The organism is Duganella lactea, assembly GCF_009857505.1.
In the GTDB taxonomy this organism is placed as follows: Bacteria; Pseudomonadota; Gammaproteobacteria; order Burkholderiales; family Burkholderiaceae_D; genus Rugamonas; species Rugamonas lactea.
Genome location: NZ_WWCP01000040.1, coordinates 1 through 50,717, shown reverse-complemented (window position 1 = coordinate 50,717; position 50,717 = coordinate 1). Strand labels below are relative to the sequence as shown.

Annotated in this window: 52 protein-coding genes; 21 read left to right on the top strand and 31 right to left on the bottom strand. The window is 64.3% G+C overall.

From position 1 onward, the window contains the following. The 3 genes from GTP44_RS23170 to GTP44_RS23160 all read right to left on the bottom strand — a co-directional run. The coding region (locus GTP44_RS23170) for an ExeA family protein (RefSeq protein ID WP_161021264.1) at nt 1–954 on the bottom strand (954 nt) is incomplete at its 3' end. Between the two features lie 25 nt (nt 955–979). Further along, a complete protein-coding gene (locus tag GTP44_RS23165; RefSeq protein ID WP_371867304.1) occupies nt 980–1,504 on the bottom strand; it encodes a hypothetical protein in 525 nt (174 codons plus the stop codon). Further along, entirely contained in the window at nt 1,486–1,671 is a 186-nt protein-coding gene (locus tag GTP44_RS23160) for a hypothetical protein (protein ID WP_090191046.1), read from the bottom strand. The genes GTP44_RS23165 and GTP44_RS23160 overlap by 19 nt, the downstream gene beginning before the upstream one ends. Nucleotides 1,672–1,912: 241 nt before the next feature. On the opposite strand from GTP44_RS23160, the gene GTP44_RS23155 reads away from it, so the two are divergent. From GTP44_RS23155 to GTP44_RS23130, 6 genes are all read left to right on the top strand, one after another. Next, entirely contained in the window at nt 1,913–3,001 is a 1,089-nt protein-coding gene (locus GTP44_RS23155) for a head GIN domain-containing protein (protein WP_161021263.1), read from the top strand. Nucleotides 3,002–3,155: 154 nt separating this feature from the next. Continuing rightward, nucleotides 3,156–4,025, top strand: coding sequence for a glucosamine kinase nucleotide-binding domain-containing protein (locus GTP44_RS23150; RefSeq protein WP_161021262.1), 870 nt, complete (start codon nt 3,156–3,158; stop codon nt 4,023–4,025). Nucleotides 4,026–4,038: 13 nt separating this feature from the next. After that, nucleotides 4,039–5,136: an N-acetylglucosamine-6-phosphate deacetylase gene (gene nagA, locus GTP44_RS23145; RefSeq protein WP_161021261.1), complete on the top strand. Its 1,098-nt coding sequence runs from the start codon at nt 4,039–4,041 to the stop codon at nt 5,134–5,136. 5 nt (nt 5,137–5,141) lie between these two features. Continuing rightward, nucleotides 5,142–6,155: an SIS domain-containing protein gene (locus tag GTP44_RS23140; protein ID WP_161021267.1), complete on the top strand. Its 1,014-nt coding sequence runs from the start codon at nt 5,142–5,144 to the stop codon at nt 6,153–6,155. A gap of 1 nt (nt 6,156) precedes the next feature. Further along, a complete protein-coding gene (nagZ, locus tag GTP44_RS23135) occupies nt 6,157–7,668 on the top strand; it encodes a beta-N-acetylhexosaminidase (RefSeq protein ID WP_161021260.1) in 1,512 nt (503 codons plus the stop codon). A gap of 118 nt (nt 7,669–7,786) precedes the next feature. Beyond that, on the top strand, nt 7,787–9,094 hold the full coding sequence (locus GTP44_RS23130; RefSeq protein ID WP_160992472.1) for a tetratricopeptide repeat protein: 1,308 nt from the start codon (nt 7,787–7,789) through the stop codon (nt 9,092–9,094). Between the two features lie 77 nt (nt 9,095–9,171). Here GTP44_RS23130 and GTP44_RS23125 read toward each other — a convergent pair whose 3' ends face one another. Both GTP44_RS23125 and GTP44_RS23120 read right to left on the bottom strand, forming a co-directional pair. Then, entirely contained in the window at nt 9,172–10,074 is a 903-nt protein-coding gene (locus tag GTP44_RS23125) for an NAD(P)/FAD-dependent oxidoreductase (RefSeq protein WP_161021259.1), read from the bottom strand. After that, nucleotides 10,061–10,504, bottom strand: coding sequence for an Rrf2 family transcriptional regulator (locus GTP44_RS23120; RefSeq protein WP_160992474.1), 444 nt, complete (start codon nt 10,502–10,504; stop codon nt 10,061–10,063). Before GTP44_RS23120 ends, GTP44_RS23125 begins: the two co-directional genes overlap by 14 nt. A gap of 98 nt (nt 10,505–10,602) precedes the next feature. Here GTP44_RS23120 and GTP44_RS23115 point away from each other — a divergent pair, with 98 nt between their 5' ends. Further along, nucleotides 10,603–11,538, top strand: a complete 936-nt coding sequence (locus GTP44_RS23115) for a glycosyl hydrolase (RefSeq protein ID WP_160992475.1) — start codon at nt 10,603–10,605, stop codon at nt 11,536–11,538. A gap of 3 nt (nt 11,539–11,541) precedes the next feature. Here the strand turns inward: GTP44_RS23115 and GTP44_RS23110 are convergent, their stop codons facing one another. The 8 genes from GTP44_RS23110 to rpsP form a co-directional block, all read right to left on the bottom strand. Next, nucleotides 11,542–14,283, bottom strand: coding sequence for a M16 family metallopeptidase (locus GTP44_RS23110; protein WP_161021258.1), 2,742 nt, complete (start codon nt 14,281–14,283; stop codon nt 11,542–11,544). Nucleotides 14,284–14,356: 73 nt separating this feature from the next. Then, on the bottom strand, nt 14,357–14,686 hold the full coding sequence (locus GTP44_RS23105) for a DUF3579 domain-containing protein (protein WP_160992477.1): 330 nt from the start codon (nt 14,684–14,686) through the stop codon (nt 14,357–14,359). Nucleotides 14,687–14,876: 190 nt separating this feature from the next. Beyond that, entirely contained in the window at nt 14,877–15,842 is a 966-nt protein-coding gene (locus tag GTP44_RS23100) for a CobD/CbiB family protein (protein WP_160992478.1), read from the bottom strand. A 52-nt stretch (nt 15,843–15,894) separates the two neighbouring features. Further along, nucleotides 15,895–16,563, bottom strand: coding sequence for a CoA pyrophosphatase (locus GTP44_RS23095; RefSeq protein WP_161021257.1), 669 nt, complete (start codon nt 16,561–16,563; stop codon nt 15,895–15,897). An 82-nt stretch (nt 16,564–16,645) separates the two neighbouring features. Continuing rightward, on the bottom strand, nt 16,646–17,029 hold the full coding sequence (gene rplS / locus GTP44_RS23090) for a 50S ribosomal protein L19 (RefSeq protein ID WP_090189821.1): 384 nt from the start codon (nt 17,027–17,029) through the stop codon (nt 16,646–16,648). 87 nt (nt 17,030–17,116) lie between these two features. Beyond that, complete coding sequence (trmD, locus tag GTP44_RS23085; protein ID WP_160992480.1) at nt 17,117–17,863, bottom strand: tRNA (guanosine(37)-N1)-methyltransferase TrmD; 747 nt, start codon at nt 17,861–17,863, stop codon at nt 17,117–17,119. Nucleotides 17,864–17,887: 24 nt separating this feature from the next. Next, the gene (gene rimM, locus GTP44_RS23080) at nt 17,888–18,427 is read right to left on the bottom strand and encodes a ribosome maturation factor RimM (RefSeq protein WP_160992481.1); all 540 of its coding nucleotides are present in this window, start codon (nt 18,425–18,427) and stop codon (nt 17,888–17,890) included. Nucleotides 18,428–18,445: 18 nt separating this feature from the next. Continuing rightward, nucleotides 18,446–18,694, bottom strand: a complete 249-nt coding sequence (rpsP, locus tag GTP44_RS23075; protein WP_072787273.1) for a 30S ribosomal protein S16 — start codon at nt 18,692–18,694, stop codon at nt 18,446–18,448. A gap of 222 nt (nt 18,695–18,916) precedes the next feature. Here rpsP and GTP44_RS23070 point away from each other — a divergent pair, with 222 nt between their 5' ends. Continuing rightward, on the top strand, nt 18,917–19,345 hold the full coding sequence (locus GTP44_RS23070; protein ID WP_161021256.1) for a TM2 domain-containing protein: 429 nt from the start codon (nt 18,917–18,919) through the stop codon (nt 19,343–19,345). A 107-nt stretch (nt 19,346–19,452) separates the two neighbouring features. On the opposite strand, the gene GTP44_RS23065 is transcribed toward GTP44_RS23070, so the two are convergent. The 7 genes from GTP44_RS23065 to ugpQ all read right to left on the bottom strand — a co-directional run bounded on the left by GTP44_RS23065 (nt 19,453) and on the right by ugpQ (nt 29,269). Then, the gene (locus tag GTP44_RS23065; RefSeq protein WP_161021255.1) at nt 19,453–21,243 is read right to left on the bottom strand and encodes an acyl-CoA dehydrogenase C-terminal domain-containing protein; all 1,791 of its coding nucleotides are present in this window, start codon (nt 21,241–21,243) and stop codon (nt 19,453–19,455) included. 75 nt (nt 21,244–21,318) lie between these two features. Continuing rightward, complete coding sequence (locus GTP44_RS23060; protein ID WP_161021254.1) at nt 21,319–22,251, bottom strand: electron transfer flavoprotein subunit alpha/FixB family protein; 933 nt, start codon at nt 22,249–22,251, stop codon at nt 21,319–21,321. A gap of 12 nt (nt 22,252–22,263) precedes the next feature. Continuing rightward, entirely contained in the window at nt 22,264–23,013 is a 750-nt protein-coding gene (locus tag GTP44_RS23055) for an electron transfer flavoprotein subunit beta/FixA family protein (protein ID WP_160992485.1), read from the bottom strand. Nucleotides 23,014–23,184: 171 nt separating this feature from the next. Further along, complete coding sequence (locus GTP44_RS23050) at nt 23,185–23,442, bottom strand: sulfurtransferase TusA family protein (protein WP_160992522.1); 258 nt, start codon at nt 23,440–23,442, stop codon at nt 23,185–23,187. 212 nt (nt 23,443–23,654) lie between these two features. Continuing rightward, nucleotides 23,655–26,264 carry an alanine--tRNA ligase gene (gene alaS, locus GTP44_RS23045; RefSeq protein ID WP_161021253.1) on the bottom strand — a complete coding sequence of 870 codons (2,610 nt, stop codon included), beginning with the start codon at nt 26,262–26,264 and terminating at the stop codon, nt 23,655–23,657. Nucleotides 26,265–26,372: 108 nt separating this feature from the next. Beyond that, a complete protein-coding gene (locus GTP44_RS23040; RefSeq protein ID WP_161021252.1) occupies nt 26,373–28,349 on the bottom strand; it encodes a TonB-dependent receptor in 1,977 nt (658 codons plus the stop codon). A gap of 167 nt (nt 28,350–28,516) precedes the next feature. Next, on the bottom strand, nt 28,517–29,269 hold the full coding sequence (gene ugpQ, locus GTP44_RS23035) for a glycerophosphodiester phosphodiesterase (protein ID WP_161021251.1): 753 nt from the start codon (nt 29,267–29,269) through the stop codon (nt 28,517–28,519). A 157-nt stretch (nt 29,270–29,426) separates the two neighbouring features. On the opposite strand from ugpQ, the gene GTP44_RS23030 reads away from it, so the two are divergent. Both GTP44_RS23030 and GTP44_RS23025 read left to right on the top strand, forming a co-directional pair. Next, nucleotides 29,427–30,656: a CaiB/BaiF CoA transferase family protein gene (locus GTP44_RS23030; RefSeq protein ID WP_161021250.1), complete on the top strand. Its 1,230-nt coding sequence runs from the start codon at nt 29,427–29,429 to the stop codon at nt 30,654–30,656. Then, on the top strand, nt 30,656–31,096 hold the full coding sequence (locus GTP44_RS23025) for a GNAT family N-acetyltransferase (RefSeq protein WP_161021249.1): 441 nt from the start codon (nt 30,656–30,658) through the stop codon (nt 31,094–31,096). Before GTP44_RS23030 ends, GTP44_RS23025 begins: the two co-directional genes overlap by 1 nt. Nucleotides 31,097–31,161: 65 nt before the next feature. On the opposite strand, the gene GTP44_RS23020 is transcribed toward GTP44_RS23025, so the two are convergent. Both GTP44_RS23020 and GTP44_RS23015 read right to left on the bottom strand, forming a co-directional pair. Then, nucleotides 31,162–31,554, bottom strand: a complete 393-nt coding sequence (locus GTP44_RS23020) for a hypothetical protein (protein ID WP_229257044.1) — start codon at nt 31,552–31,554, stop codon at nt 31,162–31,164. Between the two features lie 130 nt (nt 31,555–31,684). Further along, the gene (locus GTP44_RS23015; protein WP_160992492.1) at nt 31,685–32,917 is read right to left on the bottom strand and encodes an MFS transporter; all 1,233 of its coding nucleotides are present in this window, start codon (nt 32,915–32,917) and stop codon (nt 31,685–31,687) included. Nucleotides 32,918–33,014: 97 nt separating this feature from the next. On the opposite strand from GTP44_RS23015, the gene GTP44_RS23010 reads away from it, so the two are divergent. Further along, complete coding sequence (locus tag GTP44_RS23010; protein WP_161021248.1) at nt 33,015–33,938, top strand: LysR family transcriptional regulator; 924 nt, start codon at nt 33,015–33,017, stop codon at nt 33,936–33,938. Here GTP44_RS23010 and GTP44_RS23005 read toward each other — a convergent pair. The 4 genes from GTP44_RS23005 to GTP44_RS22990 are packed head-to-tail and all read right to left on the bottom strand — an operon-like array spanning nt 33,929 to nt 36,424. Further along, nucleotides 33,929–34,801, bottom strand: a complete 873-nt coding sequence (locus GTP44_RS23005) for a hypothetical protein (protein ID WP_161021247.1) — start codon at nt 34,799–34,801, stop codon at nt 33,929–33,931. The two genes, GTP44_RS23010 and GTP44_RS23005, sit on opposite strands and share 10 nt — an antisense overlap. 14 nt (nt 34,802–34,815) lie before the next feature. Further along, a complete protein-coding gene (locus tag GTP44_RS23000) occupies nt 34,816–35,595 on the bottom strand; it encodes a hypothetical protein (protein ID WP_161021246.1) in 780 nt (259 codons plus the stop codon). A 2-nt stretch (nt 35,596–35,597) separates the two neighbouring features. Continuing rightward, entirely contained in the window at nt 35,598–36,098 is a 501-nt protein-coding gene (locus GTP44_RS22995) for a hypothetical protein (RefSeq protein WP_161021245.1), read from the bottom strand. A gap of 32 nt (nt 36,099–36,130) precedes the next feature. Further along, complete coding sequence (locus tag GTP44_RS22990) at nt 36,131–36,424, bottom strand: DnaJ domain-containing protein (RefSeq protein ID WP_160992497.1); 294 nt, start codon at nt 36,422–36,424, stop codon at nt 36,131–36,133. Between the two features lie 124 nt (nt 36,425–36,548). Between GTP44_RS22990 and GTP44_RS22985 the strand changes: the two genes are divergently transcribed. The 4 genes from GTP44_RS22985 (at nt 36,549) to GTP44_RS22970 (ending at nt 41,206) form a co-directional block, all read left to right on the top strand. Beyond that, entirely contained in the window at nt 36,549–38,315 is a 1,767-nt protein-coding gene (locus GTP44_RS22985; RefSeq protein ID WP_161021244.1) for a glutamine--tRNA ligase/YqeY domain fusion protein, read from the top strand. A gap of 129 nt (nt 38,316–38,444) precedes the next feature. Beyond that, a complete protein-coding gene (locus GTP44_RS22980) occupies nt 38,445–40,259 on the top strand; it encodes a CHASE domain-containing protein (RefSeq protein ID WP_229257043.1) in 1,815 nt (604 codons plus the stop codon). Between the two features lie 87 nt (nt 40,260–40,346). Beyond that, nucleotides 40,347–40,928, top strand: coding sequence for a glycine-rich domain-containing protein (locus GTP44_RS22975; protein WP_229256634.1), 582 nt, complete (start codon nt 40,347–40,349; stop codon nt 40,926–40,928). A gap of 71 nt (nt 40,929–40,999) precedes the next feature. After that, nucleotides 41,000–41,206, top strand: a complete 207-nt coding sequence (locus tag GTP44_RS22970; protein ID WP_160992499.1) for a hypothetical protein — start codon at nt 41,000–41,002, stop codon at nt 41,204–41,206. Nucleotides 41,207–41,279: 73 nt separating this feature from the next. Here GTP44_RS22970 and GTP44_RS22965 read toward each other — a convergent pair whose 3' ends face one another. The 3 genes from GTP44_RS22965 to GTP44_RS22955 form a co-directional block, all read right to left on the bottom strand. Beyond that, on the bottom strand, nt 41,280–41,522 hold the full coding sequence (locus GTP44_RS22965; protein ID WP_160992500.1) for a hypothetical protein: 243 nt from the start codon (nt 41,520–41,522) through the stop codon (nt 41,280–41,282). A 269-nt stretch (nt 41,523–41,791) separates the two neighbouring features. After that, on the bottom strand, nt 41,792–42,043 hold the full coding sequence (locus GTP44_RS22960) for a hypothetical protein (protein WP_160992501.1): 252 nt from the start codon (nt 42,041–42,043) through the stop codon (nt 41,792–41,794). 155 nt (nt 42,044–42,198) lie between these two features. Then, nucleotides 42,199–43,107, bottom strand: coding sequence for an NAD-dependent epimerase/dehydratase family protein (locus GTP44_RS22955; protein WP_161021243.1), 909 nt, complete (start codon nt 43,105–43,107; stop codon nt 42,199–42,201). Between the two features lie 12 nt (nt 43,108–43,119). Here GTP44_RS22955 and GTP44_RS22950 point away from each other — a divergent pair, with 12 nt between their 5' ends. The 4 genes from GTP44_RS22950 (at nt 43,120) to GTP44_RS22935 (ending at nt 46,608) form a co-directional block, all read left to right on the top strand. After that, the gene (locus GTP44_RS22950; protein ID WP_160992503.1) at nt 43,120–44,145 is read left to right on the top strand and encodes a CDP-6-deoxy-delta-3,4-glucoseen reductase; all 1,026 of its coding nucleotides are present in this window, start codon (nt 43,120–43,122) and stop codon (nt 44,143–44,145) included. A 72-nt stretch (nt 44,146–44,217) separates the two neighbouring features. Continuing rightward, on the top strand, nt 44,218–45,456 hold the full coding sequence (locus tag GTP44_RS22945) for an MFS transporter (RefSeq protein WP_160992504.1): 1,239 nt from the start codon (nt 44,218–44,220) through the stop codon (nt 45,454–45,456). Then, on the top strand, nt 45,453–46,115 hold the full coding sequence (locus GTP44_RS22940) for a DUF1345 domain-containing protein (RefSeq protein ID WP_160992505.1): 663 nt from the start codon (nt 45,453–45,455) through the stop codon (nt 46,113–46,115). The genes GTP44_RS22945 and GTP44_RS22940 overlap by 4 nt, the downstream gene beginning before the upstream one ends. 118 nt (nt 46,116–46,233) lie before the next feature. Then, nucleotides 46,234–46,608, top strand: a complete 375-nt coding sequence (locus GTP44_RS22935; protein ID WP_160992506.1) for an HPF/RaiA family ribosome-associated protein — start codon at nt 46,234–46,236, stop codon at nt 46,606–46,608. A 15-nt stretch (nt 46,609–46,623) separates the two neighbouring features. Here the strand turns inward: GTP44_RS22935 and GTP44_RS22930 are convergent, their stop codons facing one another. Then, nucleotides 46,624–47,403, bottom strand: a complete 780-nt coding sequence (locus tag GTP44_RS22930) for a helical backbone metal receptor (RefSeq protein ID WP_160992507.1) — start codon at nt 47,401–47,403, stop codon at nt 46,624–46,626. A gap of 114 nt (nt 47,404–47,517) precedes the next feature. Here GTP44_RS22930 and GTP44_RS22925 point away from each other — a divergent pair, with 114 nt between their 5' ends. After that, nucleotides 47,518–48,516, top strand: coding sequence for a GGDEF domain-containing protein (locus tag GTP44_RS22925; RefSeq protein WP_160992508.1), 999 nt, complete (start codon nt 47,518–47,520; stop codon nt 48,514–48,516). Here GTP44_RS22925 and GTP44_RS22920 read toward each other — a convergent pair. After that, nucleotides 48,471–49,079 carry a DUF5610 domain-containing protein gene (locus GTP44_RS22920; protein ID WP_160992509.1) on the bottom strand — a complete coding sequence of 203 codons (609 nt, stop codon included), beginning with the start codon at nt 49,077–49,079 and terminating at the stop codon, nt 48,471–48,473. The genes GTP44_RS22925 and GTP44_RS22920 overlap by 46 nt on opposite strands. A gap of 62 nt (nt 49,080–49,141) precedes the next feature. Here GTP44_RS22920 and sbcB point away from each other — a divergent pair, with 62 nt between their 5' ends. Beyond that, nucleotides 49,142–50,584 (top strand): exodeoxyribonuclease I, encoded by a 1,443-nt coding sequence (gene sbcB, locus GTP44_RS22915; RefSeq protein WP_161021242.1) that lies wholly within the window; start codon nt 49,142–49,144, stop codon nt 50,582–50,584. Nucleotides 50,585–50,717: the final 133 nt, after the last annotated feature.

Genomic DNA, 50,717 nt, shown 5'->3' with positions numbered 1-50,717 from the left:
GGCCACCGGCCGCACCCGGTGCGCCGCTAGCTGCCACGCCAGCACGCTGACCGCCACGCCACCCAGCACGCCCGCCGCCACCAGCGGCCAGCGCGCCGCGACAACGGTGCCGCGCCCTGGCGCGCCCGCGTCCTGGCCGGCAAACACCTCACTGGCCGCGCGCTTCAAAATCGTTCGCGTCACCTGCGGCTGGTTCTCCACATACGCCCCCAGCAAAGCCCGGTCGCACAGCAGATTGATGCGCCTCGGCACGCCCTTGGTCAGGCTGTGCACCAGCCCCATCAGCTTGCGCGGAAACGGCATCATCGCCCCCGCCCCGGCCACCGCCAGCCGATGCTCGATATACGTGCCGGTCTCCGCCTCCGACAGCGAGCCCAGGTGATAGCGCGCGATGACCCGCTGCGCCAATTGCTCCAGCTCCGGCCGCGCCAGCATCGCGCGCAACTCCGGCTGGCCGATCAGAATAATCTGCAACAGCTTGCGCTCGCTGGTCTCCAGATTGGTCAGCAAGCGCAACTGCTCCAGCACCTCGGCCGACAGATTCTGCGCCTCATCGATAATCAGCACATTGTTGCGTCCCTGCGCATGGCTGGCCAGCAGATAGGCGTTGATCGCGTCCACATACGCCTTCACGCTGCGCGCCCCGGCGTCGGCCGGCGGCAAGGCAATGCCGAACTCGTCGCAAATGGACAGCAGCAACTCCTCGACCGACAGCTTGGGATTGAAGATATAGCCGAGCTTGCAATTGGCCGGGATCTGCTCCATGAAGCAGCGGCACACCGTGGTCTTGCCGGCGCCGATCTCACCGGTCAGCAGCACAAAGCCGCCGCCGGAACCGATGCCGTACAACAAATGCGCCAGCGCCTCGCGATGGCGCTCGCTCATGAACAGATAGCGCGGATCGGGCGCGATGGAAAACGGCGATTGCTTCAGATTGAAAAATTGCGTGTACATGAAAGCCCAGGGAAAGCGCGGTGCCCTATTTTAGCCGTTGTTGTCCGACCGGCGGCGGCTGCGTGGGCGGCAGCGGCTTGTACTTGGCGCAATAGATCTTGGACTTGGTATCGAAATACACGATGCGGCTGGCCGGCTTGGCCTCGCGCACCGGATAGGCCGACGTATCGATGACCGTGTAGTGCGCGCCGACCTGGCGGATGATGGCCCGCTCCAGGTCCTCCGGCGTCGCCTCGGCCACCGCGCCGACAAACACAAAGCTGCTGGTGTCGTCGCTGACCATCACCTCGGAGATCTCGGTGCCCCACAGCGACGCCCCGGCGGTGCGGAACCAGTAGGCCCCGCCCTCATGCTTGTACCAGTTGCCGAAATGCTTGACGAAATAATTGTAGAAAAAAATATGATCGGTGTGGTCGCGGCACAGCAGGCCATTGCCGACCACCGTGCCGAAATGGGTCGGCACCGACTGCGCGCCGGCCCAGCCACAGGCCAGCGCCAGCGCAGCGCCGCCGGCCACGCGCGCCAGCCGCCTCACGTCTTCGACAACCACGCGCGGTTGGCGCTGATGCGCGCCTTGGCCGTCGGCGGCAAGGCTTCATAACAACCGGGATATTGCTTCAATGCATGCTCCTTGATTTCCTTCTGCAAGCCATTAATCAGAAAAACATACAGCACACCACCGTCGTTGGTACTCTTGGACCCCAGATATTTGATCATGTGCGCTCCCGTCGACCCGCAAGTGCCTTGCCGCCGGCACATGGATGCAACCATTATGACATCCCGCCCCCGACGCGGCCACACAAACCCGCAACGGCGACGCCACGGCGCAACCGCGCCCGGCTCAGCCCCGCTTTTCCGCAGCTGATCCCGCGCTTTCGCGCGTCCGTCCCATGGGCCGCGACGACGGCGCCGCCATGCTCTATCGTGCAAGCCTCACCCCTTTTATAGCGAGACCCGCATGAAGCAGACGATCCACCGCGCCGCCCTGGCCAGCACCCTGCTGCTGGCCACCGCCGGCGTCCACGCCGCCGATCCGGCCGACGCGCCAGACACCGAGACGCGCAGCGTCGCCGCCTTCAGCGGCATCAACCTGACCGGCCCGTTCAACGTGATTGTCACGCCGGAGGCCGGCAACACCATCGAACTGTCCGGTCCGCGCCAGCGGCTGGCCGACATCGAAACCAGCGTCAGCGACGGCACGCTGACGGTGCGCCAGCGCAGCAAGCAAAAACAAGGCTGGCGCTTCGTCTTCGGCTGGAGCAGCAGCGCGCAGCAACTGACGGTGCGCATCCACGCCGCCAACCTGCAACGGCTGCGCAGCGCCGGCAGCGGCGACGTCGACCTGCGCGACTACCAGGGCCAGCAACTGACGCTGATCGCGGACGGCCCCGGCGACGTGCGCGCCAGCGGCAAGGTGGACGCGCTGAGCATCACCGCCAACGGCAGCGGCGACGTCGACCTGAAGGCGCTGCGGACGGGCGACCTGAACCTGCAAATGAACGGCCCCGGCGACGTCGAGGCCGGCAGCGTCGCGCGAGACCTGAACCTGGTGGTCAACGGCTCGGGCGACCTCGACATCGGCGACCTGCGCGCCGGCCGCGTCAGCGCCTCGCTGCACGGTCCCGGCTCGGTGGCGCTGCGCGGCAGCGCCAAAGAAGTGCGCGCCGAAGTCAGCGGCTCGGGCGACCTCGACGCCTGTTCGCTGAGCACCGAGGCGGCCAGCGCCGTGCTGCGCGGGCCCGGCGAAGCCTGCCTGGCCGGCCACATCAAACGACTCGACGCCGAGGTCCACGGCTCGGGCGACCTGACGGTGCGTGGGCTGGAAGCGCAGAGCGTGCGCGCCCGCCTGAGCGGCCCCGGCAACATGACGCTGTCCGGCGCCACCGCCGTGCTGAGCGCGCAAGTAAGCGGCTCGGGCGACCTCGACGCACGCGGCCTGACCACACGCCAGACCGACATCACCGTCAACGGTCCCGGCAGCGCCGTCGTCGCCGTCGCCGACAAAGCCGACGCAACCCGCACCCACCTGGTCACCTACCAGCGCTAAAAACCCGGTGTCAGATACCGTCTGGCACCGGCATTTACACCAGTCCACTTCAATAATTTTCAATACCAGTTAAATACCTGTTGACAGGTTTATTGGTCGATCATATAGTGCGCTTCATCGCGGGCCATCCTGGCTCGGGCTTTCTCGGCTAAACATGATCGAATTTCTCATCGGCGTTGATGGCGGCGGCAGCGGCACCCGGGTGCGCCTGGCGCGCGCCGATGGCGTCCAAATCGCGGAGGGCGCCAGCGGCCCGTCGGGCTTGATGCATGGCATCGCCAGCGCGTGGGCGTCCGTCGGGGACGCGGCGGTGGCGGCCTTCCGCGCCGCCGGCCTGGACTTCCCCGGCCCCTCGTCCATCGCCATCGGCCTCGGCCTGGCGGGCGTTCACAATAAGCAGTGGGCGGCCGAGTTTGTCGCCGCCAATCCCGGCTACGCGCGCATCGCGCTAGAAAGCGATGGCCATACCACCGTGCTCGGCGCGCATCAGGGTCGGCCCGGCGCCATCATCGCGCTGGGCACCGGCAGCGTCGGCGAAATCAAACTGGCCGATGGCCGTCACGTCGAAGTCGGCGGCTGGGGCTTCCCCGCCGGCGACGAGGCCAGCGGCGCCTGGATGGGCCTGCGCGCCATCAACCATGTGCAGCAGGTGCTCGATGGCCGCATGCCGGGCAACGCCTTCGCCGCCGACGTCGCCCACGCCTGCGGCGGCGCGCGCGACGCGATTCAGAACTGGCTGGCGCAAGCGTCGCAGACCCATTACGCGCAACTGGCGCGCCTCGTGCTGCGGCACGGCGACAGCGACGCCAACGCGCGCGCCATCCTGGTCGAAGCCGGCCGCCAGGTGCGGTTGATGGCCGACGCGCTCGACGCCAGCGGCACGCTGCCGATCGCGCTGTGCGGCGGTCTGGCCGCGCCGCTGCGCCCTTACCTGCCAGAGTCGGTGTTGACGCGCATCGTCGCGCCGCACGGCGACTCGGCCGCCGGCGCCCTGCGCCTGATCCAACAACACCTGAACTCCTAGCGGAGCCGCGCCGATGAACAATGCAATCCAAGGCAATATCCTGACCCCCTCCGGCTGGGTCCACGGTGAACTCACTTTCAACCAGCGCATCGCGGCCATCAGCGGCGGCGGCGTCGATCCCGCGCTCAACCAGGCAGACTATATCCTGCCGGGCTTTATCGATTTGCACGTGCACGGCGGCGGCGGCAAGGATGTGATGGAAGGCGGCGACGCCGTGCACACCATCGCCGCCGTCCACGCCAAACACGGCACCACCAGCATGCTGGCCACCACCATGACCGCGCCGCCAGAGGATATCGAACGCGCGCTGCAAGGCATCGGCCAGGCCGCCGCCGCGCGCGGCAAGGGCGAGGCGCGCGTGCTGGGCGCGCACCTCGAAGGCCCGTTCATCAACGGCGGCAAGCTAGGCGCGCAGCCGCCCTACGCGCGCGCCGCCACGCTGGCCGATGTCAACCAGCTGGCGGCACTGGCGCCGCTGCGGGTGATCACGGTGGCGCCGGAAATCGCCGGCCACCAGCAGCTGGTCAAGCAATTGTCCGAGGCCGGCATGCGGGTGCAGGTTGGCCACACGCTGGGCAGCTATGACGACGGCGTGGCCGCGCTCCAGCAAGGCGCGCGCAGCTTCACCCACCTGTTCAACGCCATGCCCGGCCTGCATCACCGCGACCCTGGCATGGTCGGCGCCGCGCTGGCGCACGCCACCTACGCGGAACTGATCCCCGACCTGCTGCACGTGCACCCGGGCGCCATCCGCACCGCGCTGCGCTGCATCCCCAATCTCTACTGCGTCACCGATTCGACTTCCGCCACCGGCATGCCGGACGGCGAGTACATGCTGGGCCGGCAGAAAGTCATGAAGTGCCTGGGCGGCGTGCGCCTGCCCGACGGCACGCTGGCCGGCAGCACCCTCACCATGGACCAGGCGCTGCGCAACCTGGTCGGACTCGGCCTCGATCTGGCGGATGCGTCGGCACGGGTCTCCACTTATGCGGCCGATTACCTCGGCCTCTCCGAGCGGGGCCGCCTGGCCCCCGGCGCGTTCGCCGACTGCGTGGTACTCGACCGTGACCTGCACCTCAAAGCCGTCTATATCGAAGGAGAACCGCTGTGACCTCCATGATGTTGAAAGAAGCCTTGTCCGCCGCCGACTGCGTCGCCCTGCAACTGGCCAACGACGGTGAGCAGTACGCGGAACTGGGCCGCACATTGCGCGGCACCGCCTTCGCCACCACGCTGACCATCGCCCGCGGCAGCTCCGACCACGCCTGCGCCTACGCCGCCTACCTGATCATGGCGCGCCTGGGCCGCGTGGTGGCGTCGCTGCCGATGTCGCTGCTGACGCTGAACAAATCGCCGCTGATCACGCGCGACACGCTGGCCATCTCGATCTCGCAATCAGGCCAAAGCCCGGACGTGGTCGAGCCGATCAAGTACTTCCGCGGCGGCGGCGCCACCACCATCGCGCTGGTCAACGACATCGACTCGCCGCTGGCCCATGCCGCCGAATACGCGCTGCCGCTGCGCGCCGGCAAAGAGCAAAGCGTGGCCGCCACCAAGAGCTTCATCACCAGCCTGGTGGCCAGCGCGCGCCTGGTGGCCGCATGGCAGAACGATCCGGAACTGCTGGACGGCCTGGCGGCGCTGCCCGAATCGCTGCGCGCCGCCGCCACCGAGGACTGGTCGAAGGCGTTAGAGGTGCTGACGCCGGCCCGCAACATCATGGTGGTCGGACGCGGCATCAGCTTCCCGGTGGCGCTGGAAGCGGCGCTGAAATTCAAGGAGACGTCGGCGCTGCAGGCGGAAGCCTTCAGCGGCGCGGAGATCCAGCACGGCCCTATGGCGCTGATCGAGGAAGGCTATCCGCTGGTGATCTTCGCCACGCGCGGTGCGACGCAAGCGAGCCTGCTGGCGCTGGCCGGCGAGATGCGCGGCCGCGGCGCGCGGGTGCTGCTGGCCGCGCCGGCCGATGTGGCGGAACGCGACCTCACGCTGCCGGTCGCCGCCACGCCGGATCTCGATCCGATCATCGCCATCCAGACCTTCTACAAAATGGCCGCCGAGCTGTCCGCCGCGCGCGGCATGGACCCGGACCAGCCGCGCCACCTGAGCAAAGTCACCAAGACCAACTGATATGCACAACGATCTGAGAAAAACCGCCGGCCAACTGATTATGATCCGCTTCCCCGGCACCGTGCTGGACGCGGCCACCGCCGACTTCCTGAAGACAAACAGCATCCGCGCCGTCTGCCTGTTCCGCGGGAACATGACCGACGCCGCGCAACTGGCCAGGCTGACCGCCGACCTGCGCGCCGTCATGGGCCCGGAGGCGCTGATCGCCATCGACCAGGAAGGCGGCGCCGTGGTGCGCTCGACCTGGGTGCCGGCGCCGCCGGCGGCGATGGGCCTGGGCGCGGCCGACGACACCGACCTGGCCTACCGCACCGGCGCCGCCGTGGCGCGCGCGGTCAAGTCGCTCGGTTTCAACTGGAATTTCGCGCCGGTGCTGGACCTTAACAACAATCCGCATAATCCGGTGATCGCCGAACGCTCCTTCGGCGCCGAGCCGCAACGCGCCGCCGCGCTGGCGATGGCGTGGATGGCCGGCAGCCATGCGGAAGGCGTGGCCTGCTGCGTCAAGCACTTCCCCGGCCATGGCGACACCAGCGTCGACTCGCACCGCGACCTGCCGACCGTGAACAAGCCGGTGGACGAACTCCATCGCCTGGAGCTGGCGCCGTTCCGCATCGCCTGCGCCGCCGGTCCGCTGTCCGCGCCGGCGATCATGACCGCGCACATCGTCTATCCAACGCTGGACCAGGAAAATCCGGCCACCATGTCGCGCCGCATTCTCACCGGCCTGCTGCGCGATGAATGGCACTACCAAGGCATCATCATCACCGACGGCATGGACATGCACGCCATCGCCGGCCGCTACGGCGTCGGCAACGCCGCCGTGCGCGCGCTGACCGCCGGCGCCGACATGGTGATGGCGCTCGGCACCACCGAAACGCAGAACGAAACGCTGGACGCCATCGCCGCCGCCATCGCCTGCGGCGAGCTGTCGCAGGCCGACATCGACACCCGTCTGGCGCGCCTGTCCGCGCTGGCCCTGGCCTACCCGTGCAAACCGCGCTCCTACAAGGAAGATGCGGCCGACCGCGCCATCATGGCCGAAGGCTGGCGCCGCGCCCTCACCGCCTACAGCGTCGCCGGCCAAGCGCCGCAACGCCCGGCCGCCGGCGCCAAGGTGCGCCTGGTGGCGCGCCAGGACGTGGTCAGCGACGGCGTCTCCGAAGCCGGCGTGCCGGCCGCCGTGGTGGCCGCGTCGCTGCGCAAGCTGTACGACGTCGAGCTGCTCACCTTCGCCGACGCCAACACCTTCGACTGGAGCACGCTGCCGCAGGACGGCCGCTACACCATGCTGGCCTCCACCTCGCGCCTGCGCTACGGCGAAAATGCGCGCAGCGGCTGGCGTCCGGACCTGCACCTGGCGCTGTGGAATCCATATCAGGCGCTCGACATCCAGGCGCCGGCGCTGCTGACCTACGGCTTCGCCGGCCCTGCGCTGGACGCCATCAACGCCTGGCTCTCGGGCGAACTGCAAGCGACCGGCAACGCCCCGGTGCCGGGGTTTTGCCGTTAGGGCTTGCCCTTCTTCGCGGCGGCCATCACCCGGCGACACGGTTGAATTCGGAATTCTCAGTGGTTTTGTGTAACAATACGCGGGTTTACATCCCTACTTGTCTGATTGAAGGATAACCATGTCCCACAAACGTCTTGCTCGTATTAGCCTGCTCCTCGCCGCCATTGGCCTGAACGCCGCACCGGCCATCATGGGCCTGGCACCGGTTCATGCCGCCGAAGAAAAGAAGGCGCCTGAGCAGCCACAGAACACCGTTCGCCCGGAGATGTACAAACTGATCGACCCAGCGCAGACCAAGCCGCTGATCGACGCCAAGAACTACACCGAATTCCAGAGCCGCATCGACCAGGCATCGGCCCTCCCGAACGTCACGCCTTACGAGACCTTCATCCTGAACCGCATGCGCCTGCAACTGGCCCAGGCGCAGGACAACAACGAAGCGAGCGTCAAGGCGCTGGAACAGATCATCTCGTCCAGCTTCCTGAAGCCGGAAGAGAAGGCGCGCTTCATCGAAGCGACCGCCAACATCTACTACAGCAACCTGAAAAACTTCGACAAGGCGATCGAATGGTTCGACCGCTATGGCGCCGAAACCGGCGACAAAGCCAAGTTCCGTCCCTATGCCCTGCGCGCCTACTTCCTGAAAAACGACTTCGCCACCGCCAAGGCCGAAGCGACCAAGGATATCGAAGCGGCCAAGGCGGCCAACACCGCGCCGCCTAAAGACACGATCCTGGTGCTGGCCAACGTCGGCGTCAAGAACAAGGAACCGGACACCTACCTGAAAGCCGTGGAAGAGCTGACCCGCTACTACCCGACCGAAGACTACTGGAACGACCTGCTGAGCCGCACCCGTGGCAAGAAGACCTACAACAACCGTCTGGACCTGGACCTGGTGCGTCTGAAAGCGGTCACCGTGCCGGGCCGCATGGAGCCTGACGACTACGTGGAACAGGCCGAACTGGCATCGCTGGGCGGCTTCTTCACCGAAGCGAAGATCGCGCTGGACAAAGCCTACCCGGGCGCCATCCCTGCCGGTCAATACAAAGCACAGATCGAGAAAATCCGCGCCACCGCCAACAAGGGTGCCGCCGACGATGCGAAAAACATCGACGCCGGCATTCCAGCGGCGCAGAAGTCGAAAGACGGCGTGGGCCTGGTCAACCTGGGCTACAACTACGTCACCCTGGGTCAGTTCGACAAGGGCATCGACCTGATGAAGCAAGGTATCGCCAAAGGCGTATCGAAGAATCCTGACGACGCCAAGCTGCGCCTGGGCTACGCCCTGGCCATGGCCGGCAAGAAGGACGAGTCGCTCGCCGTGCTGACGCCACTGGCAGCCGGCGCCGATCCGCGCGCCGACCTGGCCCGCTACTGGATCAACTACCAGACCGCGCCGAAGATCGCGCCGTCCGAGCAGAAGTAATCCGTCTGATCCCGTCGCTCCACCCGCCGGTGGAGCGACGATTCATACCTCGCACTCCAGCCCTGCTTCGCCAGGCGTCATGCCGGCAAGCCAAAGATCAGCGATTGATGCGACGCCGCGCCAGCCATGGCGCCATCGGCCACCGCAAACGCCACGCTGCCCGCCATGCGCGCGGCATCGCCAGCCGCGTAGACGCCGGGAATACTGGTCGCCTTCATCATATCCGTCCGCACGTAACGGCCCATCGGCCCATCCTCCATCTCGCAGCCCAGCACTTCGGCCAGCGCACTGGCGCTGTGCAACCGGCTTAACACAAACAGGCCATCAAGCTCGATCACCCGTTCATCCTCCAGCAACACCGCAGCCTTGCCGCTGACGGCGCGTACCGCCGACCGTTCGATGGTGACGCCGCGCGCCTCCAGCTTGGCCAGTTGCTCCGCATCCGGCTCGAACACGCCGTTAAGGAAGAACGTCACCGTACCCCAATCCGGCAGCATCATCGCGTGATGGAAAGAGAGCGCGCTGGTCGCCAATACGCCGATGCGGCCTTGATCCAGTTCGTAGCCGTGACAGTAAGGACAGTGGAACACACTGCCGCCCCAACGCTCGGCCAGACCGGGAATCGATGGCAGTTCATCGGCCATGCCGGTCGCCAGCACCAGGCGTTGCGCATGGTGCGCGCTGCCGTCGGCAAGCGTGACGCGGAAGCCGCCATCGTGCGGCACCGCCTGCGTGGCCGCGCCTTCGCGCCAACGCACGGTCGGGTACTTCATCAACTGCGCGCGGCCTTCGGCGGCGATCGACGCACCTTCGCGTCCGTCCTGCCCCAGGAAACCATGTGAATGCTGGGCGTAGCGGTTGCGGCGCTGGCCGGCGTCGATCGCCAGCACGCGGCGGCGGGCGCGCCCCAGTTGTGTAGCGGCCGACAAGCCGGCATAGCTGCCGCCGACAACAATCACGTCAAATTCAGCGTTGCTCATGATGGACTCCTTTGTGATGTGTGTTGAAGCTGGCCGACAGTTCCGCCAGCGTCACGTCTTTAAAACGGGAGAGCAGCAAGGCCTCCGCCTCGTCGAAGGCACTGCCCAGCGCCTCGTTGACGGCCCGCTCCACCAGACATTGCGGCTGTTCGACGCGGTTCCCCATCGCGAACACGGTGGGCGAGCCGACCGCTTCGTAGATATCGTGCAGCGTCACCTTGCGCAGATCGCAAGTGATGCTCCAGCCGCCGCCATGGCCTTTGCCGGAACCGACATAGCCACGCTCGCGCAAGCCGGCCAGCACGCGCCGCACCAGTACAGGATTGGTGCAGAGGAAGCCAGCCAGCTCTTCGGAGGTGAATGGCCTGTCGCCGTGCGCCATGTGCAGCAGCACGTGCAGGATGGAGGAAAGTTTGCTGTCTCGTCTCATGTAACTAATGATAGTACATAATCGCAAAACGTGCACGCAACACGCTAAACTGCTCTCCAGGGATTGATGGCGGTGCCGCGCGGCGATACATTGCAGTCATGAGATACCTCGCCCTCCTCCTCGCACTCGTCTTCAGCTGCGCCAACGCCGCGCCACGCAACGCCAGCACACAGGCGGTCTACGACTACCTGCTCGGCATCTGGGGCAAGCACATCATCGCCGGCCAGGCCGACCTGACTTGGAACGACGCCATCGACATGGCCGAACGCGTGCACGACGACACCGGCAAATATCCGGCGCTGATGGGCTATGACTTCATGAACTATTACGGTGCCACCGAAGCCGATGGCCGTCACCAGACTGAAGAAGCTATCGCGTGGTCGCGCAAAGGAGGACTGGTGAGTTTTCACTGGCACTGGCGGATGCGGAACGGAGAGTTCTACCGCCAGAAGACGCCCTTCAAACTGCCAGTCAGCGACTACCGCGACATCGATCCAGCGATCGACCGCATCGCGCTGGAACTCAGACGCCTGCAAGACGCCAACGTTCCAGTGCTATGGCGCCCGCTACACGAGGCATCCGGCGGCTGGTTCTGGTGGGGCACATCACGCGAAGGCTACATCGCGCTATGGCGGCACATGCACGAACGGCTGACGCACAAGCATGGACTGCGCAATCTGATCTGGGTATGGAATGGCCAGGACCCGGCCTGGTATCCGGGCGATGATGTGGTGGACATCACCGGCTACGATGTCTACGAAAACAACTACAGCGAGGCCTATCGCAAAACCCGGCAGCACGGCAAGCCAGTCGCGCTGACCGAAACCAGCCATATCCCCGATCCAGAACACAGCGCCGCCAGCGGTGAATGGTGGCTATGGTTCGTGGTCTGGAACGACAGCGCCGGCCCGGCAGGCGTCACCAGCCCGGATAACTTCTGGACTGGTGAGCACTACAACACCAACGCGCACAAGCGCAAGGTCTACAACGATCCACGCGTCATCACGCTGGATCGTCTGCCCAAGTTACCCTGATATTCAGGGCTTGGGGGCACCTTTGGCCTGGTCGCCGGCGATGGCGATCGACAGCTTGCTCGGGTCGATGGCTTTGCGGAAGGCGGCGTTGACCTGCGCCAGCGTCGCGGCTTTCAGCTTGGCCTCGTAGTCCTTGCTCCAGGCGTAGGTGCGGTTGTTGTACAGATTGCGCGTCCAGCCTGCGGCCAGTACGTTGTCCTGCGCCCGGCTCTGCGAACGCTGTTGCAGCAGGCCGGATTTGGCGCCGTCCAGTTCCGCCTGCGTGAAGCCGTCTTTCAGCGCGCGTTCCAGCTCTTCGCGGACGGCGCTTTCCAGCTTCTTCAGATTCTGCGGCGCGGCGATGGCGCTCATGCCGAACTGCCCCGCACGATCATCCTCGCCTGCAGAGATGCCGCTGCCACCACCGTAGGACAGGCCATCCTTCTGCCGGATGCGATCCATCATGCGCGACTTCATCGCGCCACCGCCGAAGATGGTGTTGGCCAGGTCCAGCAGCGGGTAGTCCGGATCGTTCTGATTCAGGTCCAGATTCATGCGCGCCGTGTAGAAACCGTTCTCCTTGTCGGGCGCGTTCAGCACCACATGCAGCGGCTGCGTGTCAGCGTTGGCGTCGGTCAGGCGCTGATACGCAGCCTTGCTGTTCCAACCGCTGAAGCTTTCGTCGATGGTTTTGCTGATCGCCGCCTTGTCGAAATCGCCGACGATGGCCAGCTCGCCGCGGCTGGCGCCGTAGAATTCGCGGTGGAAGGCCATCACGTCTTCCAGCTTCAGCGCCTTGACCGCCGCCAGGCGCTCGTCCACGGTCAGCGCGTTGCGCACGTCGCCTTGCGGATAGTGGTTGAAGTGCCGATCCAGCGCGTCGGTCGCCAGCGTCTGCGGCTCGCTGCGCGAGAATTCAAGGCTGACTATCATCTGCTGGCGCAACTGTTCGAATTCGGACTGCGGGAAGCTCGCCTCCTTCAGCACGTGCGCCACCAGGCGCAGCGCCGCATCCAGATTCGGGCCGGTGGTCTGGAAGTGATAGGGACTGCCGCTGATCTTCAGTTTGGAGAAGGCGTCCGCCAGCTGCTCGCGCGTGTATTTGCTGGTGCCGCGCATCAGCATCTCGTTGGCGAACTCCGAGATCACCTGCGTGTTGCGCAGATTTTTCTCGTCACCCCAGTGCAGCGCCAAGTCCACCGAGACGGCTTCACCGCGATTTTTCTTCGGCAGCAGCGCCACTTTCAGGCCGCCGATGGTTTTGATTTCGGTGCGGGCGTTGATGTTGTCCTGACTTGGATCGAACACCTCGGAAGTCAGCACGCTTTCCTTGCCCTTGAAGTCCTTCATCACCTCGGCCACGCTCGGCGCGGCAGGAATCTCTGCGCGCTGCGGGTGATCGTCGGGGATGAATTCACCGACCACGCGGTTGTCGCGCTTCAGGTAGCGCGCCGCCGCGTCGGCGACCTGCCGCGAGGTGACGCTAGCCAGCGCGTCGCGGTCGCGGAACAGCAGCCGCCAGTCGCCCAGCGCGATATCCTCCGACAGCGCCACGCCGACCTGCTGCGGATCGTTGAGCTGCTTCTCGATGCTGTTGGCGAAGTTGCGGCGCGCGCGCTCCATTTCCTCCTCGGTCGGCGGCGTCTTGGCGAAGCTCTCCACCGCCTCGATCAAGGCCGCGCGCACCGGCTCCAGCGGCGGCCCGGCCTTCACCGTGGCCGCGATGATCTGCAGCCCCGGCGCATAGCCGGTGATGCCGAAGCTGTACACCTGCGCCGCCTTGCCGCTTTCCACCAGCTGCTTGTGCAGGCGGCCGCTCGCCTCGTCGCCGAGAATCTCCGACATGAAGCTCAGCGCGTCGCTGTCCGCCTGCAGCGCGCTTGGAATCTTGTAGCCCAGCGCGACGATCTGCACGTCGCCCTTGCGGCGCACGGTGAAACTGCGTTCGCCGTCCTGCGTCGGCTCGACGGTCCAGAAAGGCGGCAACGTGCGCTTCGGCTTGGGAATCGCGCCGAAGGACTTGGTGATCCACGACAGCGTCTGCGCCGGATTGAATTTGCCGGCCACCAGCAGCACCGCGTTGTCCGGCTGGTAGTAGGTTTTGTAGAAGACCTGCAGGTTCTCGATCTTGACGTTCTCGATGTCGCTGCGGTTGCCGATGGTCGAACGGCCGTAGGCGTGCCAGTCGTAGGCCACGCTCTGCATGCGCTTCAGCAGCACGCCGAACGGGCTGTTCTCGCCGCTCTCGTACTCGTTGCGCACCACGGTCATTTCCGAGTCCAGGTCCTTGCGCGAGATGAAGGACCGGGTCATGCGGTCCGCCTCCATGTCCAGCGCCCACTTCAGGTTCTCCGGACTGGCCTGGAACACTTCGAAGTAGTTGGTGCGGTCGTTGGCGGTGGTGCCGTTGAAGTCCATGCCGCGATTGGCGAATTCCTGCGGGATGCTCTTGTTCTTCGGCGAGCCTTTGAACATCAGGTGTTCCAGCAGGTGCGCCATGCCGGTCTCGCCATAGTTCTCGTGGCGCGAGCCGACCAGATAGGTGACGTTGACGGTGACGGTCGGCTTGGAGGCGTCCGGGAACAGCAGCACTTTCAGCCCGTTCGGCAACCGGTACTCGGTGATGCCTTCGACGGACGGCCCCTTGACCACGCCGGCCGGCAGCGCCGGTGCGGCGGCGGCCCAGGCAGATCCGGTGGCAACGAAGGACAGGCCGCACAACAGAATGCTGGCGGCGGCGGCTTGTTTCAGACGGCTGCGGTTCATAGTCTCTCGCAAAAAAGATAGAACTCGCAGCATACGCTCAGCACGCTACGGTGAATAGATACTTAAGGAAAAATTAATTCTTTTCCGGAATCAGGCAAGCGTCGACCACCTGCAGATCGTTGTCCTTGGCAAAGGACAGCACGAAGTGGTAGGCCATCGGTTCCAGTTGGCGCAACTTGCCGTTGACCACCACCGACTTGACGCCATTGACCACGGTCGGCGTCACGTAAGGCGAGAATTGCAGGTGCGAGTCGCGACCGCCACCCGTGCCCTCCGGCTTAAAGCAGGCCATGACGCCGCACAGGCGCTCAGCCCAGTCGCTGGGACGGAACTGTCTGCCATTGCTGGTTTGGCCAAGAATGAAGAACGAATCTTGCTGTTCTGCCGGTTTTTGAACTGACATAGGCGCGGCTGCTTCTGCGTTGAAACTTGTTGGTAACAAGAGTGCGTGGAGGATAGGATCTTACGTATTATATCTTATAGAAGAGTTGAATCAGTAAGCCATTGATCCGTAATATATTTTTCCCGCCGATTCCCACTTTGGTGCAGGAAAGACCACTTCCTGCACCAGGGCAATACCGCTATTGTACCCGTTAAGGCGATGCGCCGAGCCACCATGCGCTGGAGATCAGCAACAACAACAGCATCCACAACAACAACGCGCGCCACACCAGGCCGACCGTGCTTTGCAGCGAGCGGATATTCGGTTCCTCGCCCGGCATGACATCATCCTCCAGCTCGATATCGACGGTGGTGGCGTCGATCACCTGTGCCTTGACGGCGGTTTCCGCCGGCGAGCCGAGGCGCACGCCCATGGCGCCGCCACCGGCCGACAGGATGATGCCCAGCGGCTCATTGGTCCAGCGGTGGGCGAAGTTGCGCCAGGCGTAGATGGCGTCCTCGAAGTTGCCGACCACGGCGAAGGCGACGGCGGTCAGGCGCACCGGTATCCAGTCGATCCAGTAAAACGCGCGGGCGGCGAACTGGCCGAAGGCCTCGTTGCGCATATGCTCCGGCTCGGTCCAGGCACGCGCCAGGTATTCGGACACGCGGTACATCACCGCGCCGGCCGGGCCGAGCGGCATCAGGAACCAGAAGAACACGCCGAACACATTGCGGTGTGTGGTGATCAGCGATTTCTCGACCGCGATGCGGGTGATTTCCGACGCCTCCATACCGATGGTGTCGAGCTTGGTCCACTCGGCCAGCAGCGCGCGCGCGCCGGCCTCGTCGCCGGCGTTGAGCGCCAGCTGGATCGAGGTGAAATAATGGCTGTAGTGGCGGAAGCCCAGCGTCAGATAGATGATCAGCACGTTCCAGGCGAAGGCCGCCAGCGTCCAGTTGTAGTACTTGAGCACCCAGTAGATCAGGCCGGTCGGGACGACCAGGATGGCCATCATCAGGAACCAGCCGAGACGGCCGTGGGTCGAGTGGCCGGCGTTAAACCAGGTCTCCATCCGCAACGCCAGACTCTTGATCTCGGCGTAGATCGGATTGTCTGCGCGCAGCGGTTTCATCTGCTCGATCAGCAGCGCGCACAAGATGGAAAGAAAAGTCATTAAACGTCCTTTGCGTTGGCATAGCCTTAATGGCAGTACGATAGCCTAGTTCTTACCCCGCACGCAAGAAATGGAACAGATTGCGCAGCATGCCGGCGGTCGCGCCCCAGATGTAATAACCCTCGTACGGCATCGCATAAAAGGTGCGGCGGGCGCCCATCAGGTCCACCGACAGCCGCTGGTGGTTCATGCCATCCATCAGGAAGGCCAGCGGCACTTCGAAAATGGCGGCCACTTCGGACGGGTCGGCGGTGACGTCAAACGGCGGCTGCACCAGCCCCACTACTGGCGTGACGCAATAACCGGTGCCGGTCAGGTACCGCGGCAGCGTGCCGATGATGTCCACATGGCGGCGGTCGAGGCCGATCTCTTCCTCGGATTCGCGCAACGCGGTGTCGACCGCGTCCTGATCGTAGGCTTCGGCGCGGCCGCCGGGGAAGCTGACCTGTCCCGGATGGTCGGTCAGGTCGGCGTTGCGCTGGGTCAGCAGAATGGTCAGCCCCTGCTCGCGCTGGATCAGCGGGATCAGCACCGAGGCCGGCGTCGGCGCGCGGTCGGCACGGCCGGGGAAGGCGCGTTCGCCGCCCTCCGGCGTCCACGCGGGCGGCGCGGCGAAGCGGCTGCGCAGCCAGGCGGGCGTCAGACGCTCCGGCGCCAGCGCGGCTTCGCCGGCAATCGCTTCTATCGGCAGTTGCTGAGGATCGAACAGTGGCTTGGCCATGGCGGGGGCTCCTTAAACAAAAAGGCGCCAGTGGCGCCTTTCTTGGGCGCCTGCGCGGCGCCCGTTCCAAACACAACCGTAATTAAACGGCTGCTTTCGCCGCTGGGCGACGGTTTGGCAGTTTTTCCTTGATACGTGCCGATTTACCGGAACGATCACGCAGGTAGTACAGCTTGGCGCGACGGACGTCACCGCGGCGTTTCACTTCGATCGAAGCGATCAGCGGGGAGTACAGCTGGAAGGTACGCTCAACGCCTTCGCCGGACGAGATTTTACGAACGATGAAGTTCGAGTTCAGGCCACGGTTACGACGGGAGATCACAACGCCTTCGTAAGCCTGGGCGCGCTTGCGGGTGCCTTCGACTACGTTCACGTTAACGACCACGGTATCGCCAGGTGCAAAATCAGGAATGTTTTTGCCCAGACGAGCGATTTCTTCTTGCTCGAGTTGTTGAATCACGTTCATTTTGAGACTCCATAAACCATCGTGCTGGCGCGCTGTGCTTGCGTAAAACTCGTTGCCCAGTAGAGGATGGGGTTATAACAGACAGGCCTACAGGCCCGCCAAAAATTGCTCGTCACGCTTGGTGAGCAGTCCAGCCTCACGCGCCTTGATAAGCAAATCCGGTCGCTTGCGCGCGGTCGCCTCCAGCATACGCTGGCGACGCCATTTTTCAATCTCGGCGTGGTTGCCGCCCATCAGCACCGGCGGCACGCCCACACCTTCATACGTTTCAGGCCGCGTGTAATGCGGCGAATCCAGCAGGCCGTTGAAGAAGCTGTCTTCAATGGCCGATGCGTCGGTGTTCAACACGCCGGGAATCAGGCGGATCACCGCGTCCATCAAGGCCATCGCCGGCAGCTCGCCGCCGGACAGCACGAAATCGCCCAAGCTGATTTCCTCGTCGACCACGCGGTCGAGCAAGCGCTGGTCCACGGCTTCGTAACGGCCGCACAGGATCACCAGACCGGGCTCCTGCTTCAGCTGCATCACGCGTTCATGCGTCAACTGCTTGCCTTGGGGCGACATGAACACCACGCGGGGCGCGGGCAGGCCGGCATCGACCTGACGCTGCTTCGCCGCGCTGAGCGTCGCTTCCAAGGGCTTAGCCAGCATCACCATGCCAGGGCCGCCGCCATACGGGCGATCATCCACGGTACGGTGATTGTCGGTGGTGAAATCACGCGGATTCCACAACGACAGCCCACATTTATTCTGTTCAAACGCGCGCCGGGTGACACCCGACTGCGTAATCGCGGCAAACATTTCCGGGAACAGGGTTACGACATCGAATTGCATGGCGAACCGCCCTCAATGTTGCGCTTAGTAATCAAGGCCCCAGTCGACGATGATCTTTTTTGCTTCCTTGTCCACCTTGATGATGAACGCGTCCACAAACGGGATCAGGCGCTCTTGCGCCTCAACTTCGCCGGGTGTGATGCGCAAGATCGACTGCGGACCGTTGCTCATCATGTCAGTCACCTTACCGAGGTGCTCACCTTGCTGATTCTCTACTTCCAGACCGATCAGATCAGTCCAGTAAAACTCATCGTCGGACAAGGCCGGGAAGCGGCTTTGCGGAATGAAGACTGCGGCGCCCTTGAGCGCTTCAGCCACGTTCCGGTCAGTCACGCCAACCAGACGCGCCACGACATCGCCGCCATGCAGTTTGACCTGCTGAACGTCCACATCGTGCAACGCCGGCTTATCCAACCACCAGGTTTTGACCTTCAGTAGTGCATCCGCATCTTCCGAGAAAGGACGTATCCTCACCCAGCCAGCAACGCCGTAGGCACCGAAGACAAAGCCTACTTGTGCCAGATCGTCGGGGACTTTCACCCCGGATGCATGCTGATCGGTCAAACCGGTAACCAGACTTGCTTAGGCTGCTTTTTTGTTTTGAGCAACCAGACGAGCAACGGTCGGCGACAGTTGCGCGCCAACAGCTTGCCAGTGAGCCAGACGGTCTTCAGTGATGCGCAGAGCAACTTCCTGACCCGAAGCCATTGGGTTGTAGAAACCAATGCGCTCGATGAAACGGCCATCGCGACGATTACGCGAATCGGTTGCAACGATGTTGAAGAAAGGGCGCTTCTTGGCACCACCACGAGCTAAACGAATAACGACCATAATATTTCCAAAAAATTTGTGCTAGGACGGAAAAAGCCGCAAATTATAGCGCGCTTTGCCACGGAGCAGCAAGCGTTAATGAAATAATTGGGCATGTTGGGGTAATCAAAGATTATCCCTTGTTCCGGCGTTCGGGGCAATAGGCTCCCCCGCAAAAAAGGCGTGCCGGGGGCGGTATTATGCCTGATACTGCTGGTTCATTGACAATTTTGCTGAGCGACCATGACTGTTTTGCCCTCCAATCGTCACAAAAACAAGACAATCGCCGCCCTGCTCGCCTTTCTGCTGGGCGGTGTGGGCATGCAACGGCTGTATCTGCGCGGCTGGCGCGATCCATGGCTGTGGCTACACCTGACCAGCCTGCCGGCGGCGTGGCTGGTGGCACAGTTGGCGCCGCAGGCGGACGGCTTCTACAAGCTGCTGCCGGTAACACTGTCGATCCTGGCCGGCATGCTGCAAGCGCTGATCCTGGGGCTGACGCCGGATGAAAAATGGGACGCGCGTTACAACGCCGGCAGTGGCCGGCAATCGGACACGCGCTGGCCGGTGGCCGTGGTGCTGGTGGCCAGCATGATGATCGGCGCGGGCGGCCTGATCGCCACCCTCTCCCGCCTGTTCGACCTGCTGTACACCGGCGGCGCCTACGGCTAGCGGCAGCAAAAAAAAACCGGTGTCAGGTCTGACATTCGCACACGGGCTCAACTGCGGAGCAGTTGAGCCCGTGTGCGAATGTCAGACCTGACACCGGGGTTTAGGGGTTAGAACTGCGCGATGTCGAGGGCCAGCACGCCGGCACTGCCGTCGGTGATCGAGGTACGGATGCCGGCCGCTTGCGACAGGATGTGGTCGGCAAAGAAGCGGGCCGTCGCGATCTTGGCTTGGTAGAAGCTGGCGTCGCCTTCGCCGGCGTCCAGTTTGCGCTGCGAGATCACGGCGGCGCGCGCCATCTGCCAGCCACCCAGCACGACGCCGGCCAGCTTCAGGTACGGCACGCTGCCCGCGAACACGCCTTTGATGTCGGCCTTGATGTTGCCAACCACGTAGTCGACCACCGCCTCCAGCTCGCTCGCGCCTTGCGCCAGCTGCTTGCGGATGGCGGTGAAGTCGGCGCCATCCAGCTTGGCCAGCTCGGCTTCCGTGGCGCGTACCTGGGCGATCAGCCCCTTGGCGATTTTACCGCCGTCGCGCACGGTTTTGCGGCCGATCAGGTCGTTCGCCTGGATGGCGGTCGTGCCCTCGTAGATGGTCAGGATCTTGGCGTCGCGGTAGTGCTGCGCCGCGCCGGTTTCTTCGATGAAGCCCATGCCGCCGTGGATTTGCACACCGTCCCGCGCCACGTCCTGCGACAGCTCGGTCGACCAGCCTTTGATGATCGGCACCAAATATTCGTACACGGCCTGGTTGTGCGCGCGCTCGTCGGCGCCGGCGCCGTGGTGCGCCTTGTCGTACAGCGACGCGCCGACGTAGGCCAGCGCCCGCGCGGCCTCGGTCTGCGAGCGCATATTCATCAGCAGGCGGCGCACGTCCGGATGGTGGATGATGGCCACGCCGGCCGGCGAGCCGTTCAGGTCGCGCGATTGCACACGGTCCTTGGCGTAGGCCAGCGCGTGCTGATAGGCGTGCTCCGACAGGCCGATGCCTTGCAGACCAACACCGAACCGCGCGGCGTTCATCATGATGAACATGTATTCGAGGCCGCGATTTTCCTCGCCCACCAGCGTGCCGATGGCGCCGCCGTGATCGCCGAATTGCAGCACGGCGGTCGGGCTGGCCTTGATGCCCAGCTTGTGCTCGATCGAGACGCAGTGCGCGTCGTTACGCGCGCCCAGCGAGCCGTCGGCGTTGACCAGGAATTTCGGCACGATGAACAGCGAGATGCCTTTGACGCCCGCCGGCGCGTCCGGCGTGCGCGCCAGCACCAGGTGGACGATATTGTCGGTCATGTCGTGATCGCCATACGTGATGAAGATCTTGGTGCCGAAGATTTTATACGTGCCGTCGCCCTGCGGTTCGGCGCGCGTGCGCACCGCCGCCAGATCGGAGCCCGCTTGCGGCTCGGTCAAATTCATGGTGCCGGTCCATTTGCCGGTGACCAGGTTTTCCAGATACACGGCTTTCTGCTCGTCGCTGCCGGCGGTCAGCAGCGCTTCGATGGCGCCGTCCGACAGCAACGGGCACAGCGCGAAGGAGATGTTGGCGCCATGTAGCATTTCGACGCAGGGCGTGCCGACCAGTTTCGGCAAGCCCTGGCCGCCGAAGTCGGTCGGGTGCTGCAGGCCTTGCCAGCCAGCGTCGGCGAACTGGCGGAAGGCCTCCTTGAAGCCTTTGGAGGTGATCACGCCGTCCTTGGTCCAGTAGCTTGGCGCCTTGTCGGCCGCGTGGTTCAGCGGGGCGATTTCGGCGGCGACGAATTTCGCGCTCTCTTCCAGCACCGCCTCGGCGGTTTCCGGGGTCGCGTCTTCGCAGCCGGGCAGTTCGCTGACCGCTTGCAGGTTGGCCAGTTCGTTCATCACGAACAGCATGTCTTTGATTGGTGGTTGGTATGCCATCTCGTCTCTCCAAGAAAAAGGCCACGGCAATCCGGCGTGCGGATCAGCGTGGCCTGTGGTGTGCTTTACGCGTTTTTAGCCCAGTTCGGCAACCAGCTGTGGCACGACGTCGAACAGGTCGCCAACGATGCCGTAGTCGGCAACGGAGAAGATCGGCGCTTCCGGATCCTTGTTGATGGCGACGATAGTTTTCGAGTCCTTCATGCCGGCCAAGTGCTGGATGGCGCCCGAGATGCCGACCGCGATGTACAGGTTAGGCGCGACGATCTTGCCGGTCTGCCCCACCTGCCAGTCGTTCGGCACGAAGCCGGCGTCGACCGCGGCGCGCGAGGCGCCCATGGCGGCGTTGAGCTTGTCCGCCAGCGGCTCCAGGATCTTGAACGCTTCACCCGAACCCATGCCGCGGCCACCGGAGACGATAATCTTGGCGGCGGTCAGCTCTGGACGGTCCGACTTGGCTACTTCGCGGCCGACAAAGGCCGATTTGCCCGAGTCGGCCACGGCCGCCACGGTTTCCACCGCGGCCGCACCACCGCTGGCGGCGGCGGCGTCGAAGCCGGTGGCGCGCACGGTGATGACTTTCACGCTGTCGCTCGACTGCACGGTGGCGATCGCGTTACCGGCGTAGATCGGACGCTCGAAGGTGTCCGGGCCATCGACTTTGGTGATTTCCGAAATCTGCGCGACGTCCAGCTTGGCGGCCACGCGCGGCAGGATGTTTTTGCCGTAGGCGGTGGCCGGGGCCAGGATGTGGCTGTACGACGCGGCGAGCGCCAGCACTTGCTCGGCGACGTTCTCGGCCAGGCCGTCGGCAAAATAGGCGGCGTCGGCGTGCAGGACTTTCGACACGCCGGCGATCGCGGCGGCGGCGCTGGCGGCGGCGCCAGCGTTGGCACCGGCGACCAGAACGTGCACGTCGCCGCCGGCTTGCGCCGCCGCGGTCACGGTGTGCAGGGTGCTAGCCTTCAGGCTGGCGTTGTCGTGTTCAGCGATAACTAATGCGACCATTTTCGGTTTCCTTTAGATGACTTTAGCTTCGGTGCGCAGCTTGGCGACCAGGGTAGCGGCGTCCGGCACGATGATGCCGGCCGAGCGCTTGGCCGGCTCGGTGACTTTCACGGTTTTCAGGCGCGGGGTCACATCGACACCCAGCTCTTCCGGCTTGGTCACATCCAGCGTTTTCTTCTTCGCTTTCATGATGTTCGGCAGCGTCACATAGCGCGGCTCGTTCAGCCGCAGGTCGGTGGTGACGATGGCCGGCAGCGTCAGCGCCAGGGTTTCCAGGCCGCCGTCCACTTCGCGGGTGACGGTGACTTTACCGTCTTCCAGCACCACCTTCGAGGCGAAGGTCGCTTGCGGCCAGCCCAGCAGCGCGGCCAGCATCTGGCCGGTCTGGTTGGAATCGTCGTCGATCGCCTGCTTGCCCAGGATGATCAGTTGCGGCTGCTCCTTGTCGGCGATGGCCTTCAGCAGCTTGGCGACCGCCAGCGGCTCCAGCTCGACGGCGGTTTCCACCAGGATGCCGCGGTCGGCGCCGATCGCCATGGCGGTGCGCAGGGTTTCCTGGCACTGGGTCACGCCGGCGGAGATCGCCACCACTTCGCTGACTTTGCCAGCTTCTTTCAGACGGGTGGCTTCCTCCACCGCGATCTCGTCGAACGGGTTCATCGACATTTTGACGTTGGCGATATCGACGCCGGTGTTATCGGACTTCACACGCACCTTGACGTTGTAGTCCACCACGCGTTTGACAGGTACCAAGACTTTCATAGCTGTGCCTTTGGAAAAAATGAAATTCGGGACAAATAATGTGGGCTAGATTATAGGAGAAATTCAGCGCGCACAAGAAATCAAAGCACGATCGTGCTATTTTTCGCTAGTAGAAATCGTCTAAAAAATACAGGGCGCAGACGAATTCTAAGGGGAAAAGGCAGCGGGTGATTATTTGCGCTGCATCAAAAAGACAAACTCATGGCCGGTCTGGACATGGGACAACAGGGCGTTGCCGGTTTGTTTGCAGAATGCCTGGAAGTCGCGCACCGAACCGGGATCGGTCGCCATGATGCGCAGCACTTCACCACTTTGCAATTCAGCAAGTGCTTTCTTGGCCTTCAGGATAGGCAGCGGGCAATTCAGACCGCGTGCATCCAATTCCTTATGGAATTCGATGACTTCGTTTTCTAGTATCGTGTCACTCATCAAGAAACCCGCTCGTTTGTTCGGAGGTGTCGTCATACTACTCCTTTTCCGGATGGATGACGCGCTGCACCAAAATAGTTCGTTGTACGTTGCAAGTTCACAACGGAAGCTGGCAAGTATACAACAGGACGCCCCAGACGACAACGGCCCGGGCGCGACCTGCGGTCACGTCCGGGCCGCATCTACACGGCGTTACAGCGGAGTTATCAGCTTCAGACGCGCGAACCGACCCACTCAACAACGCCGGCCAGCGCGCCCGGCAGGCCGCTCGGATCGGTGCCGCCGGCTTGCGCCATATCAGGGCGTCCGCCGCCTTTGCCGCCCACTTGTTGTGCAACGAAGTTCACCAGCTCGCCGGCTTTGACCTTGGCCGTGGCGTCGGCGGTGACGCCGGCGATCAGGCTGACCTTGCCGTCATTGACCGCTGCCAGCACGATGGCGGCGGTCTTCAGCTTGTCCTTCAGCTTGTCCATGGTCTCGCGCAGCGCGGTCACATCGGCGCCGTCCAGCGTGGCCGCCAGCACCTTGATGCCCTTGACGTCGACCGCCTGCGCGGCCAGCTCGTCGCCCTGGCCGGCGGCCAGCTTGGACTTCAGCGCCGCCAGTTCTTTCTCCAGCGATTTCACCTGGTCCTGCACGGCGCCGATTTTCACGGTCAGCTCGTCCGGGTTGGATTTGAGCGCGGCGGCCGCCTCGTTCAGCTTGCGGGCCATGCCCTGCACCAGCGCCAGCGCGCCTTCGCCGGTCACCGCCTCCACGCGGCGGATGCCGGCGGCGACGCCGCCTTCCGAGATGATCTTGAACAGGCCGATGTCGCCGGTGCGCTGCACGTGCACACCGCCGCACAGCTCTTTCGAGGTGCCGATGTCGAGCACGCGCACTTCGTCGCCGTACTTCTCGCCGAACAACGCCATCGCGCCGTGCTTGACGGCGTCGTCAAACGACATGTGCTGCGCCTTGGTGGCGTGGTTTTCCAGGATCTCTTTGTTGACCTTGGTTTCCACTTCGGCGATCTGCTCGGCGGTCAACGGCGCGTTGTGGCTGAAGTCGAAACGGGTTTTGTCCGGATCGACCAGCGAGCCCTTCTGCGCCACGTGCGAACCCAGCACTTCGCGCAGGGCTTTGTGCATCAGGTGGGTGGCCGAGTGGTTGCGGATGGTGCGCGCGCGCTTGGCCTGGTCGACTTCGGCGTTGACCGCGTCGCCCACGTTCAGCGTGCCGGAGGCCAGCACGCCGTGATGACCGAAGACGTCGGCCTGGATCTTCAGCGTGTCGCTGACGTTGAACTGCGCGCCGGCGCCGGCGATCACGCCCTGGTCGCCGACCTGGCCGCCCGATTCGGCGTAGAACGGCGTGGTGTCCAGCACCACGATGCCCGACTGGCCGGCGCTCAGTTGCCGCACCGGCGAGCCGGCCGAGTACAGCGCGATGACCTTGCTGCTGTGGCTCAGTTGCTCATAGCCGACGAATTTGTTTTTCTCGCCCGAGTACTCGACCTTGGCGTCCTTGACCGACTTGCCGCCCTTGCGCGACAGCTCCTGGCTTTCCTTGAGCGCGGCGTCATAGCCTTCCTGGTCGAACTTGATGTTGCGTTCGCGGCAGATATCGGCGGTCAGGTCCGGCGGGAAGCCGTAGGTTTCGTACAGCGTGAAGGCGGTGGCGCCATCGATGCCGGTGGCGTCCTTGGCCAGTTGCGCTTCCAGCACTTTCATGCCGGTTTCCAGCGTTTCGCCGAAGCGCTCCTCTTCCGCCTTCAGCATCTTGGCGACGTTGTCCTTGGCCTCTTCCAGCTCCGGATAGGCGGCGCCCATCTCGATCGCCAGGTCGGCCACCAGTTTGTAGAAGAAGGGCTTGGTCTGGCCCAGCTTGTGGCCGTGACGCAGCGCGCGGCGGATGATCCGGCGCAGCACATAGGCGCGGCCTTCGCTGCCGGGAATCACGCCGTCCACGATCATGAACGCGGCCGAACGGATGTGGTCGGCGATGACGCGCAGCGATTTGTTTTCCAGGTCGGTGGCGCCGGTTTCGCGCGCGGCGGCCTTGATCAGCGCCTGGAACAGGTCGATCTCGTAGTTCGAGTGCACGTGCTGCAGCACGGCGGCCAGGCGCTCCATGCCCATGCCGGTGTCGACCGACTGCTTCGGCAGCTTGTGCAGCACGCCGGCCTCGTCGCGGTTGAACTGCATGAACACCAGGTTCCAGATTTCGATGAAGCGGTCGCCGTCTTCTTCCGGCGAGCCCGGCGGGCCGCCCCAAATATCGGCGCCGTGGTCGTAGAAGATCTCGGTGCACGGACCGCAAGGGCCGGTGTCGGCCATCTGCCAGAAGTTGTCCGAGGCGTAGCGCGCGCCCTTGTTGTCGCCGATGCGGATGATGCGCTCTGTCGGCACGCCCACTTCGTTGGCCCAGATGTCGTAGGCTTCGTCGTCCTCCTGGTAGACGGTGACGGTCAGCTTGTCGGCCGGCAGCAGGTAGACCTTGGTCAGCAGTTCCCAGGCGAAGTGGATGGCGTCGCGCTTGAAGTAGTCGCCGAAGCTGAAGTTGCCCAGCATTTCGAAGAAGGTGTGGTGACGCGCGGTGTAGCCGACGTTTTCCAGATCGTTGTGCTTGCCGCCGGCGCGCACGCAGCGCTGCACCGAGGTGGCGCGGGTGTACGGACGGCTGTCGGTGCCGGTGAACACGTCTTTAAACTGCACCATGCCGCTGTTGGTCAGCAGCAAGGTCGGGTCATTGCCAGGCACCAGGGAGCTGGAACGAACAATCGTGTGACCCTTGGACTCAAAGAATTTGAGGAACTTTTCGCGAATTTCAGATGATTTCATGTCGTGAGCTAGTGGTAACTGGCAAATGCAAAACGGAGATTATATATGAGCAGCGGAGGGCCAGGCCCTCCGCTGTCCACCTATCTGCGCCGGCAGTTGCTTTTTAGCTCAGAACTTGTAACGGCCGGTGAGCTGGAACTCGCGCGGGTTGATCGGCGTGACCACATAGCCGTCCGACGTGAAGCCGCGCTGGTTGCCGCTGTTGACCAGCGTGGCGTCGATGCTCCACTTCTTGGTTTTATAGGTGACGGTCAGGTCGACGCTGGACATCGCCGGCAGCGCCACGCCGTTGTCCGGTAAGGTGGCGGTGCGGCGCGCTTCGAACACATAGCCGGCGCCCAGGCTCCAGGCCGGCGTGACGTCATAGCCCAGATACAGGCTGGTGAACCATTTCGGCACACCGGCCAGCAAGGCGCCGACCGGCAGCACGGTGTCCTGGCTGACATAGGCGTCGGTGTAGGCGGCGGACGCGTCGAGCCGCAGTGCCGGCGTAAAGCTGTAGCTCAGGTCTTCCTCGATGCCGCGGCTATGGCGGCGGCCGGAGTCGATCTGGAAGCTCGGGCTGGCCAGATCCTGCGTCAGCACATTCTTGCGGGTGATCGAAAACACCGAGGTGGTCGCTTTCAGCGCCTCGTCCGCCGACGTGTATTGCAGGCTGCCCTCGGTCTGGGTGCCCGCCTCCGGCCGGAACAGCTTGCCGCTGGCGCTCTTGGCGCCGATCTGCGGCCGCGACGAGTTGGTCCAGCTCAGCGCGGCGATCCAGCGCGGATGGAGCTGGTAGGTCAGGCCGACGCGCGGCGACAGCAGCGAATCGCTCTGCGCGGTGCGCGCCTCGCCAAGCTCTTGCAGATAATCTCGGTAGTGCTCGGCGCGCACGCCCAGCAGCAGGCGCATGCCCGGGCTCAGCTGGAAGCGGTTCTGCGAGTACAGCACCACGTTGTCGGTGCCGTACTTCTGGTCGGCATAGGTGTCCAGCGAGCTGGCCATGGCGGCGCCATACACCGGGCGATAGATATTGATGGCGCTGCCGGCGCCGACTTCCAGCTTGTAGCGGTAGTCGAAGCGCCCTACTTCCAGCCCCAGCAGGTACTCGACCGGAATGTCCGCCAGCTTGCCGCGGCCGATCAGCTCGGACTGCGACACGAAAATAGCCTGGTGCGCACGGTCGCGCTGCGACACCCGTTGCACGTTGCCGGCCTGGTCCACCAGGTCGGCCAGCGCGTGGTTGTAGGTGTCGTAGGTCAGGCCAGCGTCGCGGTAGCTCTCGTTCTGGACCATAAAGGCCTGGCGCAGATGGTCGCCGTTCGGCAGCTTGTAGTCCAGCTCGGTGCGGGTGGTGCTGTCGACGATGCGCGTGGTGTTGCCCGGCTCGCCAAGAAAACGCTGGGCCGGCAGCGACAGCAAGGCCTGGTTGGCCAATACTTGCGGGTTCCAGGTCAGGTCGACGTAGCCGCCGTTGTAGGACACGGTCAGCTTCAGGTCCGGCGTCACGCGCCATTCGATCACCGGCACCACGAAGGCCGAGTCGCGGCCGTTGTGGTCGGCAAAGGTGGCGCCGGTGTACGCCTGGGCGTTGACGCGGTAGGACACATCGCCCACCACGTCGGCCATGTCCAGCCGCGCGCGCGTCAGGCCGGGGCTGCTGGTGAACAGCGTGATGTTGCGGTAATCGGTCAGGCCCGGCATCTTGGCCACGCTGTTCAGGTCGCCGCCGGGCTTGCCGTTGCCGTACAGGGCCGAGGCCGGCCCCTTCAGCACCTCGATCGACTCCATCGAGCAAAAGCACTCGGTGCCGAGGTAGCCGTAGTCACGGTGGCCGTTGCGCAGCGCGCTGTCATTCTTGAAGCCGCGCAGGAAGTCGCGGTTGTACTCGGCGCCGCCAAACGTCGCCGGCGCCACGGCGCCGCTGGCGTCAAGATCGGTGCGCTCGACCACCAGCGAGGTCACCGGACGCTCCAGCGCGGCCGGGGTGGCGTTGTCGGCGGTGGTGGACGGGGCGGTCTGCGCGCGCGCGCCGAACGCCGCGCACAAGGACAGCATCAGCGCCGAATGGCGCATTGTCGTGTTCAGGGTGGTCTTGGACATGATTTGTTTTTCTGGGATAGGAAGCGGCCGGCGCAGGCGCGCGGCCGTGATAGAAGATTGATGCTCAGGCAATAATCTTCGGGCATCATATCGGAGAAAAACCCGGCAAAACCCGGCTGTAGCACGTTTGTGCTACAGCGCATGAGGCAAAAAAGATACGCTACGGCTCAGGCGAAGGTGGGGCCGATCAGGTCGATGCGGTCGGTGCAAAAGCCGTCGACGCCCCAGGCCAGTAGCTCGTGGCCGCGCTCGGGCGTGTTGACGGTGTAGCAGAACAGGCCGTAGCCGGCCGCCTTGATGCGGGCCGCCAGATCGGCGTTCAGATGCTTGTGGTTGGTGTGGATGGTCACCGCGCCCAGCTCCCGCGCCTGCCGCTGCCAGTCGTCCGGAATGGTGTCCAGCAGATAGCCGCGCGGCAGTTCGGGGGCGGCGTCGCGGGCGGCGGCCAGCGCCGCGTAGCTGAACGAGGACAGCAGCGGATAGCCGGCCGGGTCGCCGGCGGCCAGTTCGGCGGCATAGCGCTCGCGGGTCACCTGGGCCACCCAGGCGCCGGTGGCGGCGTCAGCGCCGTCGGCCGGCTTGATTTCGACATTCATCCAGATGCGCTGCTGTTGGCAGTAGTCGATGAACTGGGTGTACAACGGCACCGGCTCGCCGCGAAAGGCCGCGCCGAACCAGCCGCCGGCGTCCATGCTGGACAACACGCTGGCGTCGGTCTGCGCCACACTGCCCTGCCCGGCCACCGTGCGGCCGAATGCCGGATCGTGGACCACCATGCCGATGCCGTCGCGCGACAGCATCACGTCGAACTCGACGGCGCGAAAGCCGTAGGCCAGGCCGGCGCGCAAGCCGGCCAGCGTGTTTTCCGGCGCCAGCGTACCGCCGCCGCGATGCGCAACAATTCTTGGATAGGGCCACATGGCAGCGCCTTCGACCATGGTAATGACAAGGATAGCAACGGTATCACGAATCGCCGGCGCCCCGCCCGCGCGCCTTGCATAAAAATCACGTGCAGCCTGGTGACCGAACCACTACACTAGCGGCCTGATTGTTCGTGCTCAAGAGGTAAAACACATCATGACAGCTCAAAAAGCGTTAGGCCATATTCGCGTACTCGACCTGAGCCGCGTGCTGGCGGGACCGTGGTGCTCGCAGAATCTGGCCGATCTCGGCGCGGATGTGATCAAGATCGAACGTCCCGGCAGCGGCGACGACACGCGCGCCTGGGGGCCGCCGTATGCGCGCGACGCCGACGGCAACGAGACCAGCGAAGCGGCCTATTATTTGTCCGCCAACCGCGGCAAGCGCTCGGTGACGGTGGACATCGCCAGCGCCGAAGGCCAGCAGTTGCTGCGCGAGCTGGTGCGCCAGTCCGACGTGGTGCTGGAAAATTACAAGGTCGGCCAACTGCAACGCTACGGGCTCGATTACGCGGCGCTGAAAGCCATCAAGCCGGATCTGGTCTACTGCTCGGTGACGGGGTTCGGCCAGGACGGCCCTTATGCGCACCGCGCCGGCTATGACTTTCTGATCCAGGGCATGGGCGGCTTGATGTCGGTGACCGGCGAGCGCGACGACCTGCCGGGCGGCGGTCCGCAAAAAGCCGGCGTCGCGCTGACCGACCTGATGACCGGCATGTACGCCACCATCGCCATCCTCGCCGCGCTGACGCACCGCGACCGCACCGGCGAGGGCCAGTACATCGACATGGCGCTGCTGGACGTGCAAGTGGCGATGCTGGCCAACGCCGGCAGCAACTACCTCAACAGCGGCAAGGCGCCCAAGCGCTGGGGCAACGCGCATCCTAACATCGTGCCGTACCAGACGTTTGAATGTTCGGATGGTTACATCATCGTGGCGACCGGCAACGATGGGCAGTACCAGAAATTTGTTGAAGCGGGCGGCCGCGCCGACCTGGCTTTCCACGACCGCTACGCCACCAATCCGCTGCGCGTGCAGCACCGCGACGAGCTGGTGCCGCTGTTGGCCGGGATGGTGCTGCAACAATCGCGCGATTTCTGGATCACCAAGCTGGAAGCGGTCGGCGTGCCGTGCGGGCCGATCAATGATCTGGACGACGTCTACCGCAATCCGCAGGTGACGGCGCGCGGCATCGTCATGGACGTGCCGCACCCGACCGCGGGCACCACCAAGCTGGTGCGCAGCCCGATGCGCCTGTCCGCCACGCCAACCGATAACGCTGTCGCCCCGCCACTGCTGGGCCAGCACACCGATTCCGTGCTGCGCGACCTGCTGGGCCGCAGCGAGGACGACATCGCCACCTTGCGCGCCAAAGGAGTGTTGTAATGGTCACCCTGGAAGAAATCACCCCGCAAAATTTTGAAGACTTCATGGACATGGAGTTGCCCGAGCATCAGCGCAACTACCTGTCCAGCAACGCGTATTCGATCGCGCAAGCGAAGTACTATGACGACTACATCCCGCGCGGCATCTACTGCGATGGCAAGCCGGCCGGCTTCCTGCTGTACGACAAGCAATCGAACAACAACGTCGGCGAGTACGGCATCTACCGTTTCATGGTCGACTATCAGCAACAAGGCAAAGGCATCGGCCGCCGCGCGATGGAACTGCTGCTGGCGGAACTGAAAGCCAAGCCCGACGTCAAGCTGATCACCATCTGCTACAAGCCGGACAACGCCAACGCCCAGGCCTTCTACCGCGGCTTCGGCTTTGAGGAAACCGGCCTGGACGACATCGGCGAAATGATCGCCGTGATCCGGCCCTAGCAGTCAGCGTCGTCGCCAGCGCTCCAGCTCACGATCATCGCACCGCGGCTCAGCCGGAACACCCTTTAGGCACTCATATCACGTTTGAGTTCCTGAATCTGGCTGTGCATATGGTTGACCGCGCCTTTGATCTGGCCGGACAGTGTGGGAATGTAGTTGCAGATGCGCCGGGCGCGCTCGGAAAGCAGGTCCAGATCGCGCACCAGCTTGCGGATGCGCGGATCGTCAGCGGATTCAAGGATTTCGCGCGCGTTGTCGGTGTGCTTGTCCATCAAATCAATGCAATCGCGCAGCTCGCGCGGCAGGCCGGGTTCCGCTGAGGCCGCCTGCGCCGTCAAGCGCACCGCACGTTCAACAAAATAAAACCGATGTTGCAAATCATTAGGATGCAGCATGATGACCTCCTGTTTAGAATCCGCCGGTGCGAATTCGACCCCGGCGGCCCAAGGCAGTTTCAACCATCACAGCAAACACTGATGCAGATCAGCCCGCACGCAAATACATACGGTGTCAGGTCTGACATTCGCACACGGGCTCAACTGCTCCGCAGTTGAGCCCGTGTGCGAATGTCAGACCTGACACCGGGGTTTATGTTACCGGGGCGAGCTTGCGCAGGCGGAGCGCGACCAGCAGCGCCAGCACCAGCGCGAACGCCAGCACGGCAACCACGCCTGGCCACGCGGCGTGCTCCCACAGCATGCCGCTCGCCGAGCCGATCACGCTGGAGCCCAGGTAGTAGAAGAACAGGTAGAGCGCCGACGCCAGCGCCTTGTTGCTGGTCGCGCGCCGCCCTACCCAACTGCTGGCCACCGAGTGCGTGGCGAAGAAGCCGTAGGTGAACACCGCCACGCCGAGCAACATCAGCGGCAGCCAGTTCGATAGCGTCAGCAACAAACCGGTCAGCATGATCAGCGCCATCACCCACAGCACGTGGCGCCGGCCGAAGCGGTCGGCCAGCCGGCCCGCCCACACCGAGCTGTAAATGCCCAACAGGTAAAAGAACGATACCGCGCCCACCACGCTCTGGCTCAGGCTGTACGGCCCGCCCAGCAGCCGGTAGGCGATGTAGTTGTACAGGCTGACAAACGCGCCCATCACCAGGAACGCCAGCGTGAACAGCCACGGCAATCCCTGGTCCGCCAGGTGCAGCCTGAAGCCGGACGGCAGCGCGCGCCAGCCGCCGCTCACCGGCGTGAAGTGGCGCGACGCTGGCAGGCTGCGCCAGAATTCCAGCGCCGCCGCGATGCCGGCCACGCCCACCGTCGCCAGCGCCACACGCCACGAGAAATGGTCGCTCAGCACGGAGGTGATCACCCGCCCAGCCATGCCGCCGAACGCGCTGCCGCTGATGTACAGGCCCATCGACAAGCCCAGCGATTGCGGTTCGATTTCCTCGCCAAGATAGGCCATGGCGATGGCCGGCATGCCGCCCAGCACCACGCCGAGCAAGGCGCGCATCACCAAGAGCTGCGGATAGTTGTGGGCGAACGCGCACAGCAGGGTCATGATGGCGGCCACCGCCATGGCGCCGACCATCAGCGGCTTGCGCCCGAGCCGTTCGGAAATCGCGCTCGACGCCACCAGCGACATCGCCAGCGCGCCGGTGGAAACCGACAACACCATGCTGCTCTGCGCCGCCGTCAGCGCGAATTCGTGCGACAGCAGCGGCATCAGCGGCTGCACGCAGTACAGCAAGGCAAACGTGGCGAAGCCGCCAAAGAACATGGCGCGGTTGCTGCGCTTGAATTGCGGGCTGCCGACGGCGATGCGGGGAACGGACGCTACCGGTATGGCGGCGGCCGCGGTGGCGCTAAGCGACATGATGCGGTTCCTGCGAGAGACGATGACGGCATCTTAGGATTGCCTCATTAATCCGTCCAATATATATTTAAACCTTCAGTCATACTTTAAATAGATAATGGAATTACGCCATCTGCGCTACTTCGTCGCCGTTGCCGAGGAGTTAAGCTTTACCCGCGCGGCCGAGCGCCTGCACATCGGCCAGCCGCCGCTGAGCCATCAGATTCAGATGCTGGAAGCCGAAGTGGGCGCTCAGTTACTGGAGCGCAGCAAGCGCTGGGTGCGGCTGACCGAGGCCGGCAAGCTGTTTCTGGACGACGCCCGCCGCGTGCTGGCCCTGTCCGAACAGGCGATGCGGACGGCGCGCCGGGCCGCGCGCGGCGAGGCCGGCGAGATCAAGGTCGGCTTCACGTTTTCCACGCCGTTGACGCCGCTGTTCGCGGCGGTGATCAACCGCTACCGCCAGCGCTATCCGGGCGTGCAATTAACGCTGAAGGAGATGTCGACCGTCGGCCAGATCGAGGCGCTGGCCGCGCGTGAACTGGATCTGGGCCTGGTGCGGCCGCCGGAATTCAATCTGCCCGATGCGGTGGAGTTGACGGTCTTGCGGCGCGATCCGCTGGTGATGGTGCTGCCGGTCGGCCATCCGCTGGCGGCCAAACAGCGCATCGCTGTCAGCGATTTGCAGGGCGAGCCGCTGGTGATGTACCCGGAAAGCGCCGGCACCGGCATTCATCCGCAGATCAACCGGCTATGTCGCGAAGCCGGCTTCAAGCCGACCATTGCGATGGAGGCCGGCGAGGCGTCCACCATCATCGGCCTGGTCGCGGCCGGTTGCGGCGTATCGGTGCTGCCGAGTTCTTTCAACATCATTCGGATGAGCGACGTGTGTTATCGCCCGATGGCGGACGCGGAGGCGACATCGGCGCTGTATCTGGCCAAGCGCAAGGATGCGCGGTCGCCGCTGGTGGCGGCCTTCGTCCAGGTGGCCGCCGAAGCCGCCCGTCACGCCGGCGAGAGCCGGAGCGAGTTTCAGGAGTAGTCCGCGTCCAGCTCGGAGCCGGCGTAGTTTTCCAGTTCCGCGAACAGTGTTTTCATCGCCGTGCGGCCCTTGATGTTCTGCAGCACGGTGCAGGTCTGACGATAGCTGTCGATGCGCTCCAGCAGCACCGGATGATGCTGCACCGGCACCCTGGCCACCAGCTCGGCCCAGCCGGCCTCGTAATCCGGCTTGTTCTTGCGCACCGCCTTGACGAAGCGCTCGAACTCCTTCTGCCCGGTGCGCGCGACGATGTGACCACCGCCCTCCACCGCAAAGATGACCGCCAGCGCGATCACGCCTTCCGCGTTCAGGTCGGCGTCGCTGACCGGGCCGTCCGTGTTGTGGCGACGCAGCCAGTTGGCCAGCCGCACCACCGCCTGCACTTCCTTGCGCTGCCGGAACTGCAGCGCGTAGCGGGCGGCGCCGTCCCAGTTCTGGTTCGGGTCGGTCTGGCAGATATCGATGAACTTCTCGCGCAGGCGTCGCGCCGCATACACCGGGTCGGTGTCGTACTCGCCCACCAGCGTGTCCTCGGGCAGGGCCGCCAGGTCCTTGATCATGCGGAAGCCGATCTGGAAGGCGTGTTCCGCGCCCTCGTCGATCAGCAGGTCCAGCGCGGCCAGGTCGTCATCGCCCGGTACCGCGTGCTCCAGCCCCAGCGACACGCAGCCGGTGGTCAGCTGCAGTGCCTTCTGGATGCCGTCCGCGGTGCGGTCGTTGGTGAACTTCTCGGCCACCATGGCGGTGATGCCGGTCAGCTCGTCGGCCAGCGTGTAGGCGGCGTCATCGTCCGGGTGCATGGCCAGTTGCTGGATCGCGCGGGTCAGGCGCGGCAGGGTTGCTACTACGATTGCAGGCAACATCGATCGGCCACCCGTCACGCGAAGATGTTGGTGCCGACCGAGCGGCGCGAGGTCTTCGCGCTGCGCGTGGACGGTACCTGCTTGCGCAGACGGTACAGCAGCTCCTTGGTCGAGCGCTGCAGGATGCTCGGCTCGGCGTCCGGATCGTCGTCGTACTCGGCGTCGGCCAGGTCGGCGCTGTGGCGGAATTCCGGGAACAGCTCGAACAGCGCGCGGTCCCAGCCATCTTCCGACGCCTGCGCCAGCGCGATCGCCACCGGCACGACATCGCTGTCGGACGAGGTCTGGCCGGTCAGGTACGGGCCTTTCGAGATCACTTCGCCGGCCACTTCCAGGATTTCCTTCGGCGCCAGCGAGAACAGGATGGCGAAGATGGTGGCGCCATGGTCGGTGGCCGAGGCCGCCGCCAGCAGTTCGTTGCGGCGTTCCTCGTCGTCGGTGGCGAAGGCCACGCCGTGGACATGGGCGAACAGCGACTCGGCGATGCGCTCCGGATCGTCCTCGATCTGGTCGTCCGGCCAGGTGGCGGCGATGAAGGCCAGACTGTCGGCCCAGGCCTTCGGCGGCACCAGCAAGGTGGTCAGCGACAGCTTGCCGCCGTCGAAGCCGGCCATGTGCAGCGCGGTCACTTGCGGCGGGATGTTGTTGAGCACTTCCACCACCGCCAGGTCGCCGAACTGGTCGGCGGCTTCGGCGAAGGCTTCCTCGGCGTGGCTCAGCGAGCCGGCCAGCACCAGCTCAGTCACTTGCTTGCTCAGTGCGGGCAGATTAGCGCTTGGGTTGTCATCGGACATGCTTAATCTCCATCCTTGTCGAACATCTGGGCAAAGTCGTCGCTGGCGACGTCCTCGTCTTCGACATCGTCGCCGTCGTCGTTGCGCGACAGCTGGTCCAGCGACTGGTCGTCGTCGTCCCAACGGCGCGGGTTCTTGTGCAGGAAGGCGGTGATGACGGCCTGGCGCGCCAGATCCGGCATCGACTCGGCGATCGCCGCATACATTTTGGCCGCCTCGTCACCCTTGCACGAGGCCATGGACAACACGCGCGCGGCGTCGCCGAACTCGTAGTCCTCGGCTTCGGCCAGCAGGCCTTTCGGGTCGCTGAACGCGATGTGGTCGACCAGCGCGAAGGCCAGCATGTTGACGTCTTCGATGCCGCCGCCCTGGGCGTACTCGCCCACCAGCGCGTCGACCATGCGCTGGTAGTTCTTTTGATCCGGCGGATCGCCCAGGATGCCTTCGATCTGGCCTTCCAGCTCGCGCGCTTGATAGGCGAACTCGGGGTGTACTTTTCTCATTGCTGGTTTTCTCAATCTTTTTAAAACAGGTATCAAGCCGCCGGCAGCGTGGTGCCGTGCAGCGCGAACAGCGAACGCCACAGCTGGTAGGCCTCGGCTTCGGAGTCGATGATGATGCGGTGGTTCAGGCTCTGGTTGTACTCGTCGCGCTTGACCGGGTCCGACAGAATCTCGTAGGCCTTGGTGACGGCCTTGAAGCGGGCGTCGGCGCCGGGCTCGGGATTGCGGTCCGGGTGGAAGCGCATGGCCAGCGAGCGATAGACCTTTTTGATGTCATCTTCGCTGGCGTTCGGCGCGATACCCAGTGTGTTGTAATAATTTTCCATTTTGGAAACTCCGGGCCGTGGTGCTGAAACAAATCAATCGATCATTATACCGCGCCGCCATATCCCTATCGGCAATACGGTAAAATGCTTCAATATAGAACTTTCGAGCATAGCCACCCTTCAGATGAGCAACGACAAAAACACCCCAGCGCCCGCCCTTCCCTCCAATTTCCTGCGCGCCATCGTCGAACACGACCTGGCGGCGGGCACCCACGTCCGCGACGGCATGCCGAGCGTCATCACCCGCTTCCCGCCGGAGCCGAACGGCTATCTGCACGTGGGCCACGCCAAATCGATCTGCCTGAACTTCGGCCTGGCGCGCGACTACCAGGGCCGCTGCAACCTGCGCTTCGACGACACCAACCCGGCCAAGGAAGAGCAGGAATACGTCGACACCATCATCGACAGCGTCAAGTGGCTGGGCTTCGACTACGACTATCCGGCGGCGGACGGCTCGGTCGAGCACCACCTGCACTACGCGTCGGACTACTTCGACCAGCTGTACGCGATGGCCGAGTGGCTGATCGAGCAAGGCCACGCCTACGTCGACAGCCAGTCGGCCGACGAGATGGCGGCCAACCGCGGCAATTTCAGCACGCCGGGCACCAACTCGCCGTTCCGCAACCGTCCGGCGGCCGAGTCGCTGCAACTGTTCCGCGACATGAAGGCCGGCCAATACGCTGACGGCGAGCACATCCTGCGCGCCAAGATCAGCGAAGACGCCATGTCGTCGCCCAACATGAATCTGCGCGACCCGGCCATCTACCGCATCCGCCACGCGCACCACGTGCGCACCGGCGACGCCTGGTGCATCTACCCGATGTACGACTACACGCACCCGATTTCGGACGCGCTGGAAAACATCACCCACTCGATCTGCACGCTGGAGTTCCAGGACCACCGGCCGTTCTACGACTGGCTGCTGGAGACGCTGTCGAAAGGCGGCTTCTTCACGCTGCCGGTGCCGCGCCAGTATGAATTCTCGCGCCTGAACCTGACCTATGTGGTGACCTCCAAGCGCAAGCTGCGCCAGTTGGTGGAAGAAAAGATTGTCGACGGCTGGGACGATCCACGCATGCCGACCATCGTCGGCCTGCGCCGCCGCGGCTACACGCCGGAGGCGATCCACCTGTTCTGCGAACGCATTGGCGTGACCAAGGCCGACGGCTGGATCGACATGAGCACGCTGGAAGGCTGTGTGCGCGAAGACCTGGACCCGAAAGCGCCGCGCGCCACCGCCGTGCTGCGTCCGCTGAAGCTGATCGTCGACAACTACCCCGAAGGCCAGTCCGAGGAGTGCACGTCGCCGGTCCATCCGCACCGCCCGGAAATGGGCGTGCGCACTTTCCCGTTCGCGCGCGAGCTGTGGATCGAGGAAGAGGACTTCATGGAAACCCCGGTCAAGGGCTACTTCCGCTACACGCCGCCGGTCGGCGACCAGCCGGGCAGCCGGGTGCGCCTGCGTCACGGCTTCGTGACCGAATGCGTCGGCTACGACAAGGACGCCAACGGCAAAGTCATCGCCGTGCACGTGAAATACTTTGAAGACTCCAAATCCGGCACGCCGGGCTCGGACAACTACAAGGTCAAGGGCAACATCCACTGGGTGTCGGCGGCCGCCGCGCTGGAAGCCGAGGTGCGCCTGTACGACCGCCTGTTCACCGACGCCCAGCCGGACGCCGGCGGCAAGGACTTCCTCTCGCTGCTGAACCCGAACGCCAAGGAAGTGGTCACCGCCTACCTGGAGCCGGGCATGCGCACGGCGCAGGCCGACCAGCGCTACCAGTTCGAGCGTCACGGCTACTTCGTGGCCGACCGCGTCGATTCGCAGCCTGGCAAGCCGGTGTTCAACCGCATCGTCACGCTGAAGGACAGCTGGGCGGCCAAATAAGCCGTTGCGTTGGCCACGTCCTTTCCGCCGGCGCGGCAACGACGTGGTCAAACCGTTCAGGACAAATGCCGCTTACACAAAATTGCTTGACGCAATGAATGCTTATATCCGATAGTCAAAAGATTATTGTTGAATCCAGGGCAAGCGGTGACCATCTTCCTGAAGAGCAAACAGCTGCTCTCCTCGCCCCGCCCGATGTGGTGGGCGGGCGTGCTTTTATCGCTGGGCATAGGGGCGCTGTTCTATCTGGCGGCGCACCGCACCATTGAGTACGACGCCGGCGAGCGCTTCCTGCACCAGGCCCACAACGCGCAGTACAACCTCGACTCGCGCATCAACGCCTACACCGACGTGCTGCGCGGCGCGGCCAGCCTCTTCCAGGCGACCGAACATGTCGACCGCGCCAGCTTTCACCGCTACGTCAGCGGCCTCGATATCGCCCACCAGTTCCCGGCACTGGACAATATCAACTACGCCCACTACGTCACCGACGCCAACCGCGACAGCTTCCAGCGCGATCCGCGCCGCGGCGGCGCCGCCGCGCTCGGCTACCCGGCGCGGCTGGACATCACCCCGCCCGGCCAGCGCGGTGAGTACTGGGTACTGACGATGATCGAACCGCTGGCCGAGTTCCGCGAAAAAATCGGCCGCGACATCGGCTTTCGCGCCCCGGTGGCGCACGCGCTGGCGCAGGGACGCGACAGCGGCGGCCTGAGCGCCTCCGGCACGCCGATCAACAGCGTGCACCAGCCACACGGCGCCGGGCTGGCGCTGCGGCTGCCGGTGTACCGCATCGACCTGCCGCTGGACACGGTGGCGCAACGCCGCGCCGCCTATCTCGGCTCGGTCGGCATCGGCTTCAGCGTGCCGCGCCTGGTACAGGCGGCGCTGGAACAGATGCAGGTGCGCGACACCCGCCTGGTACTGTACGACACCAGCCAGCCGGCGCAGCCGCCGGTGCAACTGTTCGATAGCCTGCCCGGCCACCAGGGGCTGCGGCCAAGCGAGCAGTTCAGCGTGACGCTACCGATCGAGTTTCATCAGCGCCAGTGGCAAGCCTACTTCAGCGCGCCCAAGGCGCGCTGGTACAGCCGCTTCGACACCTGGCTGCCATGGACGGCGATGGCCAGCGGCTTCACCGGCTCGCTGCTGTTCTACCTGCTGTTTCACACGCTGTCGTCGTCGCGCCTGCGGGCGGTGAAGATGGCCAAGGAGATGACGCGCGAACTGCGCACCAGCCAGGCACGGCTGCAGCAGTCGCACCACAAGCTGCGCCGGCTGGCGGCGCACGCCGACCAGATCAAGGAGCAGGAGCGCAAGCGCATCGCGCGCGAAATCCACGACGACCTCGGCCAGAACCTGCTGGTGCTGCGCATCGACGTCGATCAGCTGACCCACCGCACCCGCCACCGCCACCCGCGGCTGCACGCGCGCGCCATGCGCATGCTGGGGCAGATCGACAGCACCATCAAGAGCGTGCGCCACATCATCAACGACCTGCGCCCCACCGTGCTGGACCTGGGCCTGAACGCGGCGGTGGAATGGCAGATCGCCCAGTTCCGCGCGCGCTCCGGCATGGTGTGCGAGCTGATCGACCACGACACCGATATCCGCATCGACGACCACGGCGCCACCGCCATCTTCCGCATTCTGCAGGAATCGCTGAGCAACATTCTGCAGCACGCCAACGCCAGTCTGGTGCGGGTGGAACTGAGTCAGACCCACGGCATGCTCAACATGACCATCAGCGACAACGGCGTCGGCCTGCGCGACGGCAACCGCAACAAGACCGGCTCGTTCGGCCTGGTCGGCATCGAGGAGCGCATCCACCTGCTGGGCGGCGCCTGCTCGATCACCGGCAGCCCCAACGGCGGCACCATCGTCGCCATCGCGGTGCCGGTGGGCGAACTGCCTATGCCCGGTTTCGGGCCAAACGTTGATTAATATCAAGTAACACTTCTCCCCCGGCGGCAAAATCAAAAGCGGTCTCAGCTTTTCTCAACCCGCATCAATACCGCAAAGGAAAATCCGATGAATGCCCAAACCATGCACGCCATCGCCGCCCTGGACCTGGAGCCGATCAAAGTCAAGCTGATGCACGCGGCGTCCGGCGCAGGCTGGACGCTGGAACGCGCCAACGGCGTCGAGTTCGAGTACCGCCGCTTCCTCTATCTGATGAAAAAGTACCCGTTCGAGCAGACCGCGCCGCTGGTCGATGTCGACATCTTCTGGCACTACCACATCCTCGACACCATCAAATACGCGGCCGATTGCGACGCCGTGTTCGGCCATTTTCTGCACCACTTCCCCTACATCGGCCTGCGCGGCGAGGATGATGCGGCGGCGCACGTGCGCGTGGGCCTGCGCATGAAAGCGCTGTACGAGGACACCTTCGGCGAAGCCTATGTGCGTGACGCGGCGCCGGCGGACACCGCCCACTCCGGCGTGGCGGCGGCCGACTTTGCGCATTCGGGCGTGGCGGCCAAGGTGGCGCATTCGGGCGTGGCGGCGCAGTTCGCCCACTCCGGCGTGGCGGGCGCGCAGGCCGACGCGGTCATCGCGGCGGCGCAGCAGTCGAGCTTTTACAGCGTGCGGCCACGCCTGCCGGCCTGACGCATAAAAATGCGGCGGCGTGATTAAAAAAGTGGCATACTCAGGGATCTGAGAGAAGATGGGAGTTCATCATGGCCATAGAATCCGTCGCCCCGAGCAGCAGCACCGCCACGCAACAAACCGCCCCGACACGCCAGCCTGAGCAGGCCAAGCCGGTGGATCGTCCCGCCGAGCGCGTCGAGCAAGCGCCACCGCCGCCGCCGCCACAAGCGTCGGTGGCGCCGACCGTCAACACCAGCGGCCAGCGCATCGGTACCACCATCAGCACCTCGGCCTGATTGCTGCAGTCGGGCTAAAAAAAACGGCGCGTGACCGCAAGGTACGCGCCGTTTTTCTTATGGCATTCCGTACTCAGGACGCCATCAGTTCGCGCAGTTCGCGAATGCTGAAATCGCTGATCTCATGCATGCGGATCAGGATGGTGGCGCCGATCGGCAAGGTGTTGTGACGGATTTTGGAGATGACCGGCGGCGCCACTTCCAGTGCACGCGACAGTGCGGCGTCGTTTTTCAACTGCAGCTTCTCGATGATCGCGTCCAGGACGCGGTTCGGGTTATAGGTCGGCGAGGCGGTGATTTCTTTCAGAGCGGACATAATATTCGAGTAGGTTCGGTGCCTCTTATGCAACATTCGCAAAAAAGCGACACATGGGTCAGAAAAATTTATAGCTGAATTACCTTGGCGGCACGACGGAACACGGCATGTAAGCAGAGTTTTCGCGCCAGATCAGGATAATACGCGCTTTCATTACAAAAAGGCCAACGCAACAGCCTGATTGTGTGAGATTTTGAGAGATTCTAACCCTAAATTATGTGCTATGGGCGATATTAGTTGTAAAAAGAAGTATCAAACTAAGTAAAAGCTCAGCTGGGACGGCCTACGCCGGCGGCAAGGAAGCACCATTCAACCGCCATCAGTGTGGCCAGTTGGGCGATCGTGCCTGGGAGGAATAACGTGGAAGCGGAGCCGTGTTCGGCGGCGTCCGGATGGCTACGCCAACCGAGGCGGCGGCGGATTTCTTCAGGAACCGGGGGCGGACGGTGACAGGATTCGCGCTGCCGCTGCCGCATGTAGGCGCGGACCTGCTCTTTGGTGGGCTGCAACGTGGCTAGCATACGCGCGCTCCTTCGTGAAAGATGGCTAACAATATCGTAACATGCGATGACTTGTTTGATATGCATCAAACGAGCCATCTTGCGATTTTGTCATACAAAGCCGACAGGTAACTTGCACCAAGTTAAGTTACCTTGTATTTTTACACATCTTTACATCAGCGCTTGGCCTGGGCGCCCATGCCGAGGGTTCGGCGCAAGGTCTCGGCCACCGTAGGGTAGCGCAGCCGCACACCCAATTCCCGTTTGATGCGGCCGTTGAGCAAACGCCGCGACTCCGACATGAACGACAGCAAGGCCGGCGTCACCACCTGTTGCAATTGCGCCCGTGGCAGACGCGGCGGTCGTGGCAGCTGGAACGCATCGGCCACCGCGTCGAAATACTGCGCCATCTTCATGTCGCTGTCGTCCACCGCGTGGTAGCTGCGGTTGGGCAGCGCCCGGTACAGGGCGCGGGCGATGATGGCGGCCAGGTCGTCGGCGTGGATGTGGTTGGTGTAGACGTCATCCGCGTCCAGCAGCGCCGGCGTGCCCTCCCGCAGACGCTTCAACGGCAGGCGGTCGGCGGCGTAAATGCCGGGCACGCGCAGGATCGACAGCGCGGCCTGGGCGCGCCGGGCCCAGCGGCGCAGCGTGCGCTCGGCGTCGACCCGGCGCAGCGCGCGCGCATTGCGCGGCGCCAGCGGCCGGGTTTCATCGAACGTGGCGCCGCCGCAATCGCCGTAGACGCCGGTGGTGCTGACATAAACCAAGCGCCCTTGCTCGGGTAAAATGGCGGTCAAATGACGCGTGCGGCTGTCCAGCACGCCTTCGGCCGGTGGCGGCGCCAGGTGGACCACCCACGGCGCCAGCCCGGCCAGGCGACGCAAGCTGGCGGGCCGGTCCAGATCGGCGACCAGCGGCACGGCGCCGGCGGCACGCAATTCGGCACAGCGTTCCTGCTGGCTGGTGGTGGCAAACACGCGGAAATACGGCGTCAGCAGCGGCAACAAGCGCATGCCGACGTCGCCGCAGCCCACGATCAGCAGGCGCGGCCGCTTGAATTTGTGAATATGTAGGTTTTTCATGTGAAAGATTGTATGACGTTTCAAATAACTGTACAGCCCAGCGGTCACCAATTCAGCTGCGAGGACGACGAAACCATCCTGGCGGCGGCCATGCGCGCCGGCGTCGGCCTGCCCTACGGCTGCAAAAACGGCGCTTGCAGCTCCTGCAAGGGCAAAGTGCTGGAAGGCGCGGTGAAGCACAAGCCACACCAGGAGCGCGCGCTGACGGCCGACGAACTGGCCAAGGGCGTGTCGCTGTTCTGCTGCGCCTTGCCGCAAGGCGACCTGGTGATCGAGGCGCGCGAAGTGGCGGGCAGCGACGATTATCCGATCCGCAAATTACCATCGCGCGTGGCCACGATGGAAAAAGTCGCCTCCGACGTCATCGTCATGACACTGCAACTGCCGGCCAATGAAACGCTGAAGTTCCGCGCCGGCCAGTACATCGAATTCATGCTCAAGGACGGCAAGCGCCGCAGCTACTCGCTGGCCTCGCCGCCGGACCAGGGCCAGCCGCTGACGCTGCACATCCGCCACCTGCCGGGCGGCCTGTTCACCGACCAGGTGTTCGGCGCCATGAAGGAGAAGGACATCCTGCGCTTCGAGGGGCCGATGGGCACCTTCTTCGTGCGCGAGGACAGCGACAAGCCGATGGTGCTGCTGGCCTCCGGCACCGGCTTCGCGCCGATCAAGGCGATTGTCGACCATCTGCGCGCGCAGGGCGCGTCGCGCCAGATGACGCTGTACTGGGGCGGACGCCGCCCACAAGACCTCTATATGGACGCGCTGTGCCGCCAGTGGGCCCAGCAGATGCCGAACTTCAAGTACGTGCCGGTGCTGTCGAACCTGCAGCCGGAAGACCACTGGGCCGGCCGCACCGGCTATGTGCACCAGGCGGTGATGGCCGACCTGCCGGACTTGTCCGGCCACCAGGTGTATGCCTGCGGCGCGCCGGTCATGGTCGATTCGGCCCGTACCGACTTCGTCGCCCAGTGCGGCTTGCCGGAGGAAGAGTTCTACGCCGACGCCTTCACCACCGAAGCCGACCTCAACCAATAAACCAGCCAGCCGCGAGCAACCGCACAGGGCCTTCCGGACGCAGTTACGGAAGGCCCCGCCCCGAAAGCCCCCATGTCCGACAGCCCCGCCCGTAACGGTTTCAGCGTCCTGCGCCACCGTAACTTCGCCCTCTACCTCTCCGCCCGAACGCTGGCCACGCTGGCGGTGCAAATGCAAAACGTCGCCATCGGCTGGCAAGTCTATGCGATGACGCACAACCTGTTCGACCTGGGGCTGATCGGTCTGGCGCAGTTCCTGCCCTTCCTGGCCTTGATCCTGATCGCCGGCCACGCCGCCGACCGCTATGACCGCCGCAACCTGGTCGCGCTGGCGCTGTTCGCGCAGATGCTGTGCGGCCTGATGCTGCTGGCGTTCGCCTACACCGGCTTACCGGCCGTGTGGCCGATCTTCGCGGTGCTGGTGGTCTACGGCAGCGCGCGCGCCTTCATGGGGCCGGCGACGCAAGCGATCCTGGTCAATCTGGTGCCGCAGCAGGACTTCAGCAAGGCGGTGGCGCTGAGCTCGTCCTCCTTCCACGTCGCCGTGATCGTCGGCCCGTCGCTGGGCGGCCTGTTCTACCTGGCCGGGCCGAAAACGGTGTATATGATTTCCTCGGTGCTGCTGGTGCTGGCGGTGATCATGATGTGTCTGGTCAAATCGGTGCGCCAGGCCAGCGCCAGCGGACCGGCGTCGTGGCACACGGTGCTCGAAGGCCTGCGCTTCGTGTGGAACAAGAAAGTCGTGCTGGGCGCCATTTCGCTCGACCTGTTCGCCGTGCTGTTCGGCGGCGCCACCGCGCTGCTGCCGGCGCTGGCGCACGACGTGCTACACATCGGCCCGAGCGGCCTGGGCGCGTTGCGCACCATGCCGGGCGTCGGCGCGGCGCTGTGCTCGATCGTGCTGGCCTTTTTCCCGATCACCCGCCGCGTCGGCCTGTGGATGCTGGGCGGCGTGGCGCTGTTCGGCGCCGGCACCATGGTGCTGGGCGCGACCACCAGCTTCGTGGTGGCGCTGGTGGTGCTGTTCCTGATGGGCGCCGGCGACATGATCAGCGTCTACGTGCGGCATCTGCTGGTGCAGTACGAAACGCCGGATGCAATCCGCGGCCGCGTCAGCGCGGTCAACTCGGTGTTCATCGGCGCCTCCAACGAACTGGGCGAATTCGAGTCCGGCATCACCGCCGGCTGGCTGGGGCTGACACGCGCCATCCTGTTCGGCGGCGCCGCCACGTTGGCCGTGGTCGCCACCTGGACGGTGCTGTTCCCGGTACTATCGCGCATGGACCGTTTCCCACACGACGATAAAAAATGACCTTCCGCCTGCCGCTACCCGCCCTCATCCATAGTCGCCCCCACCTGAGCCTGGCCATCGTGCTGGGCACGGCGGCCTATCCGCTGCTACCGGCCCACTGGCCGTGGATCACGCGGCTGCTGGGCTGCTGGGACGTGCTGGTGTGGACCTACCTGGCCATGATGGGGTGGATGATGATCAAGGCCGACCACAGCGACATCCGGCGCATTGCCAGCCGACAGGATGAAAAAGGCCCGGTGATCCTGGCCGTGCTGTCGCTGGCGGTGCTGGTCAGCCTGGCCGCCATCGTCTCGCAACTGGCCACCACCAAGGGCCTGCCCGACGAGACACTGACGCTGCGCTACACGCTGAGCGTGCTGACGCTGATCGGCTCGTGGTTCATGGTCGGCGTCATGTTCTGCTCGCACTACGCCCACCTGTACTACACGGCCGGCGGCGAGAAGCCGCTGGGCTTCCCGGACAGCGGTCTGACACCGAACTACTGGGACTTCCTGTACTTCTCCTTCACCATCAGCGTGGCGGTGCAGACCTCGGACGTCAGCGTCCGCAACCGCCTGCTGCGCCAGGTGGTGCTGGCCCAGTCGGTGCTGTGCTTCTTCTACAACCTGGCCATCCTCGGCTTGTCGATCAATATCGCCGCCTCGCTGCTTAACGGTTAAAAAATAGCGGCTAAAAAACCCCGGCGCATCAAGTTTCCGCACGACAGTGCGGCAATTAACACCCGCTTAAGCCTGCAAGGAGTAAGATGGTTACGCATCACAACAACAGGAGCAAGCTATGCAAATCCAAGTGAATACCGATAAAACCATCACTCATCACGCCGGCCTTGAAGAACATGTACAGACGGTCGTGAGCAATGCCCTCCACCGCTTCGGCGAACAAATCACCCGCGTCGAAGTCCATCTGAGCGACAACCTGGGCCAGAAATCGGCCGATGGCGATAATCGTTGCCTGATGGAAGCGCGTCTTACCGGTCTGCAACCGATCGCGGTCAGCGACCACGCCGCCACGCTGCATCAGGCGATCAGCGGCGCCACCGAAAAGCTGAAGCGCTCGGTCGACACCGCGGTGGGCAAGATGCATGACACCAAACGCCACGCCGCCGGCGTAGCGGCCGTCTCGGCTGCCGTGGTGGCCGACGCCGAAGAGTAATCCCCGTCGCGGGGGCTAGCGCCGCGCCAGCTCCCGCAAATACCGCAGTCCCTGCAACGACCGGCTGCCATACCACGACAGCATCTCCCCATCGACCAGCGACACCGGCTTGCCGATCTGGCGTTCCAGCACATCCGCATGCGCTTCGGTGAACCGATACGGCTCGCTCGACAACAGCACCCCATCGACACTATCGATCAGCTCGCGCGACCAGCGGAAGGCCGGATAGCGCTCCTCGCCCAGATCCGGCACGCTCCAGCCGATTTCCGCCAGCATGCGGGCGATGTAGGTGTGGCGCGAAATCGTCATCCACGGGTCCTGCCATATGCAATACAGCATGGTTTGCGGCGGCCCTGGCGGCGTCGCCCGCAGCAACGCATATTCCGCCTCGAACGCCGCGCACCAGTCGGCCGCCTGCGGTGCGCGGCAAAACACCCCGCCCATCAGCTGCGCCAGCCCGACGTTATCGCGCGGCCGCAATGGATGCGTGACAACCAGGTGCGGCACGAACCCGGCCAGCGCCTCGGCGGTGGCCTTCTCGTTTTCGTCGATATTGAGCACAACATGGGTCGGCGCCAGCGCGCGGATCTTGTCCAGGTTGACATCCTTGGTGCCGCCCACCTTGGGAATATCCCGCACCACGTCCCACGGGTGGATGCAGAAGCCGGTACGCCCCACCAACTGCGCCGCCAGACCGAGATCGCACAGCAGTTCCGTCAGCGACGGCACCAGCGAGACGATGCGCGCGTCCGGCGCGGGTTGATGCACGGTGCCCAGCGCGTCGGTGTAAGCCATGTCGTTGTCGTATCCGGTTCGGTAGCAATGCCGCTATTGAAACACGCCCGCAGTGTTTTCGGCTATGATAATTCAAGAACGATTGATTGCCTTTTGGCATCCTGCGAGACACCCTTGAAACAGATCAGCACATTCGGCTCATCGAGCTACCGGATCAGCGATTTACAGCTGCTGCGCAACGCCGACGACGATACCACCGTGGCCGCCATCCTGGCCCCCTGCCCCATCATGCAGCTCGACGCCGGCGAAGCCGTCACCGAATCGAACCGCGCGCGCCTGTACATCCTACTGCGCGGCGCGCTGTCGGTGGCCAGCGACACCCGCACCGGCATGGCCGATGGCACGGTCAGCAAGATACTGCCGGGCGAAAGCGTGGGCGAGCAGTCGGTGCTGGATGAAGCCACCAATCTGTCCAGCATCACCGCGCTGGAGGACAGCGAACTGCTGGTGGTCGAGGCCGACCTGGTGTGGCAATTGATCGATGAATCAAATGGCCTGGCGCGCAATCTGCTGCGGCTGCTGTCGTTCCGCATCCGCGCCGCCAACGCGCAGCTGCGCCGGCGCCAGAAGCTGGGCGAGTTCTACCGCCAGCTGTCGATGATCGACGGCCTGACCGGCTTGTACAACCGCGCCTGGCTCAACGACCTGCTGCCGACCATGGTGGCCACCGCGCATGCCTCGGCCGCGCCGCTGGCGCTGATCATGATCGATCTGGATCACTTCAAGCAATTCAACGACACACACGGCCATCTGGCGGGCGACGAAGCCTTGCGCGTGGCCGCGCAGGTGCTCAGCGGCGCGCTGCGGCCGACCGACTTCGCGGTGCGCTATGGCGGCGAGGAAATGATGGTGCTGCTGCCGGACACCAGCGACAAGGTGGCGGCCTCGGTGGCCGAACGGCTGTGCGAGCGCATGCGTCAGGCCCAGGTGTTCAGTGATGGGCGTCAGGCGCTGCCGCACATCACGGCCTCGTTCGGCGTCGCGGTGCTGCGTCCGCGGCAGAGCGAACAGGACCTGATCGCCGCCGCCGACGCCGCGCTGTATCGCGCCAAGGAGGCCGGCCGCAATCAGGTGGCGGCGGAGGTGGTCGCGGCGCCGGCCTTGCCGGACTGATTTGTCTGATCCGGCTGGGCGCCGGCCAGGCGCGACTGTTGGGCGGTCACAAAACTTTCAAAGCCCTTCTGCACCAGCGTGTAGGTTTGATCGATATTGCTGGCGATGTCGCCGTTCAGCACCTTCAGGCCATCGAGGATATCGCGCGCCTCCTTGAAGCCCTTGTCGACGCCGCCTTTGATGGTCTCCATGAAGCGGGTCAGCAGCTCGCCCTCGTCCTGGCCCGGATTCTGCCGCTTGTACGCTTCAAAAAAACCGGTCGACAAGGATACAATGCGGCCGGCGGTGCCTTCCGGGGTATTATCCTGCGACATGGCGTTCTGGATGGCGTTGTCGCCGAAATCGTCCTTGAGCGCCTCGTTAATGCCGGTCAGCGCCGTTTTCAGCACCACCGACATCGGATCGTTCGCCGAACTGATCGACACCGACAGTGAAGCTTGCACGATGGAAGCGTTCAGTTCCGCCTTGGCCCGCGCCGCCGGCGACAAGGGTTGCGCGTCCTTGGACTGAACTTGCGTAGCAGCACTAGTATTGCTTGAAGTAACCGATACCGGAGTCGCCATGATGTTGCTCCTCATTGAATATGCTGAGATTATCGGCAGCTTTTTAAATTTCTGTAGCACCTATGACTAATCAGACCTTCCTCTGGCACGACTACGAAACCTTTGGCGCCGTCGCCCGCCGCGACCGCCCGGCGCAATTCGCCGCGATCCGCACCGACGCCGAACTGAACGAGATCGGCGAGCCAATCATGCTGTATTGCCAGCCGGCCAATGATTTCCTGCCCGATCCGCAAGCGTGCCTGATCACCGGCATCACGCCGCAGCAGTGCCTGGAATGGGGCGTGCCGGAGCACCAGTTCGCCGCCACCATCGAGCAGGCGTTCGCGCAGCCGGGCACCATCGGCGTCGGCTACAACACCATCCGCTTCGACGATGAAATCACCCGCTTCATGTTCTGGCGCAACCTGATCGATCCCTACGCGCGCGAATGGCAGAATGGCTGTGGCCGCTGGGACTTGCTGGACGTGGTGCGCATGACCTACGCGCTGCGGCCGGAAGGCATCGAGTGGCCGCTCAAGGACGACGGCAAGCCCAGCTTCAGGCTGGAAGACCTGGCCAAGGCCAACGGCCTGCTGCACGAGGCGGCGCACGACGCGCTGTCCGACGTGCGGGCGACGATCGCGCTGGCGCGGCTGATCCGCCAGCACCAGCCGAAGCTGTTCGATTTCTGCTTCGCGCTGCACAAGAAAGAGCGCGTGGCCGACGAGATCGGCATGCATCTGGCACCGGGCCTGCGCCAGCCGTTCCTGCACGTGTCCGGCATGTTCCCGGCCGAGCGCGGTTGCATCGCGCTGGTCTACCCGGTCGGCATGCATCCGACCAACAAGAACGAAGTGATCGTCTGGGACTGCACCTACGACCCGAGCGAGCTGTTCACGCTGGACGCCGACACCATCCGCACGCGCCTGTTCACCCGCGCCGACGCGCTGCCGGAAGGCATGACCCGCCTGCCGGTCAAGAGCATCCACCTGAACAAATCGCCGATGCTGGTGGCCAACCTGAAGACGCTGTCGCCGGCGATGGCGGCCAAGTGGGGCATCGACCTCGAACAAGGCAAGGCGCACGCCGCGCTGGCGGCGGCCGGGGGCGACCTGAGCGCGGTCTGGCAGGCCGTGTTCCAGCGTCCCGCCGGCGCGCCGCTGGACGTGGACGAGGACCTGTACAACGGTTTCATCGGCAAAGACGACCGCCGCCTGCTGGACACGCTGCGGCGCGAATCGCCGGCGCGCCTGGCGGTGGCGGCGCCGGCGTTCAGCGACGCCCGGCTGGGCGAACTGCTGTTCCGCTACCGCGCGCGCAACCACCCGACGACGCTGTCCGAGACCGAGCAGGAGCAGTGGGAACAGCACCGCGCCGCGCGCCTCTACGACGGCGCCGGCGGCGCCCGCACCATCGACGACTATTTCGCCCGCATCGACGAGCTGCAGCAACACGCCGACGAGCGCGCCGAGCAAATCCTCAGCGATCTCTACGAATACGCCGAACTGATCGCCCCCGCCAACTGAAACCCCGGTGTCAGATACCGTCTTGAATGGCAAGCTTTTTCGATAAGTATTTGGGGTCGAAAGGCTTGCCAGTACGGATGACACCATAAATCAGATGCGTCAGTTTGTGAACGACAGCACTAATCACCGCCTT

Excerpts from the sequence above, each read along its gene's own strand:
- GTP44_RS23160 (WP_090191046.1), bottom strand. The coding sequence starts at position 1,671 with ATGATCAAATATCTGGGGTCCAAGAGTACCAACGACGGTGGTGTGCTG.
- GTP44_RS23155 (WP_161021263.1), top strand. The coding sequence starts at position 1,913 with ATGAAGCAGACGATCCACCGCGCCGCCCTGGCCAGCACCCTGCTGCTG.
- GTP44_RS23150 (WP_161021262.1), top strand. The coding sequence starts at position 3,156 with ATGATCGAATTTCTCATCGGCGTTGATGGCGGCGGCAGCGGCACCCGG.
- nagA (WP_161021261.1), top strand. The coding sequence starts at position 4,039 with ATGAACAATGCAATCCAAGGCAATATCCTGACCCCCTCCGGCTGGGTC.
- GTP44_RS23140 (WP_161021267.1), top strand. The coding sequence starts at position 5,142 with ATGATGTTGAAAGAAGCCTTGTCCGCCGCCGACTGCGTCGCCCTGCAA.
- nagZ (WP_161021260.1), top strand. The coding sequence starts at position 6,157 with ATGCACAACGATCTGAGAAAAACCGCCGGCCAACTGATTATGATCCGC.
- GTP44_RS23130 (WP_160992472.1), top strand. The coding sequence starts at position 7,787 with ATGTCCCACAAACGTCTTGCTCGTATTAGCCTGCTCCTCGCCGCCATT.
- GTP44_RS23125 (WP_161021259.1), bottom strand. The coding sequence starts at position 10,074 with ATGAGCAACGCTGAATTTGACGTGATTGTTGTCGGCGGCAGCTATGCC.
- GTP44_RS23120 (WP_160992474.1), bottom strand. The coding sequence starts at position 10,504 with ATGAGACGAGACAGCAAACTTTCCTCCATCCTGCACGTGCTGCTGCAC.
- GTP44_RS23115 (WP_160992475.1), top strand. The coding sequence starts at position 10,603 with ATGAGATACCTCGCCCTCCTCCTCGCACTCGTCTTCAGCTGCGCCAAC.
- GTP44_RS23110 (WP_161021258.1), bottom strand. The coding sequence starts at position 14,283 with ATGAACCGCAGCCGTCTGAAACAAGCCGCCGCCGCCAGCATTCTGTTG.
- GTP44_RS23105 (WP_160992477.1), bottom strand. The coding sequence starts at position 14,686 with ATGTCAGTTCAAAAACCGGCAGAACAGCAAGATTCGTTCTTCATTCTT.
- GTP44_RS23100 (WP_160992478.1), bottom strand. The coding sequence starts at position 15,842 with ATGACTTTTCTTTCCATCTTGTGCGCGCTGCTGATCGAGCAGATGAAA.
- GTP44_RS23095 (WP_161021257.1), bottom strand. The coding sequence starts at position 16,563 with ATGGCCAAGCCACTGTTCGATCCTCAGCAACTGCCGATAGAAGCGATT.
- rplS (WP_090189821.1), bottom strand. The coding sequence starts at position 17,029 with ATGAACGTGATTCAACAACTCGAGCAAGAAGAAATCGCTCGTCTGGGC.
- trmD (WP_160992480.1), bottom strand. The coding sequence starts at position 17,863 with ATGCAATTCGATGTCGTAACCCTGTTCCCGGAAATGTTTGCCGCGATT.
- rpsP (WP_072787273.1), bottom strand. The coding sequence starts at position 18,694 with ATGGTCGTTATTCGTTTAGCTCGTGGTGGTGCCAAGAAGCGCCCTTTC.
- GTP44_RS23070 (WP_161021256.1), top strand. The coding sequence starts at position 18,917 with ATGACTGTTTTGCCCTCCAATCGTCACAAAAACAAGACAATCGCCGCC.
- GTP44_RS23065 (WP_161021255.1), bottom strand. The coding sequence starts at position 21,243 with ATGGCATACCAACCACCAATCAAAGACATGCTGTTCGTGATGAACGAA.
- GTP44_RS23060 (WP_161021254.1), bottom strand. The coding sequence starts at position 22,251 with ATGGTCGCATTAGTTATCGCTGAACACGACAACGCCAGCCTGAAGGCT.
- GTP44_RS23055 (WP_160992485.1), bottom strand. The coding sequence starts at position 23,013 with ATGAAAGTCTTGGTACCTGTCAAACGCGTGGTGGACTACAACGTCAAG.
- GTP44_RS23050 (WP_160992522.1), bottom strand. The coding sequence starts at position 23,442 with ATGAGTGACACGATACTAGAAAACGAAGTCATCGAATTCCATAAGGAA.
- alaS (WP_161021253.1), bottom strand. The coding sequence starts at position 26,264 with ATGAAATCATCTGAAATTCGCGAAAAGTTCCTCAAATTCTTTGAGTCC.
- GTP44_RS23040 (WP_161021252.1), bottom strand. The coding sequence starts at position 28,349 with ATGTCCAAGACCACCCTGAACACGACAATGCGCCATTCGGCGCTGATG.
- ugpQ (WP_161021251.1), bottom strand. The coding sequence starts at position 29,269 with ATGTGGCCCTATCCAAGAATTGTTGCGCATCGCGGCGGCGGTACGCTG.
- GTP44_RS23030 (WP_161021250.1), top strand. The coding sequence starts at position 29,427 with ATGACAGCTCAAAAAGCGTTAGGCCATATTCGCGTACTCGACCTGAGC.
- GTP44_RS23025 (WP_161021249.1), top strand. The coding sequence starts at position 30,656 with ATGGTCACCCTGGAAGAAATCACCCCGCAAAATTTTGAAGACTTCATG.
- GTP44_RS23015 (WP_160992492.1), bottom strand. The coding sequence starts at position 32,917 with ATGTCGCTTAGCGCCACCGCGGCCGCCGCCATACCGGTAGCGTCCGTT.
- GTP44_RS23010 (WP_161021248.1), top strand. The coding sequence starts at position 33,015 with ATGGAATTACGCCATCTGCGCTACTTCGTCGCCGTTGCCGAGGAGTTA.
- GTP44_RS23005 (WP_161021247.1), bottom strand. The coding sequence starts at position 34,801 with ATGTTGCCTGCAATCGTAGTAGCAACCCTGCCGCGCCTGACCCGCGCG.
- GTP44_RS23000 (WP_161021246.1), bottom strand. The coding sequence starts at position 35,595 with ATGTCCGATGACAACCCAAGCGCTAATCTGCCCGCACTGAGCAAGCAA.
- GTP44_RS22995 (WP_161021245.1), bottom strand. The coding sequence starts at position 36,098 with ATGAGAAAAGTACACCCCGAGTTCGCCTATCAAGCGCGCGAGCTGGAA.
- GTP44_RS22990 (WP_160992497.1), bottom strand. The coding sequence starts at position 36,424 with ATGGAAAATTATTACAACACACTGGGTATCGCGCCGAACGCCAGCGAA.
- GTP44_RS22985 (WP_161021244.1), top strand. The coding sequence starts at position 36,549 with ATGAGCAACGACAAAAACACCCCAGCGCCCGCCCTTCCCTCCAATTTC.
- GTP44_RS22975 (WP_229256634.1), top strand. The coding sequence starts at position 40,347 with ATGAATGCCCAAACCATGCACGCCATCGCCGCCCTGGACCTGGAGCCG.
- GTP44_RS22970 (WP_160992499.1), top strand. The coding sequence starts at position 41,000 with ATGGCCATAGAATCCGTCGCCCCGAGCAGCAGCACCGCCACGCAACAA.
- GTP44_RS22965 (WP_160992500.1), bottom strand. The coding sequence starts at position 41,522 with ATGTCCGCTCTGAAAGAAATCACCGCCTCGCCGACCTATAACCCGAAC.
- GTP44_RS22960 (WP_160992501.1), bottom strand. The coding sequence starts at position 42,043 with ATGCTAGCCACGTTGCAGCCCACCAAAGAGCAGGTCCGCGCCTACATG.
- GTP44_RS22955 (WP_161021243.1), bottom strand. The coding sequence starts at position 43,107 with ATGAAAAACCTACATATTCACAAATTCAAGCGGCCGCGCCTGCTGATC.
- GTP44_RS22950 (WP_160992503.1), top strand. The coding sequence starts at position 43,120 with ATGACGTTTCAAATAACTGTACAGCCCAGCGGTCACCAATTCAGCTGC.
- GTP44_RS22945 (WP_160992504.1), top strand. The coding sequence starts at position 44,218 with ATGTCCGACAGCCCCGCCCGTAACGGTTTCAGCGTCCTGCGCCACCGT.
- GTP44_RS22940 (WP_160992505.1), top strand. The coding sequence starts at position 45,453 with ATGACCTTCCGCCTGCCGCTACCCGCCCTCATCCATAGTCGCCCCCAC.
- GTP44_RS22935 (WP_160992506.1), top strand. The coding sequence starts at position 46,234 with ATGCAAATCCAAGTGAATACCGATAAAACCATCACTCATCACGCCGGC.
- GTP44_RS22930 (WP_160992507.1), bottom strand. The coding sequence starts at position 47,403 with ATGGCTTACACCGACGCGCTGGGCACCGTGCATCAACCCGCGCCGGAC.
- GTP44_RS22920 (WP_160992509.1), bottom strand. The coding sequence starts at position 49,079 with ATGGCGACTCCGGTATCGGTTACTTCAAGCAATACTAGTGCTGCTACG.
- sbcB (WP_161021242.1), top strand. The coding sequence starts at position 49,142 with ATGACTAATCAGACCTTCCTCTGGCACGACTACGAAACCTTTGGCGCC.